57 protein-coding genes (2 of these 57 only partly in view) are annotated in these 57671 nt (G+C 43.0%); 41 read left to right on the top strand and 16 right to left on the bottom strand.

What is annotated here, in order from left to right:
* The 22 genes from yidC to ACM0P2_RS19860 all read left to right on the top strand — a co-directional run.
* A protein-coding gene (gene yidC, locus ACM0P2_RS19965; protein WP_120962276.1) for a membrane protein insertase YidC crosses the window boundary here: on the top strand, positions 1 to 1307 show its 3' portion. 349 nt of this gene lie to the left of the window's left edge; 1307 of the gene's 1656 nt are visible here — the last part of the coding sequence; the start codon falls outside the window, past its left edge; the stop codon is at positions 1305 to 1307.
* 64 nt (positions 1308 to 1371) lie between these two features.
* Positions 1372 to 1854 carry a YajQ family cyclic di-GMP-binding protein gene (locus ACM0P2_RS19960; RefSeq protein ID WP_105932389.1) on the top strand — a complete coding sequence of 161 codons (483 nt, stop codon included), beginning with the start codon at positions 1372 to 1374 and terminating at the stop codon, positions 1852 to 1854.
* Positions 1855 to 1856: 2 nt separating this feature from the next.
* On the top strand, positions 1857 to 3245 hold the full coding sequence (gene mnmE / locus ACM0P2_RS19955; RefSeq protein WP_159118759.1) for a tRNA uridine-5-carboxymethylaminomethyl(34) synthesis GTPase MnmE: 1389 nt from the start codon (positions 1857 to 1859) through the stop codon (positions 3243 to 3245).
* A 53-nt stretch (positions 3246 to 3298) separates the two neighbouring features.
* Positions 3299 to 3736, top strand: a complete 438-nt coding sequence (gene mioC / locus ACM0P2_RS19950; protein WP_120962282.1) for an FMN-binding protein MioC — start codon at positions 3299 to 3301, stop codon at positions 3734 to 3736.
* Between the two features lie 29 nt (positions 3737 to 3765).
* Positions 3766 to 4434, top strand: coding sequence for a DnaT-like ssDNA-binding domain-containing protein (locus ACM0P2_RS19945; RefSeq protein ID WP_159118757.1), 669 nt, complete (start codon positions 3766 to 3768; stop codon positions 4432 to 4434).
* 6 nt (positions 4435 to 4440) lie between these two features.
* Positions 4441 to 5268, top strand: coding sequence for an ATP-binding protein (locus ACM0P2_RS19940; protein ID WP_105932393.1), 828 nt, complete (start codon positions 4441 to 4443; stop codon positions 5266 to 5268).
* Between the two features lie 941 nt (positions 5269 to 6209).
* Positions 6210 to 8111 (top strand): tRNA uridine-5-carboxymethylaminomethyl(34) synthesis enzyme MnmG, encoded by a 1902-nt coding sequence (gene mnmG / locus ACM0P2_RS19935; protein WP_419227068.1) that lies wholly within the window; start codon positions 6210 to 6212, stop codon positions 8109 to 8111.
* A 282-nt stretch (positions 8112 to 8393) separates the two neighbouring features.
* The gene (gene rsmG, locus ACM0P2_RS19930) at positions 8394 to 9029 is read left to right on the top strand and encodes a 16S rRNA (guanine(527)-N(7))-methyltransferase RsmG (RefSeq protein WP_105932395.1); all 636 of its coding nucleotides are present in this window, start codon (positions 8394 to 8396) and stop codon (positions 9027 to 9029) included.
* 35 nt (positions 9030 to 9064) lie between these two features.
* Complete coding sequence (locus ACM0P2_RS19925) at positions 9065 to 9859, top strand: ParA family protein (RefSeq protein ID WP_159118754.1); 795 nt, start codon at positions 9065 to 9067, stop codon at positions 9857 to 9859.
* A 45-nt stretch (positions 9860 to 9904) separates the two neighbouring features.
* Positions 9905 to 10783 (top strand): ParB/RepB/Spo0J family partition protein, encoded by an 879-nt coding sequence (locus ACM0P2_RS19920; protein ID WP_159118753.1) that lies wholly within the window; start codon positions 9905 to 9907, stop codon positions 10781 to 10783.
* Positions 10784 to 10989: 206 nt separating this feature from the next.
* The gene (locus ACM0P2_RS19915; RefSeq protein ID WP_159118751.1) at positions 10990 to 11376 is read left to right on the top strand and encodes an ATP synthase subunit I; all 387 of its coding nucleotides are present in this window, start codon (positions 10990 to 10992) and stop codon (positions 11374 to 11376) included.
* 100 nt (positions 11377 to 11476) lie between these two features.
* Positions 11477 to 12310 (top strand): F0F1 ATP synthase subunit A, encoded by an 834-nt coding sequence (atpB, locus tag ACM0P2_RS19910; RefSeq protein ID WP_120962294.1) that lies wholly within the window; start codon positions 11477 to 11479, stop codon positions 12308 to 12310.
* Positions 12311 to 12408: 98 nt separating this feature from the next.
* Positions 12409 to 12630 carry a F0F1 ATP synthase subunit C gene (gene atpE, locus ACM0P2_RS19905; protein WP_012520222.1) on the top strand — a complete coding sequence of 74 codons (222 nt, stop codon included), beginning with the start codon at positions 12409 to 12411 and terminating at the stop codon, positions 12628 to 12630.
* Positions 12631 to 12675: 45 nt separating this feature from the next.
* Entirely contained in the window at positions 12676 to 13146 is a 471-nt protein-coding gene (gene atpF, locus ACM0P2_RS19900) for a F0F1 ATP synthase subunit B (RefSeq protein WP_014951452.1), read from the top strand.
* A 14-nt stretch (positions 13147 to 13160) separates the two neighbouring features.
* Complete coding sequence (gene atpH, locus ACM0P2_RS19895; RefSeq protein ID WP_120962296.1) at positions 13161 to 13694, top strand: F0F1 ATP synthase subunit delta; 534 nt, start codon at positions 13161 to 13163, stop codon at positions 13692 to 13694.
* A gap of 13 nt (positions 13695 to 13707) precedes the next feature.
* Entirely contained in the window at positions 13708 to 15249 is a 1542-nt protein-coding gene (gene atpA / locus ACM0P2_RS19890) for a F0F1 ATP synthase subunit alpha (protein WP_105932400.1), read from the top strand.
* A gap of 58 nt (positions 15250 to 15307) precedes the next feature.
* On the top strand, positions 15308 to 16168 hold the full coding sequence (gene atpG / locus ACM0P2_RS19885) for a F0F1 ATP synthase subunit gamma (protein ID WP_159118749.1): 861 nt from the start codon (positions 15308 to 15310) through the stop codon (positions 16166 to 16168).
* Positions 16169 to 16201: 33 nt separating this feature from the next.
* The gene (atpD, locus tag ACM0P2_RS19880) at positions 16202 to 17587 is read left to right on the top strand and encodes a F0F1 ATP synthase subunit beta (protein ID WP_159118747.1); all 1386 of its coding nucleotides are present in this window, start codon (positions 16202 to 16204) and stop codon (positions 17585 to 17587) included.
* Positions 17588 to 17647: 60 nt separating this feature from the next.
* A complete protein-coding gene (locus tag ACM0P2_RS19875; RefSeq protein ID WP_105932402.1) occupies positions 17648 to 18061 on the top strand; it encodes a F0F1 ATP synthase subunit epsilon in 414 nt (137 codons plus the stop codon).
* A gap of 196 nt (positions 18062 to 18257) precedes the next feature.
* Positions 18258 to 19208, top strand: a complete 951-nt coding sequence (locus tag ACM0P2_RS19870) for a hypothetical protein (protein ID WP_159118745.1) — start codon at positions 18258 to 18260, stop codon at positions 19206 to 19208.
* A 61-nt stretch (positions 19209 to 19269) separates the two neighbouring features.
* Complete coding sequence (locus tag ACM0P2_RS19865; protein WP_159118744.1) at positions 19270 to 20046, top strand: hypothetical protein; 777 nt, start codon at positions 19270 to 19272, stop codon at positions 20044 to 20046.
* Between the two features lie 108 nt (positions 20047 to 20154).
* On the top strand, positions 20155 to 20754 hold the full coding sequence (locus ACM0P2_RS19860) for a glutathione S-transferase family protein (RefSeq protein WP_159118742.1): 600 nt from the start codon (positions 20155 to 20157) through the stop codon (positions 20752 to 20754).
* A gap of 18 nt (positions 20755 to 20772) precedes the next feature.
* On the opposite strand, the gene ACM0P2_RS19855 is transcribed toward ACM0P2_RS19860, so the two are convergent.
* Complete coding sequence (locus ACM0P2_RS19855; protein ID WP_159118740.1) at positions 20773 to 21357, bottom strand: tRNA-uridine aminocarboxypropyltransferase; 585 nt, start codon at positions 21355 to 21357, stop codon at positions 20773 to 20775.
* An 80-nt stretch (positions 21358 to 21437) separates the two neighbouring features.
* On the opposite strand from ACM0P2_RS19855, the gene ACM0P2_RS19850 reads away from it, so the two are divergent.
* From ACM0P2_RS19850 to ACM0P2_RS19840, 3 genes are all read left to right on the top strand, one after another.
* Entirely contained in the window at positions 21438 to 21779 is a 342-nt protein-coding gene (locus ACM0P2_RS19850; protein ID WP_373996018.1) for an MGMT family protein, read from the top strand.
* A 50-nt stretch (positions 21780 to 21829) separates the two neighbouring features.
* A complete protein-coding gene (locus ACM0P2_RS19845; RefSeq protein ID WP_159118738.1) occupies positions 21830 to 23035 on the top strand; it encodes an HD-GYP domain-containing protein in 1206 nt (401 codons plus the stop codon).
* A 385-nt stretch (positions 23036 to 23420) separates the two neighbouring features.
* Positions 23421 to 24062: an OmpA family protein gene (locus ACM0P2_RS19840; RefSeq protein WP_039221278.1), complete on the top strand. Its 642-nt coding sequence runs from the start codon at positions 23421 to 23423 to the stop codon at positions 24060 to 24062.
* Between the two features lie 48 nt (positions 24063 to 24110).
* Here ACM0P2_RS19840 and ACM0P2_RS19835 read toward each other — a convergent pair whose 3' ends face one another.
* The 4 genes from ACM0P2_RS19835 to ACM0P2_RS19820 form a co-directional block, all read right to left on the bottom strand.
* On the bottom strand, positions 24111 to 24575 hold the full coding sequence (locus ACM0P2_RS19835; RefSeq protein ID WP_159118736.1) for a nuclear transport factor 2 family protein: 465 nt from the start codon (positions 24573 to 24575) through the stop codon (positions 24111 to 24113).
* A 303-nt stretch (positions 24576 to 24878) separates the two neighbouring features.
* Positions 24879 to 25880, bottom strand: coding sequence for a LacI family DNA-binding transcriptional regulator (locus ACM0P2_RS19830; protein ID WP_159118735.1), 1002 nt, complete (start codon positions 25878 to 25880; stop codon positions 24879 to 24881).
* 45 nt (positions 25881 to 25925) lie between these two features.
* On the bottom strand, positions 25926 to 27533 hold the full coding sequence (locus ACM0P2_RS19825; protein ID WP_159118733.1) for an MFS transporter: 1608 nt from the start codon (positions 27531 to 27533) through the stop codon (positions 25926 to 25928).
* 17 nt (positions 27534 to 27550) lie between these two features.
* On the bottom strand, positions 27551 to 28888 hold the full coding sequence (locus tag ACM0P2_RS19820; RefSeq protein WP_159118731.1) for a GH1 family beta-glucosidase: 1338 nt from the start codon (positions 28886 to 28888) through the stop codon (positions 27551 to 27553).
* Positions 28889 to 29413: 525 nt separating this feature from the next.
* Between ACM0P2_RS19820 and ACM0P2_RS19815 the strand changes: the two genes are divergently transcribed.
* The 9 genes from ACM0P2_RS19815 to ACM0P2_RS19775 all read left to right on the top strand — a co-directional run bounded on the left by ACM0P2_RS19815 (position 29414) and on the right by ACM0P2_RS19775 (position 44035).
* The gene (locus ACM0P2_RS19815; protein ID WP_419227722.1) at positions 29414 to 32344 is read left to right on the top strand and encodes a TonB-dependent receptor; all 2931 of its coding nucleotides are present in this window, start codon (positions 29414 to 29416) and stop codon (positions 32342 to 32344) included.
* A gap of 143 nt (positions 32345 to 32487) precedes the next feature.
* Complete coding sequence (locus ACM0P2_RS19810) at positions 32488 to 34161, top strand: tryptophan halogenase family protein (RefSeq protein WP_159118727.1); 1674 nt, start codon at positions 32488 to 32490, stop codon at positions 34159 to 34161.
* Positions 34139 to 35644, top strand: a complete 1506-nt coding sequence (locus ACM0P2_RS19805) for a tryptophan halogenase family protein (protein ID WP_159118726.1) — start codon at positions 34139 to 34141, stop codon at positions 35642 to 35644. The genes ACM0P2_RS19810 and ACM0P2_RS19805 overlap by 23 nt, the downstream gene beginning before the upstream one ends.
* Before the next feature lie 293 nt (positions 35645 to 35937).
* A complete protein-coding gene (locus tag ACM0P2_RS19800; RefSeq protein WP_159118724.1) occupies positions 35938 to 37275 on the top strand; it encodes a type II toxin-antitoxin system HipA family toxin in 1338 nt (445 codons plus the stop codon).
* Positions 37268 to 37546: a helix-turn-helix transcriptional regulator gene (locus ACM0P2_RS19795; RefSeq protein WP_131137245.1), complete on the top strand. Its 279-nt coding sequence runs from the start codon at positions 37268 to 37270 to the stop codon at positions 37544 to 37546. Before ACM0P2_RS19800 ends, ACM0P2_RS19795 begins: the two co-directional genes overlap by 8 nt.
* A gap of 839 nt (positions 37547 to 38385) precedes the next feature.
* The gene (locus ACM0P2_RS19790) at positions 38386 to 39648 is read left to right on the top strand and encodes an ABC-three component system protein (RefSeq protein ID WP_419227067.1); all 1263 of its coding nucleotides are present in this window, start codon (positions 38386 to 38388) and stop codon (positions 39646 to 39648) included.
* On the top strand, positions 39641 to 40318 hold the full coding sequence (locus tag ACM0P2_RS19785; RefSeq protein WP_419227066.1) for an ABC-three component system middle component 1: 678 nt from the start codon (positions 39641 to 39643) through the stop codon (positions 40316 to 40318). Before ACM0P2_RS19790 ends, ACM0P2_RS19785 begins: the two co-directional genes overlap by 8 nt.
* Positions 40299 to 42614, top strand: coding sequence for an AAA family ATPase (locus ACM0P2_RS19780; RefSeq protein WP_419227065.1), 2316 nt, complete (start codon positions 40299 to 40301; stop codon positions 42612 to 42614). Before ACM0P2_RS19785 ends, ACM0P2_RS19780 begins: the two co-directional genes overlap by 20 nt.
* Before the next feature lie 554 nt (positions 42615 to 43168).
* Positions 43169 to 44035 carry a phage integrase N-terminal domain-containing protein gene (locus ACM0P2_RS19775; protein ID WP_419227064.1) on the top strand — a complete coding sequence of 289 codons (867 nt, stop codon included), beginning with the start codon at positions 43169 to 43171 and terminating at the stop codon, positions 44033 to 44035.
* Between the two features lie 12 nt (positions 44036 to 44047).
* Here the strand turns inward: ACM0P2_RS19775 and ACM0P2_RS19770 are convergent, their stop codons facing one another.
* A complete protein-coding gene (locus ACM0P2_RS19770; protein ID WP_419227063.1) occupies positions 44048 to 44227 on the bottom strand; it encodes an XRE family transcriptional regulator in 180 nt (59 codons plus the stop codon).
* Positions 44228 to 44437: 210 nt separating this feature from the next.
* Between ACM0P2_RS19770 and ACM0P2_RS19765 the strand changes: the two genes are divergently transcribed.
* From ACM0P2_RS19765 to ACM0P2_RS19750, 4 genes are all read left to right on the top strand, one after another.
* Complete coding sequence (locus ACM0P2_RS19765; RefSeq protein ID WP_419227062.1) at positions 44438 to 44653, top strand: hypothetical protein; 216 nt, start codon at positions 44438 to 44440, stop codon at positions 44651 to 44653.
* Positions 44654 to 44701: 48 nt separating this feature from the next.
* Complete coding sequence (locus tag ACM0P2_RS19760) at positions 44702 to 45079, top strand: hypothetical protein (protein WP_419227061.1); 378 nt, start codon at positions 44702 to 44704, stop codon at positions 45077 to 45079.
* A 491-nt stretch (positions 45080 to 45570) separates the two neighbouring features.
* The gene (locus tag ACM0P2_RS19755; RefSeq protein ID WP_419227060.1) at positions 45571 to 47295 is read left to right on the top strand and encodes a DUF927 domain-containing protein; all 1725 of its coding nucleotides are present in this window, start codon (positions 45571 to 45573) and stop codon (positions 47293 to 47295) included.
* A gap of 252 nt (positions 47296 to 47547) precedes the next feature.
* The gene (locus ACM0P2_RS19750) at positions 47548 to 47769 is read left to right on the top strand and encodes a helix-turn-helix transcriptional regulator (protein WP_419227059.1); all 222 of its coding nucleotides are present in this window, start codon (positions 47548 to 47550) and stop codon (positions 47767 to 47769) included.
* 520 nt (positions 47770 to 48289) lie between these two features.
* Here ACM0P2_RS19750 and ACM0P2_RS19745 read toward each other — a convergent pair.
* The 3 genes from ACM0P2_RS19745 to ACM0P2_RS19735 form a co-directional block, all read right to left on the bottom strand.
* Positions 48290 to 48523 (bottom strand): hypothetical protein, encoded by a 234-nt coding sequence (locus ACM0P2_RS19745; RefSeq protein ID WP_419227058.1) that lies wholly within the window; start codon positions 48521 to 48523, stop codon positions 48290 to 48292.
* A gap of 152 nt (positions 48524 to 48675) precedes the next feature.
* Positions 48676 to 49890: a tyrosine-type recombinase/integrase gene (locus ACM0P2_RS19740; protein ID WP_419227057.1), complete on the bottom strand. Its 1215-nt coding sequence runs from the start codon at positions 49888 to 49890 to the stop codon at positions 48676 to 48678.
* A gap of 174 nt (positions 49891 to 50064) precedes the next feature.
* The gene (locus ACM0P2_RS19735) at positions 50065 to 50928 is read right to left on the bottom strand and encodes a YicC/YloC family endoribonuclease (RefSeq protein ID WP_156087296.1); all 864 of its coding nucleotides are present in this window, start codon (positions 50926 to 50928) and stop codon (positions 50065 to 50067) included.
* 301 nt (positions 50929 to 51229) lie between these two features.
* Here ACM0P2_RS19735 and rph point away from each other — a divergent pair, with 301 nt between their 5' ends.
* The 3 genes from rph to tusA are packed head-to-tail and all read left to right on the top strand — an operon-like array spanning position 51230 to position 52856.
* Positions 51230 to 51943, top strand: coding sequence for a ribonuclease PH (rph, locus tag ACM0P2_RS19730; RefSeq protein ID WP_014951432.1), 714 nt, complete (start codon positions 51230 to 51232; stop codon positions 51941 to 51943).
* Positions 51944 to 51964: 21 nt separating this feature from the next.
* Positions 51965 to 52606: an orotate phosphoribosyltransferase gene (gene pyrE / locus ACM0P2_RS19725; protein ID WP_159118722.1), complete on the top strand. Its 642-nt coding sequence runs from the start codon at positions 51965 to 51967 to the stop codon at positions 52604 to 52606.
* Positions 52596 to 52856: a sulfurtransferase TusA gene (gene tusA / locus ACM0P2_RS19720; protein ID WP_159118720.1), complete on the top strand. Its 261-nt coding sequence runs from the start codon at positions 52596 to 52598 to the stop codon at positions 52854 to 52856. Before pyrE ends, tusA begins: the two co-directional genes overlap by 11 nt.
* An 8-nt stretch (positions 52857 to 52864) precedes the next feature.
* On the opposite strand, the gene ACM0P2_RS19715 is transcribed toward tusA, so the two are convergent.
* From ACM0P2_RS19715 to ACM0P2_RS19685, 7 genes are all read right to left on the bottom strand, one after another.
* Entirely contained in the window at positions 52865 to 53668 is an 804-nt protein-coding gene (locus ACM0P2_RS19715; protein WP_159118718.1) for a DUF1206 domain-containing protein, read from the bottom strand.
* A gap of 77 nt (positions 53669 to 53745) precedes the next feature.
* Positions 53746 to 53931: a hypothetical protein gene (locus ACM0P2_RS19710; RefSeq protein WP_159118716.1), complete on the bottom strand. Its 186-nt coding sequence runs from the start codon at positions 53929 to 53931 to the stop codon at positions 53746 to 53748.
* Positions 53932 to 53956: 25 nt separating this feature from the next.
* Positions 53957 to 54418: a hypothetical protein gene (locus ACM0P2_RS19705; RefSeq protein WP_159118715.1), complete on the bottom strand. Its 462-nt coding sequence runs from the start codon at positions 54416 to 54418 to the stop codon at positions 53957 to 53959.
* Between the two features lie 154 nt (positions 54419 to 54572).
* Positions 54573 to 55160: a YqaA family protein gene (locus ACM0P2_RS19700; RefSeq protein WP_159118714.1), complete on the bottom strand. Its 588-nt coding sequence runs from the start codon at positions 55158 to 55160 to the stop codon at positions 54573 to 54575.
* 24 nt (positions 55161 to 55184) lie between these two features.
* A complete protein-coding gene (locus ACM0P2_RS19695; RefSeq protein WP_419227056.1) occupies positions 55185 to 56477 on the bottom strand; it encodes an amidohydrolase family protein in 1293 nt (430 codons plus the stop codon).
* 414 nt (positions 56478 to 56891) lie between these two features.
* Entirely contained in the window at positions 56892 to 57476 is a 585-nt protein-coding gene (locus ACM0P2_RS19690) for a DUF1285 domain-containing protein (RefSeq protein ID WP_159118710.1), read from the bottom strand.
* On the bottom strand, positions 57463 to 57671 hold the 3' end of the coding sequence (locus ACM0P2_RS19685) for a DUF3014 domain-containing protein (RefSeq protein ID WP_419227055.1). 652 nt of this gene lie beyond the right edge of the window; 209 of the gene's 861 nt are visible here — the last part of the coding sequence; the start codon falls outside the window, past its right edge; the stop codon is at positions 57463 to 57465. The genes ACM0P2_RS19690 and ACM0P2_RS19685 overlap by 14 nt, the downstream gene beginning before the upstream one ends.

The raw sequence follows: 57671 nt of genomic DNA, 5'->3' as shown, positions 1-57671 counted from the left end.
TACTTCGTTCAGGTAACGGACTTTACGTAGCACAAAGCGGCCTTATCGGAGCACAAGGTCCGGATGCAAGCAGCAGCGGTCGCCCAGTTTACACTGCGCAAAGTGAATTCTACGAAATGACCGGCGATACTCTGGTAATTCCACTTACTTGGAAAAATAATCAAGGGCTAGCTATAACCAAAACATTTACGTTCACCAAAGATAAGTACGACGTAAACGTAAGCTATAGTGTTGAAAACAATACCGGTAATGCGGCAACTGTTCAGCCCTATGCGCAGCTTAAACAAGTGATGGAATTTGAAGATGACAGCAACATGTTTATGCCAACATATCGTGGTGCTGCTTACTCAACTGAAGACGACCGCTATCAGAAATACTCGTTTGACGAGATAGAAGATGAAAAGCTTCGTGAAACCACGAAAGCGGGTTGGGTTGGTATGCTTGAACACTACTTTGTTTCAGCGTGGGTTCCTTCACAAGAGCAAACCAACACACTGTATTCACGCAACCTAAATAATCAATATGCGGTCATCGGTGTTTTATCGCCATCTGAAAGCATAGCACCAGGTGAAACCAAGACACTGGCATCGACCCTTTACATGGGTCCGAAAGATCAAGAGAAACTTGCTAAGATTGCTCGTGGTTTAGACCTAACCGTGGACTACGGCATTTTATTCTGGATTTCACAACCGCTGTTCGCCCTGCTAACGTTCCTGCACAGTCTGGTTAATAATTGGGGTGTGGCGATTATCCTTATCACTATAGTGGTGAAAGGCGCGATGTACTGGCTAACTAAGAAGCAATACGAGTCAATGGCACGCATGCGCAACTTAGCACCTAAAATGCAGCAGTTAAAAGACCGCTTTGGCGATGACAGACAAAAAATGTCTCAAGCCATGATGGAGCTATACCGAAAAGAGAAAGTAAACCCTATGGGTGGGTGTTTACCACTTCTTCTTCAAATGCCTATCTTCCTAGCACTTTACTGGGTGTTGATGGAGAGTGTTGAGCTTCGCCATGCTGACTTTGTACTTTGGATCACTGACCTTTCTACGAAAGACCCTTACTTTGTGCTACCAATTCTTACTGGCGCAAGTATGTATCTATTGCAAAAGCTACAGCCAACCACCATTACTGACCCTATGCAGCAGAAAATCATGCAGTGGATGCCAGTAGCAATGAGTGTGTTCTTCCTGTGGTTCCCTGCAGGTCTGGTACTATACTGGTTAGTCAGTAACGTAATTACCTTGGTTCAAGCCAAAATGATTTATGCTTCAATGGAGAAGCGGGGCATCAGCAGTAAATAAGCTGTTGAGCATTTAATTATACAGCCCGCCTAAGCGGGCTGTTTTGTATTGAGAGGATTAAACTGTGCCATCATTTGATATTGTTTCAGAAATCAATATGGAAGAAGTGCGTAACGCCACTGAAAACGCAAGTCGGGAGCTAACCACACGATTTGACTTTCGCGGTATCGACGCGAGCTTCGAATACAAAGACAAAACGGTTGTCATGAAAGCCGAAGCTGAATTCCAACTTCAGCAAATGGAAAGTATGTTCAGAACCGCTATGTCCAAACGCAATGTCGACACGTCATCTATGGATGTAAAACCTTACGATGCCCACGGTAGAACCTATCGCCAGACCATTACCTTTAAAGAAGGTATTGAACAGCCAATGGCAAAGAAGATTGTAAAACTGATTAAAGACGCCAAAATTAAAGTGCAAACTGCAATTCAAGGTGAAGAGCTTCGTGTTACAGGAAAAAAACGCGATGATCTTCAACAAGCGATTGCGTTGGTAAAAGAATCAGACTTAGGTCAACCTTTCCAATTTAAAAACTTCCGCGACTAATTATGGAATCACTCACCCTTTCAACGGATACTATTATCGCCCAAGCCACGGCGCCAGGACGAGGCGGTGTTGGCATTGTTCGTGTTTCAGGTCCAAAGGCTAGCGCTATTGCCGAGGCGCTGGTGCCCTGTACACTTACACCTCGACTTGCCACGTATACGCCATTTGTTGATATAAACAAAAGCGTAATAGACCAGGGCATAGCGTTGTTTTTTAAAGGCCCAAATTCGTTTACTGGCGAAGATGTGTTGGAACTACAAGGCCACGGCGGCCAAGTGGTTATGGACATGTTGATAGATGCGGTGCTTACAACAGGACATGCTAGGCTCGCAAATCCAGGCGAGTTTAGTGAGCAGGCTTTTTTAAATGATAAGTTAGACCTTGCGCAAGCAGAGGCCATTGCCGATTTAATAGACGCCAGTTCAAAGCAAGCGGCCAAAAGCGCTTTACGTTCATTGCAGGGTGAGTTTTCCACGCAGATTCAAACGCTGTCTGACCAAATTGTCCATCTGCGAATGTATGTGGAAGCGGCTATCGATTTTCCTGAAGAAGAAATCGACTTCTTATCTGATGGTAAAGTGTCAGGTGATTTAAGTGCTATTATGGAAAGCCTTACCAAAGTGCGAGAACAAGCCAAGCAAGGTACATTGTTACGCGAAGGCATGCAGGTGGTGATTGCGGGTCGACCTAACGCTGGTAAATCCAGTCTGTTAAACGCGCTTGCTGGTCGTGACAGCGCTATCGTTACTGACATTGCAGGTACCACTAGAGATGTACTAAAAGAGCATATTCACATTGACGGTATGCCGGTACATATTATCGATACGGCTGGGCTACGAGAAAGCCCCGATAAAGTAGAACAGATCGGCATTGAACGAGCTTGGCAAGCCATCAACGAAGCGGACCATGTGCTGTTTGTTGTTGACTCTACCTCAACCAGTATTATCGATCCCTATGAGATTTGGCCTGAGTTTATGGCGAGACTTCCACAGGGCATTCCTGTGACTGTGGTACGTAACAAAGCCGACCTAAGCACCTTAGATATCGGGCAAAGTACAGTGGCAACTGAGCATGGTGAAATATCTGTTATTAACTTGTCAGCCAAGCAAGGTAGAGGCGTAGATACGTTAAAAACACATCTAGCAAAAACCATGGGGTTCGATACGACAACAGAAGGCCAATTTATTGCTCGAAGACGCCACATAGATGCGCTAGATCAAGCTTACAGCTACGTAAGCACTGGTGAACAACAACTTCATGACGCGATGGCGGGTGAATTATTAGCCGAAGAGCTTCGTTTAGCGCATCAAGCACTGTGTGAAATAACCGGTGAATTTACCTCTGACGACCTGCTTGGTAAGATTTTTTCATCGTTCTGTATCGGCAAATAAAACGCCGCCAGTTGCGCTGAATCTTTAATCGTAAATAAAGAAGTAACATATTCATGAGTAAGCATTTTGAAATTATTGTGGGCACTATGTTAGGTGCCGCAGAATACGTAGCTGACGCCATTGCTGAAAAGCTTAATGAGCGTGGATATACCCATACCATTCACGCAGAGCCCGACCTTGAGAATATTAACAAAGCCTCAACATGGATAGTATGTACATCTACCCATGGCGCCGGAGAACTACCCGATAATATTCAGCCATTTGCGAGACAACTTGAAAACGCTGATCTGCAAGCAGTCAATGCGTATGTGATCGGTCTTGGCGACACCAGTTATGACACGTTTTGCTTTGGTGCAAAAGAAATGGAGAAGCATATCCTAAATGGCGGCGGTAAGCTGATTAACGACGCCCTTTACATAGATGTGCTAGAACATCCAATTCCTGAAGATGCCGCTGTAGAATGGTTTGATGAAAAATTAGCAAATGCTTAATAGCCGCACTGTCACTTGGACTTTATTTAATGACCAGTAGCCTAACCCAAGCGGAACTCGCTGTTTTGCAATCACCGCTTTCCAACGATTGCAGAGTGTTGTATCTCCTTGGGCTTCGCGTAGGTGCAAATCAGACCACTACATCGACTGCACCTATTGATTATAAGCAGCTTCTAGCCTTACTTAATGGCGACAATAAAGACGATACCTTTCAACGGGGTCGTCAGATAAATAGCTTGGTAAAACAACTTGAGCAAGTTGGCTTAGTTGCCCTCCCTCTTGAATTGGACCTCGAGCACACCATTAATGGCAAAACCCTACTTCTCCCTCTTTTAAGCGAGCCACAGTCGGACTTTGAACAACTGCACACACGCCATAGTGCAATGACTGCGACATGGACACCGAACAAAGCACTGTTTGAAGAAATGGCCTCACTGCTTGGTATCATTGATAAGACATTCGATGAAAACGAGGTCGGAGAATTTATCGCTTATTGGCTAGGCAGACCTAGTTCCGTATTTAGTGAGTTCCAGTGGACTCAAAAATTCGCTAATAATATCAAGCGAAAGCGACTTGCTTCAGGCTATGCGCCTACAAAAGTTGTAGGAACGCAACAAGTGAAAGTTGCAGCGGGCATAGAAGCAGATGATAATGCGAAAAAGCTGGTGGAAAAATATGCCGCAACCAAGAAGAGTTAAATCGTTATGGATCGTATAACTGACAAAATTGCTAATTTAGCGAGAGCACTTAAAAAAGATGTCGATCCCAATAGTGAGTATATCGACTACAAAACGCTGCGTAAGCAGTATGAGGCACAAGCTAATGAAGAAATAGCGCAACTACAGCAGCGCAGTAAAAAGGCGCGCGTAGAAGCTATTCATGGCCGTTCTGATTTAAATCCAAAGTGGACCTTCGCCAATTTAGTAGAAGACAGCGACGATGTTATTGAAGCCGTCTCTATTGCCCAATCTTTCATAGCGGCCCATGACGACCCCGCGTGGCGACAAAGCGGTTCTCATATGATGATCTTCTACGGTGATTACGGTAGGGGTAAATCACATATTGCAGGTGCAATTGCCCACCAACTCATTGAGCAATATGAAATCTCTGTGCTTTATCGTCAGCTTTCAACCTTGCTTGAAATGCGAAATTTCTCATTCGACTTCTCTGCAACTGACAACGCTAGCCAACGCTACAGAGAAATAAATCAAGAGCTTCTTGATGTAGATTTGCTCATATTAGATGAAGTATGTGTTAACGAATCTGCGCTTAAAAAGAATGCGCAAAGCTGGTTTGGAAATTTGTTAAGACAGCGATTAGTGAATAAGAAAAACTGTATTTTGATCACTAATCACAACCTAGCAGAACTTGAAAATGCGTTAGGACGCTACTGCTTTGAGTCTATTAAAGAGTATGATACATATAAAGTGAGGTTCCAAGGCCCTAGCCGCCGTGAGGGCTTAACCATAGAGCAAGAAGACATGCAGGGTTCTGTGGCACAGCCACGCTATCAGCCTAACCAGGTGCGTTAATAGCGCCTGGTTTATTGTCATTCATACTTACTCTTACAGCATTTCATAGACCCTGCCCCTGTTTCTCCGTTCATTAAATGCCTGTATGGCATTTAGTCGACAGCCGTTACAAAAAACGATACCTAAAGAGTGTTGTTAGCTTCACAAGTATTGATAAACACAGTGTTGCACTTAAATAATCCACACGACTAACCTAACAGATACAATACAACCCTATTTACTGGCGCATTGCTTTCGCATCAACATTCCTTGTTCTTGGTCGAGGAATGACGTAATACCAGTCCGCATAGATAATTGGTATAAATTAAGAAAAAAGCGAAATATCTCAGAAAAAATTTATGCTGCTTTTAAAAATAATCAAAGTTTTAGATGTGTTGAAGAATGAGATCACGGGATCTAGTCACAGGTTTTATAAAAGATCTCCTCCACAATGTGATCGGTCTATAGAGCAGGTTCTATCGCGATCTTTAGATCACAATACATAATTAGCAAACATTTTATCCCCAGCTGGATCACATCTTGATCACGCCTGTGGATAGGATCCTACAAACCACTGTGTATAAGCTCTGATCGAAAAAAGAATAACTTTTCAAACAAAACGGCATGTGGATAAAAAGGGTGTTTATACACAAGATTCAGATAGGGTTATGGATCGGTGTTTCCCAATGTTATTGATCGCGTAACTTGATGATCTTTAGATGCTTTGATCGGTTACCCACAGAAATCGACGATCCTAATAAAAGTAAAAATAAACAGATCTAAAAGAGATCTTAAGATCTTATTAAACGATCACACCTTTTCTCTCAAAAGGTTTTGAGGAAAATTTAATCATTTTCTTTATCCAATAAGTCAGATAAAATACGCGCCCTTTTTTGAACATTCTCTGTTTTAAAAAAATAGTTTTTAGTTGGCTTATCGTCCGTGAATAGTGAGGTTTAACCATGTTTTATGCAGAAGCATTTGATGTCATCGTCGTTGGTGGTGGACATGCAGGTACAGAGGCGGCGCTCGCAGCTGCTCGCATGGGTGCCAACACGCTTTTGCTCACTCACAATATTGAAACGATCGGCCAGATGTCCTGTAATCCTGCCATCGGTGGGATCGGTAAGGGTCATCTTGTTAAAGAGATCGACGCACTGGGCGGCGCCATGGCATTGGCGATCGACAAAGGCGGTATTCAGTTCAGAACATTGAACTCTTCAAAGGGTCCAGCAGTGCGTGCTACCCGTGCCCAAGCTGACAGAACGCTTTATAAAAATGCCATACGGGACATTGTTGAAAATCAAGAAAATCTCACGCTTTTCCAACAAAGCGTAGACGATCTCATTGTTGAAAATGATCGTGTTTGCGGCGTAGTTACCCAGATGGGCTTAAAATTTAGCGCCAAGTCAGTGGTGTTAACGGTTGGGACATTTTTGGGTGGCACCATTCACATTGGTCTTGAAAACTATCGAGGTGGTCGTGCTGGCGATCCGCCGTCTACAGCGCTTGCTGACCGACTACGTGCGCTTCCGTTCCGAGTCGATCGCCTTAAAACCGGGACACCCGCTAGACTAGACGCACGTTCACTCGATTTCTCGGTAATGCAACCTCAGTCAGGTGATGATCCAACACCGGTGTTTTCATTCATGGGTGACAGAACCATGCACCCAACGCAGATCCCGTGTTACATAACGCATACTAACGAAAAAACCCATGATATTATTCGCGGCGGGTTGGATCGTTCTCCTATGTTCACTGGTGTTATTGAAGGCATTGGCCCTCGGTACTGCCCTAGTATTGAAGATAAGATCACTCGATTTGCCGATAAATCTTCACATCAAATATTTGTTGAGCCTGAAGGGTTAAACAGTATTGAAGTCTATCCAAATGGTATTTCAACCAGTTTGCCGTTCGACGTACAGATGAACCTTGTTCGCTCGATCAAAGGCTTTGAGAATGCACATATTGTCCGACCTGGCTATGCGATAGAGTATGACTTTTTTGATCCTCGCGATTTAAAACAAACGCTCGAAACTAAGTTTATTGAAGGTTTGTTCTTCGCTGGTCAAATCAACGGCACAACGGGTTATGAAGAAGCGGGAGCACAAGGTTTAGTGGCTGGTGCTAATGCCGCACTTCAAGTACAGCAAAAAGATCCTCTCGTGTTGCGTCGTGATCAAGCTTACATGGGTGTATTGATTGATGACTTGGCAACAATGGGAACGAAAGAGCCCTATCGTATGTTTACTAGTCGAGCTGAATACCGTTTGCTTCTTCGCGAAGATAACGCTGACAGTCGCTTAACAGCAATGGGACGAGAGATTGGTCTTGTTGATGACGCCCGTTGGGCCAAGTTCAACCAAAAGATGGAAGCGGTAGAAAGTGAGCTACAGCGTTTACGCGGTCAATGGATCCATCCTGAGCACGTAGCTGCGCCTCAGCTAAACACTATGCTAAAGAACCCTGTAAGTCGCGAACATTCTTTGGAAGAATTGATCCGACGACCTGAAATGACTTACAGTCAATTGATGGAAATTGAAAGTGTAGGCCCTGGTCTTGAAGATCCCATCGCATCTGAGCAGGTGGAAATTCAAATTAAATACGCAGGTTATATTGCCCGTCAAATGGACGAGATTGCAAAAACTCAACGTCATGAAAATACGTTATTGCCCGTTGATATGGATTTCAGCAAAATTTCTGGTCTTTCAAATGAAGTTGTAGCGAAGCTAACCGAGGCAAGGCCTGAGACGATAGGTAAAGCGTCTCGTATTTCAGGCATCACACCTGCTGCCATCTCTCTACTGCTGGTTTACCTGAAAAAACATGGCATGCTGCGTAAGCATGAAAAAATTAGCGCGTAAATCGCGCGCTTGATTCAACATACAACTTGTAGCGCTTAGTTTTTCTCACTTATTCGCGTATTATAGTGAATAAGAAATAAAGAAAAACTCGGCGCTTTTCACTCAGACCTATTGCTTTATTAAACTGCGCGTAGCCTTATTCTCCAGTTCACGTTTAAGAAACAAGCGTGATGAGAATAGAAAATGGCTAGACTCATGGCAGTTTCGACTAACACGCATAGTGTTGAGCAATCTGGAACTGCGTAAAGCAAAACATTTCAACGCGAACAAACAGACTTTTCGATGACTATACAGCAAGAATTGCACACCATTTTGGTTTCTGGACTCGAGGCTCTTTCATTAAATTTAAGTGATAAGCAACAGCAGCAACTCGTTGATTATGTGCTGCTTATGGATAAGTGGAATAAGGCTTATAACCTAACCTCTGTAAGAGATCCTAAACAGATGATGGTTAAACATATCCTGGACTCATTAGCCATTGTGCCGTTTCTTGAGGGCGAGAATATAATTGATGTGGGTACAGGTCCTGGTCTTCCGGGCATGCCTCTAGCAATCGCTTTCCCTGAAAAGTCGTTCACTTTACTCGACTCGTTAGGAAAACGCGTACGTTTTATGACGCAATGTGTACATATCCTTGGCTTGACTAATGTATCGCCGGTGCAAAGCCGCGTTGAAAAGCACAACGGTGAGTCACCTTATGATATTGTGTTAAGCCGTGCTTTCGCTTCACTAAAAGATATGTTGCACTGGTGTCAACATCTGGTAGATTCAGAAGGGCAATTCTTGGCGCTTAAAGGTCAGTTTCCACAAGATGAGATAGACGAAGTGAGTGATCACTTCCATGTGAGTAAAACGGAAAACCTCACTGTGCCAAATTTGGTAGGCGAACGACATCTGGTTTGGCTAAAAAAGAAATAGCTGAAAAATAGAAATAGACAATAACAGGATCAAACGTGGCTAAGGTAATCGCGATCGCGAATCAGAAAGGTGGTGTGGGTAAGACAACTACCGCAGTTAACGTGGCGGCCTCAATGGCGGCAACTAAACGCAAAGTATTGCTTATCGATCTCGATCCACAGGGGAATGCGACTATGGGGAGCGGCGTTGATAAGTACGACGTTGAATCTACCGCATTCGAATTGTTGATAGAAGAAAAGCCTATTAACGATGTAGTGGTTAAAAGCACCGCGGGTAAATATGACTTGGTTGCAGCAAATGGTGACGTGACAGCGGCTGAAATAAAGCTCATGGAAATGTTCGCTCGTGAAGTGCGTTTGCGTAATGCACTTAAACCCGTGATGGATTATTACGATTTTATATTTATCGACTGCCCACCCTCTCTTAATCAGTTAACGGTTAACGCTCTTGCTGCCGCAGATTCTGTCATGGTACCAATGCAGTGTGAATACTATGCACTAGAGGGACTTACAGCCCTGATGGATACTATTCAGAAATTAGCGTCAGTGGTAAATCCTGAATTGAAGATTGAAGGCGTATTGCGTACTATGTACGACCCGCGTAACCGCCTAGCTAACGACGTTTCAGAACAATTGAAGCGCCATTTTGGTGAGCAGGTTTATCGCACAGTCATACCGCGCAATGTTCGCCTAGCTGAAGCACCAAGTTTCGGAACACCTGCGATGTATTATGATAAGTCATCAACAGGTGCAAAAGCGTATTTAGCGTTGGCGGGTGAAATACTACGCCGTAGAGATAAAACATCGCCTGCACAGGCAAAAGCAAGTTAAACGACAATAAGCTGAATATCATCAGCACATGTCATAGAGGATACTATGTCAGCACGTAAAAGAGGCCTTGGCCGCGGTTTAGATGCATTACTCGCAACCAGCCAGTCATCTGCTCAAAGAGAACAGGATGCAGCCGAGGTCAGTTCAACAAATGGCGAGTTAAAAAAACTCCCTATTGAATATTTAGTGCCGGGGAAATATCAGCCCCGTAAAGACATGTCACCCGAGGCATTAGAAGAATTAGCATCTTCAATTCGCGCACAAGGTATTATTCAGCCTATAGTAGTAAGAAGGGTTGACGACCATCGCTATGAAATTATTGCCGGTGAGCGACGCTGGCGTGCATCCCAACTCGCTCAGTTAGATGAGATTCCGTGTATCGTTAAAAACGTGCCGGATGAGGCAGCAGTTGCTATCGCGCTTATTGAAAATATCCAGCGTGAAGACTTAAACGCTATGGAAGAGGCTCAAGCCCTTGACCGCTTAATGAATGAATTTGCACTGACCCACCAAGAAGTAGCTGAAGCCGTGGGTAAGTCGCGCACGACGGTGACAAATTTACTTCGCTTGAACAATTTGAACGATGACGTGAAATTACTGGTTGAGCATGGTGATATTGAGATGGGTCACGCTCGCGCACTTTTAGCGTTAGAAGGTGAAACGCAATCAGAAACGGCGCAAGTGGTATCGGGTAAAGGGCTTACCGTTCGCGATACCGAGAAGCTGGTGAAAAAGCTGTTAGAGCCAGCTAAACCCAAGCCTGAAAAGAAAGTTGATCCGGATGTACAAAACCTCATGACGCGACTTTCAGAAAATTTAGGTACACCAGTGAGTATTGACCACAACGCTAAAGGCAAAGGTAAGCTAACAATTAGCTTTAGTGATCTTGATCAATTAGATGGAATTATCTCTAAAATTCAATAATTTATAATTATAAAAAATAATAAAGTACCCTTGCCTACCCGCAATCGATACGCTGTCTGGTGTGAACACCGGACACTCTCCTTTCCGGTTATAGCAATAGAATATTTTCAGAATAACTTTCAAAAAGCGTTGTACTGTTGAAAATTGTCGGTAAAACAGTATACTTCTGACGCTTTTTGTAAGACGTGAACAAGCTGCGAGTAAAAGTGACGAACAAGTTAGCAAGACGCGGGTTAGACCTCGCCAAGAAAGGGCTACTTTTTCAGGCAATCACAGCCATAGTTATTACCGGTCTCGCAGGCGCTGCTGGGGGAAGTCATTCAGCCATATCAGCAGCCGCAGGAACTCTAATAAGTATCCTGCCTAATATTGTTTTTGCTATTTTTGCATTTCGTTATGCCGGAGCAAGTAAAAACGAGCTTGTTGCACGTAGTTTTAGCCAAGGCTCAAAAATGAAGCTGGCACTGACAATCATTTTATTTGTAATTGCGTTTAAAGGCTTAAACGCCTCGCCACTGGAAATTTTCATGGCATTCGTGATTACAACGGCTAGCCACGGGCTAGCTATGTTTCATTACGGTACGAAAGGATAAAGACAACGCGAGGCGTTGCGAGAACGAAAAAACGTAATCGATCGATTGAAGCATAAGAACCAGTCACCAAATTTTTACACTTTACAACTTGGGTTAAACAATGGCATCTGAATACACTACCTCAGAATACATCAAGCACCACTTGACCAATGCCACCATGTGCTCAACTGACAACGGAATCGCGTTTAACAAAGCGTGTTCTGATGCCGGTTTTTGGGCATGGCATGTTGATACATTGGCATGGTCTATTGGTCTTGGTTTACTTTTCCTAATTATCTTTAGAAGCGTCGCTTCAAAAGCAACAACGGGCGTACCTGGCAAAATGCAGGCGTTTGTAGAGCTTGTCGTTGAGTTCGTTGATGACAACGTGAAAAGCACCTTCCACGGTAAAAGCGCACTTATCGCGCCATTAGCACTGACTATCTTCGTATGGGTATTGTTAATGAACCTTATGGATCTTGTGCCAGTTGATCTTATTCCGTGGGTGTCAGGGCTTATCGGCCAAGCTGCTTTTGGTATGGATCCTCACGACGTTTACAACAAGGCAGTACCAACCACTGACCTTAACTTGACGTTTGCACTGGCGTCGGGCGTATTCATTCTTATTCTTTTCTACTCAATCAAGATGAAAGGTATTGGCGGCTTTGCTAAAGAGCTTACTATGCAGCCATTCGGACACCCTATCTTCATTCCGGTGAACTTCATTCTTGAGACGGTTACACTGCTTGCGCGCCCGCTTTCACTAGCCCTGCGTTTGTTCGGTAACCTGTACGCCAGTGAGCTAATCTTTATATTGATTGCTACAATTGGTTACTTCCAGCTACCACTGCACTTTATGTGGGCTGTGTTCCATATTCTTGTACTTCCGCTTCAGGCGTTTATTTTCATGATGCTAACCATCGTGTACTTAAGCCTGGCGTGTGAAGAACACTAAGCATTAACGGGTGTCGGTTACCTGGAAATCCGACACTGTTTTTACAGAGTTTGACTTTTAAACATTAACTTTAAATTTAACTTAAATCGGAGACGTAAATGTTATACATCGCTGTTGCACTACTGATTGGTCTTGGCGCCCTTGGTACCGCTATTGGTTTCGGTCTACTAGGTGGCAAATTCCTTGAATCTGCTGCTCGTCAACCAGAACTAGCACCTCAACTACAAGTTAAGATGTTCATCGTAGCGGGTCTTATCGACGCCATCGCGATGATCGGTGTTGGTATCGCTCTATACCTATTGTTCGCTGTTGGTGCCTAATATTACTAAACACTTTTTTAGCGAACTTTAAGAGGAGGGGCGATTGTGAATTTTAACGCCACTTTTATCGGTCAATTAATCGCCTTCGCTGTGTTCGTGGTGTTCTGCATGAAATATGTATGGCCTCCACTAATGGCAGCGATTGAAGAACGTCAGAAGAAAATCGCCGATGGGCTTGAAGCTTCTGAACGTGCAGAGAAAGACCTAGAGCTTGCTCAAGCGAAAGCTACTGAGCAATTGAAAGATGCGAAAGCGCAAGCAGCTGAAATTATCGAGCAGGCCAAAAAGCGCGCCAACCAACTGGTTGACGAAGAAACTCAAAAAGGCCATGCGGAACGCGAGAAAATTATCGCTTCTGGTTATGCCGAGATTGAAGCTGAACGCAATCGTGCCAAAGAAGATTTGCGCAAACAGGTTTCTGCTCTTGCAGTTGCTGGCGCACAGCAAATCTTACAACGTGAAATCGATGCTAACGCACAAAACGACATTGTTGAAAAACTTGTCGCTGAGCTTTAAGAGGGAGATGAGCCATGTCTGAATTGACAACCGTTGCTCGTCCTTATGCTAAAGCTGCTTTCGATTTTGCAGTCGAGAAAAACGCCATTGTGAAATGGCAAGAAATGCTCGCTTTTGCTAGCGCGGTAGCTGAAAACGATGATATGCATCAGTTATTAACTGGTGCGGTTTCAGCCGACACGCTAGCCGACATTTTTAATAATGTTTGTGGCGAGCAACTCGACGAACACGGCCAAAACCTAGTAAAGGTTTTGGCTGAAAATAAACGTTTAGCCGCGTTGCCTGAAATTTCTACTTTGTTTGATGCTTTTAAAGCGGACTACGACAAAGAAATAGAAGTGGACGTAACCTCAGCATCTACGCTGACCGATGCACAACTTAAAGAGTTGGTTGCATCTTTGGAAAAACGTTTGGCACGTAAAGTGAAGCTTAATTGTAACGTGGACCCTGCCCTGATCGCTGGAATGGTAATAAATGCCGGTGATACAGTTATTGATGGTTCCGTAAAGTCGAAATTGAACCGTCTAGCAGACGCGTTGCAAGCATAACGGGGATAAGAGCATGCAACTTAATTCCACTGAAATTGCTGAACTGATCAAGAAAAGAATTGAACAGTTCAATGTAAGCAGTGAAGCACGTAATGAAGGTACTATCGTCGCAGTAACTGACGGTATTATCCGCATTCATGGCCTTGCAGATGTAATGCAAGGTGAAATGATTGAACTTCCTGGAAGCCGTTACGCAATTGCACTAAACCTTGAGCGAGACTCTGTAGGTGCAGTTGTTATGGGTCCATATGCGGACCTGAAAGAAGGCGATAAAGTACAATCTACCGGCCGTATTCTTGAAGTACCAGTAGGTAACGCACTTCTTGGTCGTGTTGTTAACACACTTGGTGAGCCTATTGATGGTAAAGGCGCAATCGACGCTGCTGGTTTTGAGCCAGTTGAAAAAATTGCACCTGGCGTAATCGAACGTCAATCGGTAGACCAGCCAGTACAAACTGGTTATAAGTCAGTTGATGCCATGATCCCAGTAGGTCGTGGTCAGCGTGAGCTTATCATCGGTGACCGTCAGTGTGGTAAAACAGCTATGGCTGTTGACGCTATCATCAACCAAAAAGGTACAGGCATCAAATGTGTGTACGTAGCGGTTGGTCAGAAAGCGTCTACTATTGCTAACGTAGTACGTAAACTAGAAGAGCACGGTGCACTTGACCACACAATCGTGGTTGCAGCATCTGCATCTGAGTCTGCAGCGCTTCAATACCTAGCGCCTTACTCTGGTTGTACTATGGGTGAATTCTTCCGTGACCGCGGTGAAGACGCGCTAATCGTGTATGATGATTTGTCTAAGCAAGCTGTTGCTTACCGTCAAATTTCACTACTGCTTAAGCGTCCACCAGGCCGTGAAGCTTACCCAGGTGACGTATTCTATCTTCACTCTCGCCTACTTGAGCGTGCTGCACGTGTAAACGAGCAATACGTTGAGCGTTACACTAACGGTGAAGTGAAAGGTAAAACTGGTTCACTAACTGCGCTTCCAATTATCGAAACGCAAGCTGGTGACGTATCTGCATTCGTACCTACTAACGTAATCTCAATTACCGATGGTCAGATCTTCCTAGAAACTGACTTGTTTAACGCAGGTATCCGTCCTGCGGTTAACGCTGGTATCTCGGTATCTCGTGTTGGTGGTGCTGCACAGACTAAAATCATCAAGAAGCTGGGTGGTGGTATCCGTCTAGCCCTAGCTCAGTATCGTGAACTAGCGGCGTTCTCGCAGTTTGCTTCTGACCTTGATGATGCAACTCGTGAGCAACTTGAGCACGGTGAGCGCGTAACTGAGCTGATGAAGCAGAAGCAATACGCACCGCTATCAATTGCTAACATGGGTGTTTCTCTGTTCGCGGTAGAAAAAGGTTTCCTTAAGGGTATCGAGCTTAACAAAATCCTAGATTTTGAAGCAGCTCTTCATTCTTATATGAACAGCGAACACGCTGACCTTATGAAGACTATCAACGAATCAGGTAACTACAACGACGAGATTGCCGCTAAGTTGAACGACGCTTTAACAAACTTTAAAGCGACACAAACTTGGTAATCAATGGTGCTGGTGTTTAACCACCAGCGCAATTCGTTGAGTAATCGGAGAAATAGTCATGGCCAGCGGTAAAGAAATAAAAGGTAAGATTGGGAGTATCAAAAATACTCAGAAGATTACCAGTGCGATGGAAATGGTTGCTGCGTCTAAGATGAAAAAGGCGCAGGAACGTATGGCTTCTGGCCGTCCATATGCACAAAATATGCTTAAAGTGATTGGTCACATTGCAAACGGTAACCTTGAATATCGCCATCCTTATTTGGAAGAGCGTGAAGTCAAGCGCGTCGGTTACATTGTGATTTCCACTGACCGAGGCTTATGTGGTGGCTTGAACACCAATGAATTTAAGCTCGTCACTCAAGACGTCAAAAAATGGCGTGAACAGGGTGTGGAAGTGGATTTTGCTGCATTAGGTTCTAAAGCGTGCAGTTTCTTCAACCGTTTTGGTGGCAAATTGCTTGCTGCTGAATCTGGTTTAGGTGACAAGCCGTCTGTGAGCGATGTAGTAGGTGTTGTACGCGTTATGCTTAAAGCGTATGACGAAGGACAAATTGACCGAGTATTCTTGGTATTCAATGACTTCGTTAACACCATGACACAGAAACCTGTGATCAATCAGTTATTGCCTTTGCCAAAGTCACAAGACGAAGAATACCAACATCGTTGGGACTACATCTATGAGCCAGATCCAAAAGAAATTTTGGAAGCACTAATGGTTCGTTACATTGAGTCTCAGGTGTATCAGGGTGTTGTAGAAAACGCGGCGTCAGAGCAAGCTGCGCGAATGGTTGCCATGAAGGCAGCAACCGACAACGCCGGTAACCTTATTGATGAGTTACAACTGATATATAACAAAGCGCGTCAGGCTGCAATCACACAAGAAATCAGTGAGATTGTAAGCGGTGCCGCGGCGGTGTAGGCAAAGGTTTAAAAGAGATAACGAGGACAAATTATGAGTCAAGGTAAGGTCGTCCAAATCATTGGCGCCGTTGTGGACATTGAGTTTCCACAAGATGCGGTACCAAGAGTTTATGACGCACTACGAGTTACCGAAGGTGACTTGTCAGGTCTAACCCTGGAAGTGCAACAGCAATTAGGTGGCGGTGTTGTTCGCGGCATCGCACTAGGTACTACTGACGGACTAAAACGTGGTCTTGCAGTAGAAAATACCGGTAATCCAATCATGGTTCCAGTTGGTACGAAGACACTTGGTCGTATCATGGACGTATTGGGTAACCCAATCGACGAAGCTGGCCCAATTGGTGAAGAAGAGCGTATGTCTATTCACCGTGAAGCGCCTAGCTACGAAGAACAGTCTAGCTCGGTAGAACTACTAGAAACTGGTATCAAAGTAATCGACTTGGTTTGTCCATTCGCTAAGGGTGGTAAAGTTGGTCTATTCGGTGGTGCGGGTGTAGGTAAAACCGTAAATATGATGGAACTTATCCGTAACATCGCCATCGAGCACAGCGGTTTCTCAGTATTCGCAGGTGTTGGTGAGCGTACGCGTGAGGGTAACGACTTCTATCACGAAATGAACGATTCAAACGTACTTGATAAAGTATCGCTTGTATACGGTCAGATGAACGAGCCACCGGGTAACCGTCTACGTGTTGCACTTACCGGTCTAACTATGGCTGAGAAGTTCCGTGACGAAGGTCGTGATGTACTATTTTTCGTAGATAACATCTATCGTTACACCCTAGCAGGTACTGAGGTATCAGCACTTCTAGGTCGTATGCCATCTGCGGTAGGTTACCAGCCTACTCTTGCAGAAGAGATGGGTGTACTTCAGGAACGTATTACATCAACGAAGACGGGTTCAATCACTTCAATCCAAGCGGTATACGTACCTGCAGATGACTTGACTGACCCATCTCCGGCGACAACCTTTGCTCACTTGGATGCAACGGTAGTACTTTCTCGTGATATCGCGTCTCTTGGTATCTACCCAGCGGTAGACCCACTAGATTCGACGTCTCGTCAGCTTGACCCGCTAGTAATTGGTCAAGAGCACTATGATGTAGCACGTGGCGTACAGACTGTGCTTCAGCGTTACAAAGAGCTGAAAGACATCATCGCGATCCTAGGTATGGACGAACTATCTGAAGAAGACAAGCTAGTGGTATCACGTGCTCGTAAGATTCAGCGTTTCCTATCTCAGCCGTTCTTCGTAGCAGAAGTATTTACTGGTGCACCTGGTAAATATGTATCGCTAAAAGACACAATCAGTGGTTTTAAAGGCATTCTAGACGGTGAGTACGACCACCTTCCAGAACAAGCCTTCTACATGGTTGGTTCTATCGAAGAAGCGCTAGAGAAAGCCAAGAAAGCATAAGTGTAGGGCTAGCGTCGGCTAGCCTAGCATAATGCTAACGTACCTAATCAGGAGGTTCACATGGCAATGACAGTACATTTGGACGTGGTAAGCGCGGAGAAAGCGATTTTCTCGGGTCGCGTTGAAACGATTCAGGTGACAGGTAGCGAAGGTGAGCTGGGTATCCACCCTGGTCACGCGCCACTTATCTCTGCTATTAAACCTGGTATGGTGCGTTTGGTTAAACAGCACGGTGAAGAAGAAGTTATTTATGTTGCTGGTGGTGTACTAGAAGTACAACCTGGTAATGTTACCGTACTGGCTGATACCGCGGTTCGAGCTGAAGATCTTGACGAGCAGGCAGCACAAGAAGCCAAACGACGTGCAGAAGAGCACATCGCCAATCCAGGCGCTGACTTTAACTATGCAGAAGCAGCTCACGAGCTTGCAGAAGCGATTGCACAACTTCGTCTTATTCAGAAGTTACGCAAGTAAAAAGCACAGCTTTGAAAAAACCCGCCAACTGGCGGGTTTTTTATTGCAGAACGAAAAGTAGACGTTCACATTCTCTTACGTTTATTTCTATTGCCATAACACTACACAAAGCTTATCGTTACCTAGGTAGCTTCCAATGAAAATAAAACGTATTACGGTTAAAAATTTCTCGCTTTATAACCACTGAATAATAAAAATGAAACTCAGCCCCTACACCAATATGCACAAAGGTGTCTCTATTGGCCTTTTCCCTTTTTTGACGACATTGGTTTTATTATCAGTGCATTATTTCACAGGCGCTCTTGATTGGCCTGAAGCTGGAAATATCCGTGCACAGCGAGACTTTAATTCCGCAGTTGGGATGTCGATTCTTTCGGGATATTTTTGGCTGTGTCTACAGTTGAATCATAAAAACGTTACAAGCACGCTTATTTCGATATTAGTAAAAACGAACCAGTTAAGCCATCTAAACCAACATAGGGCCATTCTCACGACCAAATTACATGTTAATAGCGTCAATTGCCTCATAGTGGCCCTATTTATAGCGATGTTATATGTATTTATCGAGGGTTTACTCATCCCAAAAATGATGCTGCATCAATATCTAATTGCTTTCTCTGCAGTTCTGTTTTGGTTCTTGCTTTTGCTGTGCCTCGTGCAGTTATCCTCCTACGTTAACTATTTGAATAAATTTGTTATAAACCAAACGGCTACGGGAATCGATCGATTAAACTCAATTACTTCACTAGCAAGGTTTGCTCTCTTCAATGCAACACTTACTAGCGGAGCATTAATCTTTTTTCCTATTTTTTGGTTTGGAAAGAGTATTCCGACTTTTGATATTTTGATGACGCTATTATTTTCGTTATTCGTCGCTTTTTTTCTTTATAAGCCAGTTATGAATTTGCGCGCATTGTGGTTAATTGAGAAAAGAAAAGTTGTCCGCAATATTAAAGATGAAGACGAGGGTAAATTGAATAAGAATAACGTTGAACAACTCTTGGAAGCTCAATACGAAGTGGAAGAACTAGAATCGTTATCGATGAGTCTTTTATTAGGAAGAGAGAAGCTCAGGCTTTTAGCCTGTATAGCCTTAATAACCTTTTCTTGGATTACAGTTCTTGGAGCATCATTAAACGATGTCTAATAGGTCAAAGGGACATCTCATTCTCGAATTTCTACTCTATCCGTCTTTATTGGTATTATCGATGGTTATACTGCATTTCTTAGCAGGTACGGTAAAACTAGACATTGATTCGAGTGACGCGCAGCGTGACTTTAATACTGCGATCGGGACAGCATTATTAAGTGGTGTGTTTCTTTTTTCGATTAGAGTTATTCAAAAACAGGCAGCTAAAAATCTGTATTCAATGCTGAATGTTATCGGAAAGCGAAATGAGTTTTGGCTACATCGAAAAAAGCTATCAGAACAGTTCGCCAAGCATTTGATTTGGTCAGTTGCAGTAAGTTTTATAATGCCTCTTTTGTACATGCTTTCTGAAGGCTTATTAGCTAGGCTACACGAAAAAGAAGTATTTATCGTTGCGGTAGGGGCCATACCTTTTTGGCTATTACTAACTCTTTTCGTTCTACAACTAATTACAGTTAATAGATACTCCTGGAAGATTTTATTTGGTGCAGACATCGAACTGGTTGATAAGCTTAAGCTTTACAGTCGCGTTATGAAAATGGCAATCATAACTTTAACTACGATTGGATTGGTACTTGCTGTTATCCCAGTTTTTTGGATAAACCAACCAATTCATTTTTTTGATATAGCCACCCTGATTTTTCTGCTTACCTTAATAGTCTCTTTTCTGTTTGCTCCCTTTGTTTACATTGCGCTTATCGTTGGGAAGGTTAAGTATGCGTTAGCAAAGGACATCGACAAAAGAGTTGATAAGTTAATTAAAGAGAGCGTAGTTCGCGAGAGAAGTCAGGAAATCGAGGAGTTACTCTATATAAAAGAGAAGTACTGTAATTAAGAAACGCTCAAATATAGTGCGCTAAATGACGTTTGATTGTTCAGTATATTCTTGTACGAACGATAAAAATGTAGGACTCTTTAACTTTCATTGAAGGGAACCTTTCCCATGCGAATATACGGTGATTTACGTTCTGGAAACTGCTATAAAATACAGCTTCTCTTATCTTTATTGGGCAAAACCTGCGAATGGGTAGACATAGATATTATGAAAGGAGAAACAAGAGCCCCCTCCTTCCTAGAAAAATCGCCCAATGGCAAAATCCCCTTGCTCGAGTTAGATGATGGCAGAGTGCTATCCGAATCTAATGCCATAATGCATTATATTGCTTTTAACACCCCGCTTGTGCCTTCTTCACCTTATCAATCTTCAAAGCTATTGCAGTGGCAATTCTTTGAGCAATATAGTCATGAGCCTTATATAGCTGTTGCTCGATATATAAACGTGTATTTAGGGCTTCCTGCTGAAAAAAAAGCTGAGTATGACGCTAAACAAGCTGGCGGTTATAAAGCGCTTGCCGTCATGGAGCATCAACTTAGCTTAACGCCTTTCTTACTGGGGGATACTATAAGTCTTGCGGATATTTCCTTGTTTGCTTATACCCATGTTGCCCATGAGGGGGGATTTGACCTTTCAGCGTATCCAGCTATTCGAAATTGGATACAACTGGTAAGGGATCAGAAAGGTTTTGTTCCTATGAATGCGTAGGATTAGCTATACGCTTGTTTACAGAAACTTTCGGCGATGGGCTAATGGTCCTCGCCAATTTTGCTGTAATGCTGTCTGAGCCTTGTATAGTGCACTTACATCGGTCTTTTTTAAGCAACTAATGGCGTAAGCTGTAGCTTCAAGTGTTGAAAGGGCGTTATCAACTGACGTGTGGCGAATAAGATAGTTTGAAACAGGGGCGTCACTAAAATGAAACGCAGGGAGGTTTTCTAGCCAAGGGTTTTTTTTAATGATACCAAAGGCTTGTTTCCAGCTTCCATCAATAAGTATTAATGTTTTAATTTCATTGGCTGTACTTTCAGTAGTGTCCTCAATAGCTTTACTTACCTCGCTAGGATAAATAAGTGCACAGTGTTTATCACTGCACCGCTTTGATAATGTCGTCATGTCGTGAAGGTTGTTAGCCAACACAATTTGCGTATCAGGGATACACAGAGAGAGAAGTTTGACGGTGTTCTTCGCGTGCTGAGCCTCTTTGTCATGCTGGATGACGGTGATATTAAGAGATACATTAATCTCATTAATATAGTCACAAATACAGGTATTCTTGGGGTAGCCACAGTGAGCACAATACAGGCGCATAATCTGACTTTTTAATCCTTACGATAGCAATGGTAAAGTATACTAAATACAGTAAGTAATTAACTGTTAGACTAATATACATGATGGTTAATAAAGCAGTAACATTACGTGTTGAAAAGACGCTTTCCTTAGTACCCAAAGGCAGCGTTATCAGCTATGGCGCTTTAGCTGATCTATCTGGTCTTCCGGGCAGAGCTAGATTGATGGGAAAGTGTTTGCAGGAAATTAAAGTAGACTGCAATTGGCATCGAGTTCTGAGGGCTGATGGCAAAATAGCATTTCCTGTCGGCTCTGACCACGCTGAAGAGCAGCGAGAACGTTTACTTTCTGAGGGAGTGATTGTGAACAATCATCGAGTAAATATGAAGAAGTTCGCTTGGTCTCCAGATTTACATACTATACTGGCAAAGTTGAAGTACTAATGCCCCTTTTTCATGAAAGAGTCATTAGATAAAGGTGAACTACGTTTGCAATGATAAAAAAAATCACGATTGATCAGTTAGTGCCTGGAATGTTTGTTCATCAAATACTTGAGCAGAAGGGCGCGTTGACGGTTAAAAGCCAGGGAAAAGTCACTTCTACAAACGTTGTAAATACACTTAAAAAACGGGGTGTGAAAACCCTTGCCATTGATACAGATAAAAGCTTTAAAGTGAGTGAAAGCTCTTCCTCGATATCTTCAAACAGTGCAAAAACCAAGTCTGCCGAAAAAAAAATCTTAGCCTCTACTAATTCAGTGTCTTTGGAAAAAGAGCTGAACAGAGCGACTAAATTACATCAGCAAGGTAAAGACATTCAAAAGCTTTTACTTGAAAACGTGCAGAAAGAAACGCCGTTTGACACAAGTATACCAAAAGCTTTTTCTAATAAGCTGGTAGAGTCTGTAGACAGAAACCCAGATGCTCTGCTTTGCCTAACGAAAATTCGTGAAAAAGATGACTATCTCTTAGAGCATTCTCTCAATGTCGCTATTTTGCTTGCTAATTTTGGTAAATATTTAGGGATGTCAGAAGAGGAAGTACAAGATCTATCGTATGCAGGTTTTCTTCACGATCTGGGTAAAATCAAGATACCGGATGAAATTCTTCACAAGCCTGGACGCCTAACGGAAAGCGAAATGGAAGTAATGAAAGGGCATGTTAAACTTGGTGTTGACTACCTTGAAACTATGAACATTGCTGCCCCATTAGTTCAAGCTATTAGCGAGCATCACGAACGGTTAGACGGTTTAGGATATCCTGCGGGTAAGCAAGGCGATGCAATCAGTAAAGCGGGTAGAATGCTAGCTATTGCAGATATGTATGATGCACTTACTGCGGATCGTGTATACAAGCCAGGCATGTCTAGCCAAAAAGCATTCTCAATTTTGATGAGCGATGCTCCTTTCCGTTTGGATAAAGCGCTGGTTCAACAGTTTATTATGTGCCTAGGGGTTTACCCAGTGGGCAGTCTTGTATTGCTTTCAAATGAGAGACTCGCAATGGTTTTAGAGCAGAAGGATTCTCCGCTTAATCCCCTCGTCAAAGTGTTTTATTCAGTCCGCAACAGTCATTACCTTACACCAAGAGATATTGACCTCTCGGTAGACAAAACCGTAAGCATAGTTAAAGCAGTCATAGCGTCTGATTATAAAATTGATGTAAATGGATTTTTTGAACGCTCGGTTTCCGTAGGGTGAACGTAAAGCGTTGCTTTTCAGCAACGAATTGTAGGATTTACATAGATAGAGTTACCTTATTCAGCCCCTTTTTCTATTATTCTTTGCTATTTCCCCAGTTCGTTTAGCGTGTGTTCAGGTTAAGCATTCTATTATATCGCTCAGATAGAATAACCAAATGTATCCCTTTACTGTTGTTTTATAAAAGGAATTCCTAGTAACTATTAGGCTTGTGTGGATTGTATCAAATTGAAATGTTATGCATCGCATAGGGGGAGTGGAACACTTTTTGCTGCTTAAGCTTAATTAAAGGTTAGTAAAACATTTTTAAAATAGAGCTCTTGATGATGCTGTTGTAATAGAAAATCCTTCATTTTTGAGCTTTTAAATTAGAGAAGAGGACGTTATGAAAAAGACTCTCGCTGTAAGTTTAATTGCTGCATCTTTAACGGTTGCAGGCTGTGCGACGGATCCGAACAATACACAAAAAGGCGCTGCAATCGGTGCTGTAGTTGGTGCTCTACTTGGCAAAGCAACGGGCGATAATGATAAGAGTCGTTATGCTTGGGGTGCTGCCGTAGGTGCAATCGCTGGTGGCGCAATTGGTAATTATATGGATAAGCAAGAAGAGGAGCTTAGAACCGAGCTCTCTGACACTGGCGTTCAGGTAGTACGCGAGGGCGACAATCTTCGCCTTATCATGCCAGGAGATATAACCTTTGCTACCGACAGCTCCAGTATTAGTCCAAACTTCAATCCTGTACTTCAGGACGTGGCGAAAGTGGTTAATAACTACGAAAAAACGGTATTGATGATTAAAGGTCATACTGACGATACGGGTTCTGAGCAGTACAATCAGTCCCTATCTGAGCGTCGTGCTGGTGCCGTTAAAAATCTGTTGATTAACTACTCAGTAAACCCTACCCGTATTACTACGGTTGGTATGGGTGAATACGCACCCAAAGTACCGAATAATAGCGCAGCTAATCGTTCAATGAACCGCCGCGTTGAAATGGAAATTCAACCACTGACCCAGTCTAATACGTAAAAGGTCGGGTGTTCCTTGAATTAGAAAGCCCCAACAGTGGGGCTTTCATCACTTTAGCGCTTTAATTTGTTCTGCCACGTCACCCGCAATTTCGTTTGGGATAGGAATGGTTAAATGATACTGGGTTATTTTCCAACTTCCTGCTTTCTTAACTAAAACTCCCGTACCTCGTGTTTCGCCAAGACTTTCGTTGTCGAGAAGTTCATCAAACCACGCTACGTTTTTATCCGGTGAAAAGTAAATATGTCTTTCTTTTGGAAGATAGGTCCAGCCCCGACCGTTGTCAAAATGCGGTCTTGCATAGGCTTTGAACTCTTTCTTACTCCAAACTTCAGACGCATCTGTACCAATAAATACAGCACTATCATCGTACAGCGCAAAATACTTTTCGAAGCTAGCAGTTGAAGCTGTTTCATGTAAGGAATCAAGTACCTCATCAACGATCTGTAGCTCACCGTCTGCTGCAGCTGAAAGTGATACCATTAATATAAACATTGCCGCTAGGTGTTTCATTGCTTCTCCTCGATGATATATCGCTGTTATTTTTATGTTTTTAGACGTAGTACGTAACGTGTTGCCTACAACGCGTTTTGCTCTTTAATTATCGGCTAATTGGAAGCTATTTAGCATCATATATTTAGGCTAATCTAAATCCATGTTTCACATGAAACAACGTTTGTGAAGTAAAAAGATTTTCCGAAGCGTAATCTGTAAAAGGTAGATTAGACACGTCGTTTTCATTCAATTTAATGATGCTGAGCTAACCTCTCAGGTAGAGCGGGCCGTTTCAACAGCAAGGTAATTAAGTAAGAGGCGTCAACTTTCAAAATTGATCGTAGATTCCCTGACAACCAGCGAAGGTTCAAAACAATGCTGAACGTTGTGAGCCTGTCCGTACACCTTATTTAAAATATACTTAGCAGACATTTCTGCCATGTCAGCAACAGGGTTACTTACGGTGGTTAACCTTGGGAAAACATGATGTGCGAATACGACGTCGTCAAAACCTACAATCGATAAATCCTGTGGTAGGCTCATTCCTAAATCTCTAGCGCAGCTTATGGCGCCAGAGGCCATCCAGTCGTTAGCACAAACAAGTGCAGAAAAAGGTAAATCACGCGCCATTAATTCTAACAGGCCGATTTTTCCGTCTTCTTCTGAATAATTACCGTTAAATATAAGTTGAGGGTTTACACTTAACCCTGCTTCAATAAGCGCCCGTTCATGCCCTTTTAAACGCAGACAGGCATCTGCTTTATAAGAGGGGCCTGATATGTAAGCAATATTTTTATGACCCAATTCAAGTAAGTGCCGAGTTGCTAGGTAACCACCTTTCTCGTTATCTAGTGTGATACACGCGCTTGGAAGTCCATCAACTTTTCGATTTACCAACGCGATAGGCAGCTTGTTCTGATTTAAATCCAAAAGATAGTCATCGGATAATGCCTCAGGATGCATGATCAATGCGTCGCAATTACGGCTTATGAGGAAATCTACCGCATCTTTTTCTGTCTCTGGGCAGTTGCGCCCTACCGTTATGATGACATGCTTATCTTGTGCGCGTAATGTGGATTCTACAGCCTGCATTAAGTCACCAAAAAATGGTACATTTAGTTCTGGAACGAGTACGCCGACACTGTCTGTCCTACTGTTCGCTAACGAGCGCGCTACGGAATTCGGGCGATAATTAAGTTCTTTAACTGCTTGGTCAACCCGCGCTTTCAAAGCTTTATTCACCGAAGACTTACCATTTAATACGCGAGATACCGTTGATAAAGAAACGCCCGCCCGTTCGGCAACTTCGTAAATAGTAGGCACGTGACAACACCCCGTTCGTTTTAATAATTACTTCAAGTTTTTGTATTATGCCGTTATCGGCGGTTGTTCGCTACGTCGAGAGAGCAAAGCTTGTGTAACTTCTTTTTGTTTTTCGTCATTTAACGGGTATAGACAAATTAACGCCGCGCCAGCAAAGCCAAATAGCGCTGGTATCCAACTCATTAAAGACTTCATACCCGGAAGCGTTTGATTAATTGTATTGATATCAAGACCGTTATAGCCATAGCTTCCTAATACCATCAAGACTAGCGCCCCAGCAAAGCCTCCCCCTGTTTTTTGAACAAAAGAGCCTGCAGAGTAGACGAGTCCGGTGGCTCTTCGACCTGTCTTATATTCGCTGTAGTCTGCCGAGTCTCCTAGCATAGAGAAAAATAAGGTAGGTAATATGGCTGCAAAAAATTCTGCACTGCAACCTAGAATGAATATGGCGCTCACGCTTTTCTGAGGAACAAAATAAATGCCAGAGGTCAATACGCTACTTGCTAACAGCGCGATAATAAAGAGCCTCTTGCGACCAAACATAGCGGCTAATTTGGACGTTGCTAATGCGCCGAAAATCGACACCACCAGCAGTGAAATGAAAAAGTAGCCTGTGAGTAGCTCATTGCCCATGTAATATTTGAAATAGTAGGCAATAACGCCATATTTGATGCCATTAAACATCATGGTTAGAAAACCCATTCCTAACAGAATTAGCCAGGGTTTATTGGAAAGCAGGTCGATAATATCCTGTTGTGAGCGGGTGTTCTCAGCTTCCGGTCGGCGAGTTAACCGTTTAATTGCAATAGTAGTAAGCGCTATAACAGTAATGAAGATTGCCCCAGTTAAAACGTCTCGATAATAAAAAAAGGCGGTTATTGCTGAAAGAGGAACGAGAATTAACGGTAGTTGCTTTCCCAAGTCGATGAGTTCAGACGTTAGTGAACGAGGAGCGGGCGCTACTTGGGGACCTGTCTCTGTTTTTGGAGAGTCCAGTTTAGTGTCTTGAGGCTTTGAAACCTGCTGCAACGTAACGCGCTCTTTCGTGGTAAAAACTGTTACACACATTAATATGACAAGCAACATGGCAAACAACCACATGGTATATTGATACCCTACAGCAGTGTTCCCTTGGCCTAGCAAGTCCACCAGCATAGGCAAACATCCCATAACAAGCAGTCCACCGAAGAATGCCCCAGCAAAACGAAAGCCAGACAAACTTGTACGCTCTCTATCATCACTGGTCATCACGCCCATTAGCGCTGAGTACGGTACATTATTAACCGTATACGCTAAGGTTAGTCCGATGTAGGTCAAGTAAGCGTAAATGAGTTTGCCTGAATACGAGAGATCAGGCGTGGTAAAGCAAAGGACCATGAAAAGGCCAAGAAAAGGAGTAGAGCCTAATATCCAAGGGCGAAACTTTCCCATCTTAGTCTGGGTTCTGTCAGCAATCATTCCCATAATAATATCGGTCACACCGTCAGAAAGACGAACGACAAGAAATAGCATCGCAGCGGCAGCGGCTGTAATACCGAACGTATCGGTATAAAATACTGCCAAATATGCAAGTGCGCCCCGCCAAACTAAATTGGCCGCAGCGTCGCCCATGCCATAACCCACTTTTTCTTTTAATGTCAGCTTATGGTTCATTGCTATTTCCACTATTGTTATGTTCGACTTGCTATGAGCGCTTTATAAGCATTGGCGCTAAGTTTAAGCGTACGCTTTTGCGTTTCAAAATCAACATGAACTAGTCCAAATCGCTTTTCATAACCTTCCGCCCACTCGAAGTTATCAAGTAGGCTCCATGCGAAGTAACCACTCACTTCTACTCCATCAATAACTGCGTTGTGTACCATGTTTAAATGGGCATTGTAGTAATCAACCCGATCAACATCATTAACAAGACCATCTTTTAGTTCGTCTGCCATTGCAGCACCATTTTCAGTTATAAAAATGGGAGGGAGCGTGTATCGTTCGTTTAATGAAGTAAGTAAATCATAAAGCGCTTTTGGATAGATTTCCCAACCAATATCGGTTAATGGACCTTGATGAGGATGCTCGAAATACAATGCGCCTTTCTCTTTGGGCGCAGAATAGTGTAATCGCGTGTAGAAATTTACCCCTAAGAAATCGATGGGCTGACAGATTGTCTCCATATCACCAGCTTCAATTGGTGGCCTATCCGCTTCGTCTATATCAAATAACACTTTGGGGTAGCTTCCCTCCATTACAGGCTGCATATACCATTGGTTGATATAGTCATCTGCTTTGCGGGTGGCTAATAGGTCTTCTGTCTTTTGTGTGGCGGGGTAGCATGGCGTAAAATTCAATACTATACCGGCTTCGCTATTTGGGACATTTTTTCTAAGCACCTTCATCCCAAGGCCGTGTGCTAGCAAAATGTGATGAGCCGCAGTTCTTCCGTATTTTCTACCCGTTCTGCCCGGGGCGTGAACGCCTATTTCATACCCTAAATAAGCACTGCAAAAAGGTTCATTGAACGTTGCATAGGAAAAAACGGACTCGCCTAACGCCTGCGTTATTTTGTCAACATAGTCTTCAAATGCAAAAGCAGTTTGTCGGTAGAGCCACCCACCCTTATCTTCCAGGTACTGCGGGAGATCCCAGTGATAAAGGGTAACAAATGGCTTAATGCCTTTTTCTTTTAACGCATCAACTAGCGTTTTATAAAAGGCAACGCCTTTTGGGTTTAGCTCACCTTCTTGAGTGATAACGCGCGGCCAAGAAATAGAGAAACGGTAAGCGTCTACATTTAAGTCTAACAAAATGTCGAAATCTTCTCTCCAGCGAGCAATATGATCACAGGCGACATCGCCATTGGAGTGATCAGCAATGGCTGAAGGCCGTTCACAAAATCTATCCCAAATACATTCGAGACGGTTATCGACATCCCCTTCTATCTGAAAACTTGACGTGGCAGTTCCATAAAGAAACGAATTTTTGAGTAAGGGACTGCCTGCGGGAAGCGAAATGCTGTTCATATGTAGATATCCTTTTTCTTACTGCACAAATTCTAAACGGATGCTGGCAGTACAATGAATCTGAAATAACAAAGCGGTTTATAGCACAAATAAAAAACAAATAGAAAGCGCTTTCTCATATTTATGTCATTTTTACGTTAATGGAATTAAGTGGCTGATAATATTTCTATGATTATCACCGGAATCTAATAGAGTTTTATTTTTCTTATAACGTATTGAATTTAATCATTTTAAGATTTTCATGAAGGAGTTTGGTGTTCTCGATATAGTTGTTTCCTGTGAATTAATTGTAAAAAATGTGTTGATCTTAAAATTTTGTTGAATTAATGTTCGGAAAGCGCTTTCTTACGTCTGGGTGTTCTAGCTTCTCTTTTGGAAAGCCCTTTCTGGCAGCGCATTAGGTTCACAACACACATAAAAGCCACTATTAAAGAGAGATAGACCGTGACACAAACAACACCAAATAAAAGCAAGATCGCAGCAAGTTTGTCATTGATACTCGGGACCGCTTTGAGTAGCGGCGTGATGTCATCTGCGACGGCGCAAGAAACAGAAAAAGACGTAGAAATTATTCAGGTATCAGGCATACGAAGTAGTGTTCAAGAGTCGATGGGTATCAAGCGTGACTCTGCTGGTGTTGTTGATGCCATCTCAGCAGAAGATATTGGTAAATTTCCTGATACCAACTTAGCAGAGTCACTACAGCGCATAACTGGTATTTCAATTAATCGGAATAATGGTGAAGGAAGTCAAGTCACAGCGCGTGGTTTTGGACCTGATTTCAACATGGTCACTTTAAATGGTAGGACCATGCCCGGCTCAGCTTTACCTGGAGGCGGCGGTACGCCGAATTCTCGAGCGTTCGATTTTTCCGATCTTGCTTCTGAAAGTGTGCGGGCTGTAGAAGTGTATAAAACTGGCAGAGCTAGTATTGCTACAGGTGGTATTGGTGCAACGGTTAACATTCGAACTGCGCGCCCATTCGATGCAGCGGACAACGGTATAATTGCTAGTGTTGGTGCTAAAGCCTTGCACGATACAACAAATCGTGTTGGCGATGATGTTACGCCGGAACTGTCAGGGTTCATTAACTATCTAAACGACGATAATACTTTTGGCGTGACATTTACGGGCTCTTTCCAGCAGCGCGACAGTGCAGCACAAGGTGCATTCGTTAATCAATGGAGAGTAAATCCTTTTGATGGAACTGTTCCTCAATCTCCCGATCCAGCGAACCCAGACAGTGGTGACCCTGTTGTGTTAAATAATGCGCCAGCTATGGGGCAACTGTTTGCTATTCCTTCTGACCTTCGTTATTACATGGCAGACCGAGAGCGTGAGAGAACCAATGCCCAGCTAACGGTCCAATTTGCACCCTCAGAAAAAATGACGGCTACGCTTGATTATACTTATTCGAGACAAGATCTTTATGAAGCGCGTGCTGAACAGTCTATTTGGATGGACGACAGGTATTTCGCTGAGCTAACTTTTGATGATGAAGCGGTGAAAACACCAATATTAATTTCCCAAGAGCGCCGGGATTTGCTTCCTCGTGATTTAGGCTTAGCGCTACAAGAACTTAACCAGGTAAACGAAAATAAATCGATTGGCCTAAACCTAGAGTACTTCGTTAATGATGACTTTACTCTGGTTTTTGACCTTCATAACTCGTCAGCTGAAGGTCGCCCAGATGCCCCTTATGGAACGTGGACAAACTTAGGGCTAGGTGCAAATGTGGTTAAAGGGCAAGGCGTCGACTTTAGCGGTGATTTCCCTGTTATGTTTGTCGATTTCGACGATGCAGCGCGGGATAACTTGAATGGCAACGGCGTGTTAGACCAAGATGACGTAGGCACGTCAATTTTGGATATGAACTTTTCATCGCAAGATACTGAAATTACCCAAGCCCGTCTTGATGGGTCTTATACGATGGATACTGGAAGTATTAACTTCGGTATAGAGTCGCGCTCTATGGAAAGTACGTCGCTTCAGTCACTAACGCGCCACACTATGGGGAATTGGGGAATAGAAAACCCAGGTGAATTACCTTCAGGTTCGCTAACTCCCCTTGATTTAGCTAACGAATTTGATGACTTCAATACTGATGGTATGTTTTCTCAAGGTTTTACTGGGAGCGTGGCTGAGATTGGTGCATTTGCTGCGCAGCAGTATGGTTTTGACTTAGTTGCTAACAATCCGTTTGCTACCAACAGAACTATTGAAGAAGATATTACCGCCGTCTACTTCGAGCTAGATTTGTCGGGCGAGTTAAACGGAATGGAGTATAACCTTCTGACCGGTGTACGCTACGAAAATACCGATGTTACTTCAATTGCAAATATTAGCTTGCCAAGTGCTATTGCATGGGAAGGTAACAACGACTTTAACGTACGTTTTGGCAGTGAAATGGAAGATGTTGAGTTTAAAAATAGCTACGACCATGTACTTCCCGCGTTAGACTTTGACATTGAGTTGGTTGAAAACGTAATCACCCGTTTCTCGTATAGTAAAACCATTGCGCGACCTACTTACGATCGCTTAAGTGCAGCATCGACCGTGTCTCCACAAAGTTTCCCTACACTTATAGGTAGCTCCATAACTTCTTCTGCAAGTTCGGGCAATCCCTTACTCATTCCATTTGAATCAGACAACTTAGACCTATCTGTTGAGTACTATTTTGATGAAACAAGCTATGTGTCGGTGGGCTTTTACGACAAGCGAGTTAAGAACTTCATAGGTAATGAACAAGTTGAAGAGAACGTATTCGGCCTAAGAGATGTGACAAATGGCCCTCGCGCAGAAGCTGCGCGTGCAGAGTTAGAAGCCCGTGGAATACCGGTAAACGATACCTCTCTGTTTAATATGGTTGCAGCCATAGAAAACGGTATTGAATATGACTCATTAACCGATGAACAATTTGAGCAGCAATTCGATATTCTACCGAACAGCGACGATCCGTTGATAACTTTTATCAATTCTAAACCAGTTAACAACAAAGCTGCCAACATTTATGGCTTTGAAGTAGCTGCGCAACATTTCTTTGGCGACAGTGGTTTTGGTGTGTTAGCGAACTACACGTCTGTTAAAGGTGATATCGGGTTTGACAATGAAGCGGCCCCCTCTATTACTCAATTCGCGCTAGTGGGATTAAGCGACACTGCAAACCTAGTACTCATGTACGAGAAAGATGCGCTGCAAGCTCGTATTGCATACAACTGGCGTGACAAGTTCTTAGACACTACGTCTCAGTACATCAATGAGCCGGGCTATACCGAAGCCTATTCACAAATTGATTTGAGTATCTCCTACGATGTCACCGAAGATTTAACGGTAGCCTTTGAAGGGATCAACATTACTGAAGAAAATATTCGCCGGCATGGACGCACCAGCGCAATGCTGTGGAACTTGGATGAGTTTGGTGCAAGGTATGCGCTAAGTGCTAGATATACATTCTAAAAATTGGGGTGTGTTTGCCCGCTATAGCGCTTAGGGTTGCGCTTTAGCGGGCTTTTTTGTCATAGTGCTGTTTGAATAGTAACCAGAAAATCGACTGAACATGTTTGTAGAAGTGCAGCGGGGCATATCGTGGTTCTTAACGTATGAGTGATAACGAAAGTCATAGCAGTATGCATCGGGTCGTCATTGTCGGTGGTGGTACGGCTGGGTGGCTTGCAGCAGGGATACTTGCCGCAAAACTAAGCGCGAATCACACCGTTACCTTGATAGAGTCACCCAACATCCCTTCTTTAGGTGTGGGCGAAGGCTCTTGGCCGTCACTGCGCGATACCCTTCTTGATATTGGTATTAGTGAAACGGAATTCTTAACGCTGTGTCATGGCGCTTTCAAGCAAGGCTCAAGCTTTGTTAATTGGCGTAAAGGCGGGCACTGCTATTATCATCCATTTACCGTTCCAACAGGCTACAACGAGCTCGATATTTATACATGTTGGAAATCAATCGCACCAAACACCTCGTACGAAGATGTGTTTTCGTTACAAGCCGCCATGTGTGCCGCAGGCAAGGCGCCAAAGCAAATTGCTACGCCGGACTACGCCCATGTGCTCAATTACGGTTACCATTTCGACGCCACAAAGCTTGCTGAGCTGTTAAAAAATCATTGCGTAGACAAGTTAAATGTCGCCCATGTCGTTGGTCATGTTGACAATGTTCACTCTCATCAAAACGGAGATATTGAAAGCGTATCAACAAAGGACGGGAAAAAAATAGTTGGCGATCTATTTATTGACTGTTCAGGCCACAGCGGCCTGCTCATCAATAAACACTTTACTATTCCCTGGATACCCGTTAAGCGCACAATGCTCAATGATCGCGCCGTTGCGCTTCAAGTGCCTTATTCAAACGAAGATGCTGAAATAAAAAGTACCACAGTGGCTACTGCACAAACCTGTGGATGGACGTGGGATATAGCGTTGCAGCACCGCCGAGGTGTTGGCCTAGTTTACTCTTCTCAATTCACAAATGAAGAGCAAGCAAAACAGGTGCTGATTGACTACGTTCGTGAACGCTACCCTAGTGCACAAGATGCAGAGCTTTCTTTTCGTACACTCTCCTTTGAGCCTGGCTATAGATCACAGTTTTGGGTAAAAAACTGTTTGAGCTTAGGTATGTCTTCGGGGTTTGTTGAACCGCTTGAAGCATCAGCTATTGCCATGGTCGAACTTGGCTTACGTATGCTCTGTGAGGCTTTTCCGCAAAACAAAGCACACATGGAAATAGCCAGTAAGCGCTACAACTCGCGCTTTGCATATCGCTGGCAGCGCGTTATCGACTTTCTAAAACTACATTATGCTTTAAGCGATAGAGAAGAGCCGTATTGGTTAGCGCAAAGAGATAAGGCGTCTATACCCGATTCTCTCGCTGAATTGCTTGAACTGTGGAAGTATCAAAGCCCTTCACGCTTAGATCTTATTGAGAACGAAGAGATTTTCCCCTCTGCTAGCTACCAGTATGTACTGTATGGAATGGGCTTCTCTTCATCTACGTCGCCTTTACGGCTAAATGAAGAGCATAAGCGTAAGGCAGTTCACATTCGCGAAACGTTACAACAAACTAAAAACGCTTATCTGCAGGGATTGCCGTCTAACAGAGTTTTGCTCAATGATATTGCAAAGCGCTACAGCAACGAAAAACAATACGTGCCCTCGCATGCTCAACGTGAAAAGAACGAGCACGCTTCAGCTTCGAGTTGTAATGACATAAAAAATACTTCAGATAAAAAGGACACCTCTTATGACCGTATCGGGTTTAGATAGCAGTAAAAATCAAACGCCCGTTAAGAACGTTGTTATTGCGGGTGGCGGTACTGCAGGGTGGATGGCGGCCACGGCGTTGTCACGGCTTTTGGGTAAGTCAATAAACGTTACGTTAGTCGAGTCGAAAAATATTGGTATTGTAGGTGTGGGCGAGGCCACTATTCCGCCGATAAGAACATTTCACAAGTTACTTGGCATCGACGAAAAAGCATTTATGCGCGCTACACAAGCTACGTTCAAACTGGGTATTGAGTTTGAAAATTGGTGTGAACAAGGTCACAGCTATATCCATTCTTTTGGTATTACCGGAAGAGAGTGTTGGGCTGGCGAGTTTCACCATTTTTGGCTGAGGGCTAAAGAGTACGGATTTGGAGGTGAATTTGGTGATTATTGCCCTGAACTTATTGCCGCTAAGCAGAGCAAGTTCGCCACATCGGAAGCCATGCCGCTTAACTTTGCCTATCACTTTGATGCCGTTGCTTACGGTCGATTTTTAAAGTCTATAGCGTGTGATGCTGGGGTAACTCACAAGGAAGGAGATATAGAAGAGGTCGTAGTATGCCCACAATCAGGCAACATCCAGTCCCTTCGATTAGCAAGCGATGAAGTCATAGATGGCGACTTTTTCATAGACTGCACGGGCTTTAAAGGGCTGCTTATTGAACAAGCCCTTCACACCGGTTACGACGATTGGCGACACTATCTATTTTGCGATAGTGCGGTGGCCATGCAAACTGAGCTTACTGCGCCGCCTGTGCCATACACCAAAAGCGTGGCCCATAAGGCGGGCTGGCGCTGGCAGATACCTCTTCAAGAGCGAATGGGCAATGGGTTGGTATTTTGTAGCCGTTTTATGAGCGATGAAGACGCCATCAATACACTTAAATCGCAAGTGACAGGCGTACCAATTAATGAACCTAGAGTCATTCGTTTTACGCCTGGAAAACGCAGGCGCGGTTGGAATAAAAACTGCGTAGCATTAGGCTTATCCAGTGGCTTTATTGAGCCACTAGAGTCGACCAGCATCCATCTAATCATGACTGGCCTCATACGCTTAATGCGCCTATTTCCTTTTGATGGCATCACCCAAAGCGCAATCGACGAATACAATAATAAGTTTGATAGCGAAATGTCGGCCATACTCGATTTTATTGTTATGCATTACAAGGTAACACAGCGCGAGGACAGCCCCTTTTGGCAGCAATGCCAACGCATGGAGATTCCGCCGTCACTTGAGCATAAATTGGCTTTATTTGCCGAGTCTGGCCGCGTGTTTTTAGATGACGGAGATATTTTTCGCGTTGATTCCTGGACCCAAGTATTAATGGGCCAAGGCATGACACCTAGCCAGTATCATCGTGTTGCCGATGAGATGAGCGAACAGTCACTTAAGCAGTTTATGGCAGGATTAAAGCAGCAGGTGGATAATCACGTAGCTAAACTCCCCTCGCACGAGGCCTTCTTAACACATTATCTGAGATGAGTTATTAGAAGCGTTAGATGTTGGCGGCAAAAAGTGGGTTAACGGTGAGCCAAGCGCCTGCTAACTAAAGAGTTACCAAGCACACTTCATAAGCACCATACCCAGCTAGAAATCTGGATTTAGTGCTATCTAAATCGGGAAAAACGCAAAAAAGTACTGAAAATGATAATCCATTTTGTAGTTAGCGGTAGTTTGTTATTGGAAATGATTGCTTCTTTGTAATTAAACGGTAGATTTCTACCGAAAGTATGCTAATTTTTAATATTTAACGGTAATAAACTACTGGATAAATGATGCAAACAGTCACACTGCAATTATTTAATCAAGGTCAATGGTGGGATGCTGCTACTCTGTGTTTCTCTGATGAGCGGCTCAATGCAAGTTGTTCGCTGTATTATGAGCATGAATATATTGCTAAGGTCGCAAGCTATGAGGTTAAAGATTGCTGGGCATGCTCCGTCAATGCGCCTATTAGCATTGTTCCTAAAGACTACCCTCATTGGCCAGCTCTGTTAGATGATATTTTGCCGGTGGGTAAGTCTCGAGATTGGTGGCTTAGTTATCTTAATGTAAGCCGCTCAGACGAGTTTCAGCAAAATTACGCACTGTTGACTAGTGCTTATATGTCGCCCGTTGGTAACTTAAGAATAAAAGAAGCCGTACCGACAGAAGCTAATATCGACTCTCGCCGTTTTCCAATTGAGAACGTGATTTCATTGCAATATGACTTTTTAGAGTATGCTAATGAACAAGGCGCCGCAGTAAGAGGGGCGACAGGAGCTGGTGGTGTTGCACCAAAACTGCTACTCATGCTTGAAGATGATAATGTTTTCATTGATGGGGACTTTGCAGGTAAGCCGTTGACCGCCACACCTTATTTAACCAAGTTTGCTAGAAATAGACGCTCAGCTCGAGATAACAACATCTTAAAAGCTGAGGGCGTTTTTTATAAGGCGCTTTCGGAGATTCTGGAGGGTACCAATGTTTCCACCATCGATGTTGAAAAGCTAAAAATATTAGAAGATAAACAAAGTGGCCAAGCTAGTTTATGGCTACCTCGCTTTGACGTCCGCATAGAAAGTGGTGTGGCTAGTCGTATTGGATTGGAAAGTATTTATTCAATCATTAATGCCGAGCCTGGCAGCTATCAAGATCATTTTGATGTGATGGAGACGGTGTGGCGAAGAATAAATTCTGCAACTCAGATGACGAAAAACGAATTTGCTAAGCAATATGTTGTTAGAGATTTTTTAAATATTGTCTTCGGTAACTCAGACAATCACGGCCGCAACATTTCATTTTTAAAATATGACGGCGATATTTGTTTTGCACCCATCTATGATTTTGCTCCTATGAAAGCCGATGAAGAAGGGATAACCCGTTTATTTAAGTGGGGGCGAAGTTGCGAAGTAGGTGGGCACGTTAATTTTTTAATCATTGCAGAGCAGCTTTCAGATTTTTGTGAGCCTAATGAAATAATTTTATTTTTGCGGCAACTGGCAGAAAAACTAATCGACTTGCCTGAGAGGTTGAAAAGATTGCATTGCCCAGATGAGATATTGAATTTTCCGGCGATTGGTTTTAGTAACACTAAAACTAAGTTAGTAGCAATGGGAGTCTATGATGGTTAGATTGACGGGCGAACAACGAAAAGAAATTTTAGCTCAGCTTGAAGATGATCTTGCAAACAATATTATCGGCATAGGCGAACTAGTAAAGCAGGTTCGTACCCAACTTTATGGCATGACCCAAACACAGTACGCGAAATTTATTAAAGTGTCTGATAAAACATTGCGCGATATCGAGAAAGGGAATACCGATCCTCGCGTCTCGGTACTAAATAAAATTTTAGCGCCTGGTGGTTTTCAACTTTCTGTTCGATCAGTTCGCCGCGATATATAAAAATATCTTTGAGGTGCATCAAGCCATGGGGTTTCATAAGAAATAAAAAAGCCCAGTATGTCTGGGCTTTAGCGGAGACTTTTGGACTCCAACGGATATTATTCTATATTCTGGTTCTGTTTATCGTTTTAAATTTCGCAAATCCACCTATATCAAGGCCTACAAGGTGTTTTTTGCTCGTTTCAACCCTCTCTTACTCACCAGTGTACTCACCATAAAGAAATCGAAGAAATTTATGAAAAAAATTAAAAAAATGCTCAATTTCTAACTGGGAAAGTTGGGATATGGGAAACATAATTAACTATCTGCGTCAGTACAAACACAAAATGGTGAGTGCAAAGAGACATTAACAGACAACAAGCAATCATCACGAGTTATCCAGAATTGTAACTTGCTGCCTGTTTTAACCAGGTAACATTTATCGGAAGGCCGAACGTGTTTAAGAGTGGTACGTTCAATCGGCTTTGCCGACCTTGCTATATCAGTAAATTCTACTTTTTTAGCCCTGTTTATAAAGTCCATAGGTTTCATAGAAGCCCCTTTTGCTATGAGGTTGGTAAGTTTTAGGCGCTTGCCGCCTAAAGGCGCGCCATACCTCATGGCCAACACGCACTACGTAGAGAAAAGCCAGTCAAGCTAGAAATCGCCCGAAGGGTTGCGAAGCAAGGGGGCCCCGCTTGCGGGGTTCCGATTTATCGCTTTACAGGATTTGAACGAAGTGGTTTAAGAACTTTAATCAAACTAAATTATTTAATTGATATCGATAAGCCTTAAAGGGCTGTGCTATCGTTATTAAAACGTATAGAGGGAAGCTTGCATCATTGATGTGGTTATTTTAAATGGATATTCCAAAAAAGGTAAAAAATAGTAGTGCGATAGCATCGTGGAGCGGTTTTATATATCAAGGAAAGATTGCTCTTTATCATTGTATTCATTCGCTCATCTATGAAGATAGTAAGCCTTACAATTTAAAGGTTGAGTCTTTAGATGATTTTGTTATTTATGGTCATGAAGGAGAGGTTTTAAGCCTTCATCAAGTTAAAGCGAAATTGGATAGCAAGCGTTCTGCATACAAGGAAGCACTTATACAAGCGGCAGAGGTTACTGGCCCGGGAGTTGATAAGAATACTAAACGCTGGTTTCACGTTGCTCGTGAGCTGGACGATTTCTCCTCGCTTACCCCTTCCAATATACCGCAAAATATAGTTGAGTTTTATTGTTACAGTGATGGCAATCGGTATCTTCCGCTTGACCAAGTTGATGGCATACTTGAGAAAATAGTGTCGGAATATTTACTAAAGCTTAAAAAATATAATTCTCCATTATTAATTCAGTACAAATTGTCTTTACTCCAAACATTACTTGATGCAAAGGTAATTTCTGCTCATTCTAAAATTCACAATGAGGCGGAAATAAAATTTGATGCGGCTAATAAAACTCCTATTTCCTTTGAAGAAATAGAAGAGTGCCTGAATGCTGAAGTATTAGATGAAACCGATGAGTGTATGATTCTCAATCGATTTAGGCGAAACATATTAGAGAGAACGGATAGTCTAATCGAAAGTAATGAAGTTTCCCCCCAATTCTCTCTCGCCGATATATTAGCTTGTCGTAAGGCTATTGCTCATATGGATTTGCCGAAACTGAAGAGGCTCTATTATGCTAAAAAGCCAAATCTTTCTTCAGTAAAACTTGAAGGACTTAGCCAGGAAGGCGTCGAAAACTATATAGCTATTATAGCACTAATTAATAAGTTAGTTACTGTCCCTGATCTGCCGCATTATCAGCAGCTTGAATTTGGCACATACTTACCAACTGCAATCAGGTTAACTATTAGCAATGAAAGACTTTCACTATCAGAAATACAAAACAATGTAGAAGCGTTGAGAGAAAACGCAGTAGTTCAGGATGTTTTGTATGAATACAATAACCTAATAGTTGAGATGAAGCATTCCCCTTTCTTGCTTAGTGAAGCATCAAAGTTAACAGGTAAGTTTATGGATGTTTCTGAAGTAGGTGACCAAGAAAATAGCCGTCTGACTAAAATTCACAACGTGAGGTTTATCTCATCGGAAGATGCTCAGGAGGAACTAAGTGATTAAACAAATTGTTCAGCGAGTAGCGGAAAACTCATCTTGCCTGTTTGAAAGACTAGAAAGCGACTTTGAAGATTACTCATTTTACGTGGCGCGTGATCCGAACTATCAACGATTTCTCGTTGTTTTAGAAACTGACCAGTTAAGTGCTCCTTCTGAGTTGAATGAACAAGTTCAGGCCTGTACACCCCCTATTCTTTTAGGAACCCCATCTTTTGCTAAAAATACCGACTTAGTTATTCTATTCAAGTTAGGCAGCTTAACGGAACTTAAACAATATGAGCATAATATTTTTGATATCGAAGAAAACGCATACAGTCTTAAAAAACATTTACTCTACTATACGAGCACTGAATTAGAACAACTCAATGAATACTTAGAGCTTGGTGGAACTTTATATGAACTTTTGGCAAATTCTGACGCTTTCAATCGCTATAAACAAAACCCAACTGAAGAAACTGCATTTAGTCTTGCTTGTCGGCTTTATATTAAGCTTCCGTTTTTAGCTGTTCCGGCACAAGAAGCTATATTGACAAGTGCAAACGAACTTGCAGAACAATTGCTAAGTGAAGCGCAGCTATTACCATTCTTAAATTCAATAGAGCAGAAATTAGGTGATGGGCATACCTGTCAAGAAATCATGGAGGTGTTAATCAATGAACAAATGGAGGATTAATCGATTAAAAATAAATGGCTTCAAGGCATTCTCCTCTTTTGAAGAAAGTTATAACAACAGTATTACTATCTATGATGGCCCAAATGGGTTTGGTAAAACATCATTGTTTGATGCTAAACAATTGCTCTTCCGCGGCCAATTGCCGCGAATAGCTGCTCGCTTGAAACCAGTTACTCCCAACAAACATAGCTTTAGAAGCAACCTATATCGTCACAATGATTACAATGGTGATATCAGTATCATAGCTGAGCTGACGAACGGTAGTCAGACGATTAATATTATGCGAAAAGCCTATGCCAAGGAGATGAAAGCAAAAAACAACAAGCCTAGTGAGTTTTCGATCTTTAAGCTATTCAGGTCTGATTATTTTGACGATTGGTCATTAGCCACAGAAGTTACTAATGAAAGCGCATTCTGGCAGCAATATATTGGAAGCAACTTTCAAAAGAATTTCGATGTACTGAACTACCTACAACAAGATAGTAAGGCTTTGATCATTCCTGATGGCTGTTGTGAAGATTCCACAAGAACCAAGCAAATTGAGCACCTTATTAATCTGGATGATCTGAATTCTCGGTTGGGTAACCTTAAAAATATGAAGGAGGCCCGAAGAACGGCTTATACGCAAGAAAAAGATATTCATGATTCGTTAGTAGCTGAAGTCGAGAGGCTTAAACAACAACTATCAGAACCAGGTAAACCGACGCACTACAGCCGAATCACCACTAGCGATTCGATTCCAATTTGGGATTCTGAAACTCCATTAACAGTGGAGCGTTTAGAAGATTATCCAAATTATATTGCCTCTGTAAACTTGATAAAAACTCTTGTTGAGCATTCTAATGAAGTTGCACTAAGAGAGCGTAACAGGAAGAAAAGCGCTTTTCTACAGACTGAAGAGTTTGCTTTGGCAGTCCGTCTTGCTAATCATTTTGATAAGCTAAATCCTTTGAGAGAATTGAGAGAACAACGAAAACCTTTAATGCAAGCAATATCGGTTGCAAAAAGGAATGCAACGGACCTCAAAGAAGTGGATATATCTCCATTAAAGCATCCTTTATCCAGTGATTTTGATGAATTTTCTAAACTTGTTAAACAAAAAATAGAAATTCAGGCTTATCAAAATACAGTCGGTGAGGCCAAAACTAAGACATTGGAGTTGCGTTCTAAATTAATAAATATGATTAGTCAGGATGAAAGTAATTGTCCACTCTGTGGTTTTGATTATAGAGAACATCAATTGCTACTCAACGCTATAGACGAGCGAACTCAGAAAATAGAAAAAGAACTGGACCAAAATGGAAAAATACTCGCGGATCTTGTGCGAAAAATAAGCTTAACGTTACAAACTCTATTGGTGAGCCTTCAGGAGCAGCTTGAAAAGTTAGATAAAGCTTACAACCCGAGGCTATTAAAGGAGCTTGAGGCTCATGAGTTTCAAGCAAATCGATTGCTAGCTATCGCGGAACGGGTGCGACAACTTAATATTCTCCTTCCTGAAGAATACGCAGAGACGATTGAACATCAAAATGAACAGATCGAGGCTATGCGACTGCAAGTGCAACGGTCATTCGAGCGGGAAAATGACACTTTGTCAGAGCAAGCATTAGCTTTGTACTATCGTGCTTTTAGAAATTCTGAGGAACTGAATAATATTGCTAAGGACTCTATTGAGAATAAACTTAGCTATTTACATGGTGAGTATAATAATCTGATTAGCAAATCTCATCAGGAAAAGCTTAGAGCACTTAGCAAGTCTTTAGCTAGACTAAATGCTATTAACAAAATAGAAAAACAGCTAAAACACGCGGAACAAAAACTCAACTTAGCTCGCAATACATATATAAACCAAACTCTCGGTGAAATAGAACTGCTATTTCATATCTACAGCGGGCGTTTACTGCAAAATATGCAAACTGGATTGGGGATATTTTTAGAGCGGGCTGAGGGGGCACAAAAAGATACACCCCTGCAGTTTAAAACAGCGAAAAGTAGCGAGCATGATGCGGCTCTTTCAATGAGTAGCGGCCAAATCAGCGCACTCGCGTTAGCATTATTTTTGGCACTTAACAAAAAATATGCGGAAACCGCCTTTGTCTTTATTGATGACCCAACGCAATGTATGGACGAGGTAAATATTGCTTCATTAAGTGATTTACTCAGAGTTGAACTTCGTGATCGGCAAGTAATTATGTCGACACATGAACAAGATATAGCTAATTATTTAATCTATCGCTATAGCAAAGCCGGGCTATCACATCAGAAAATCAATCTTTTAAAAAAGCATCGAGATTGAAATAGTTAGAGAAAAGTTGAAGGCGGATTGGCTACGAGTCGTCCCTACTCGAAAGAGGTAGGGACGACTCGCAGAGTCGCCCGTCGAGGCCACTGCTCATGATGCCTCGACACCCAATCCGCCTTGAAAAATTATAGGGCCAGAAGAGGGATGGAGATTTGAGCGTGTCAAAAAGGTGTTGCAATCTCCGATCACTGTGATAATTTTAATTATGAACTAGCTCGAAATGAGCACAAAGAAAAAGGGCGTATTCACTGCCCGCAACACGTTCCTGAGGAGCTGCATTCGCAGCATTATTGGTCGCACGACCACCCCGCTATAAACAACACAAATATAGACCACAGTAGTTCGCGCTGTATTTCAACAGAAATCACACGGCTCAGCTTTGTTGCTTTAGACCAGTTAGCCTTTATGTCTTATGACAATATGCTCGGTTACGCACCGTTCATATGGCTTTAAAACTTACCTATTTTGGCATTTCGCCCCCTGGTCTTCGGTTTGGTGTTTTTCTCAATTCTTTCAAAATCAATTATTAAATTTGTGAGGAACATGAAATGAGCCAATTAGGATATCGTCTTCATCAAATGGTGAACGACACTCACCGCGAAAGTAGCTTTAGCACTAGAGCTACCCGAAGCAAAGTTTTAAACCTTGCTGCAAAGCAGCTACTCAAACATGGTTATAGATTAAAAGACCCGACCGGTCTTAAAACCAAGCACATCAATCATCTTGTTACACGTTGGCAAGATGAAGGTTTAGCAGCAAAAACAATAAAAAACAGAATGGCGGCCTTGCGTTGGATTGCCGAAAAAATAGGTAAACCGAATATCTGTTCACGTAGCAATGATGATTACGGCATTCCAAGAGTTCGCAATAACCCAATTGGCAAGTCAAAAACGTTAGACATGGATAAGCATGCCAAGATCAAAAGTGACTTAATCAAGCTTTCCCTGCGTTTGCAGCAAGAGTTTGGGCTTAGAAAAGAGGAGTGTATGAAATTCAGCTTGTCTTATGCATTGATAGACGCTAACACTCTACAAATAAAAGGCTCATGGGCTAAGGGTGGCAAATACCGCACGATCCCAATTCGAAAAGAATCTCAACGACAGCTTATTCGTGATATTGCCGCTGTTACTAGAGGCGCACTTATCGAACCTAATAAGAACTATAAATCACAAATGGGTGAGTACGACCGCGAAACAATTCGAGTTGGATTAAATAAAAATCATGGGTTACGTCACCATTACGCAAGGGAGCGTTATTTAGAGCTTACAGGTTGGAAATGCCCTGCCGACGGTGGTCCGCATAGAAGAAAGCTCTCGCCAACCGATTATGAGCACGATACCAAAGTCCGTGAAAAAATTAGCCAAGAGTTAGGTCATGAACGTTTGAAGATAACCTATGCGTACTTGGGTAGTTGAAATTAGGCATGCCTAATTTTTTCCGCTTACTGACCAATCCAAAATCTTTTCAGCCAACTCGTCTTCAATGCAGTACAAGAAGGCAGTTGGCACTTTTAGAACACCGCTCAACGCGACTACCGTTTTGAAATCTGGAGTGTGAACACCACGTTCATATTGGTTCATACGAGCAGACGCTACAAACTTATCCATCCCCGCCATTATTCCTAACTGCTTCTGGGAAAGACCTAGTCTTGTTCTTGCTTGCTTTAGCCGTGTTGGAAACGGCGAACCATCATTACTTTTCAACTGGTGTAAGAGATCTGCTATTGAAAACTAAGATTTTCTTAGCTTTAATGAAGTCTGGATACTAAGGAATACTTAGCTTTCAATTTGGCATGCCAAATTGGATTTGGAGGTAATATGGGTTTTGAAGGTTTTTTGGGTATTTTGGCAGTAATAGTGTTATTCGTTCTTAATGCTATCTTCAGCGGTGACGGAGCAGGCAGTAAAGAAAACGAACAACTAGATAAGCTTGACGATGGTATGGGAAATATCATCGCTGATGGCGAACATATGACTCGTCAAGAGGCTGAGGATGCTCAGGCGCGCGGCGAATTATACGACACCTATTATTAGGGCTAATTTACAACTCAATTTGGCATGCCAAATTGGGGAGAGGCTTTCATGAACGAAGAAAAACTGATTAATAACTTTGTATTGTGGCCATTTTTACCAGCGCTGGCAGAGATCAAGCATCGACTTTGTGGTATTGAGGTCGAATGTGAGCCACTAGGCCTTTCTTTTGATAAGGATGTTCAGACGGAAGAGGATATGTTACTCACTTTAATATCCCAAAAAGCGTTTGCGTTCGATGTAACCAACGAATATGGGGCTGTCTGGGATTTAAGACTGGGGCCCTTTTCAAAGTTTAAAGCGCGCAGCACCAAAATAACATTCCCGTTTACCGGCTATAATCCAAATAAGCGACAGCAAATCAGTAATTGGGTTATCGAGTTGTGTAACTTGGAAGGTAACGTATTTAACGGTATTACCAGGCATTAAAATTAATAGGAACTGCTATGACAACATATGAATGGTTTCAAATGTGTGTGTTAATGGTGCTGGCTATTCGCGCTACTCGCCACTACGACAAACTAAAACACGATCTATTTAAAGCAATTAAAGAAGGGAGAATATAGTGATGGCCCCGTTGCTTACAGGATGCGCCATGGTTCTGGCGTTGGTAATACTTTTTGCTTTGCTATTTCATTTTAATCGCGACAACATCAATAAATTCGACTGATAACTTACTCTTTTGAGCCAAGGAGTTAGGCATGCCTAATTCTTGGCGCCCAAAAACAGCTGTTTTCTTATACTTTACGTGAAAATCAAACCTCTGAAGTGGGTAAATTTCAGCGTATTTTCCAAGCTTAGAAAAAACCCTCCTAAAGTCACCCTAGTTTTTCGCGCTCACTCTGAAGGACTTTATGGCAGCCTGTTCTAAACAGTTTCACACGCTCATATAGCGTTTCGAATTATAAGGAACAGCACCAATGCTAAAAGCAAAACCTGACGGGATTTACGCCCTTAACAAAGATGGTGAAGAGAGAAAGATTTCCGGTCCGATAGAAGTGAAGGCTATCGTCTCTTCCCACGATAAGCGAGATGACTTTGGCCGACTTTTAGAGTGGAAAAACTACTTTGGCTTACCGATTCGTGAAGTACTACCAATGGGAGAAGTTGATGACAACTTCGCAAAGAAATTTAAAAAGAGGCTGCTTAGGTCAGGCTTTCAACTGTCGCCAGGAAAATACTCGTGGGAATCTCTTTTAGCCTACCTAATCGAAACTCCATGTAATAAGCATGCATACAGCGCGAGACAAAGTGGCTGGGTGGACGGCCAATTCGTGACTCCGGATTGGAGTATTGGCCGATATGAGACTCCGGCAGTTTATGTTGGTGATTTTGCTGGTGACGGCTTAGTTGAATCAGGCTCTCTATTGGACTGGCAACAAAATATTGGAAAATATTGCCGAGGTAATCCAATCATGATTCTTGCAGTATGTACTGCACTTGCGGCCCCTATTATTGGATGGACTGATTTGGAGAGCTTTGGAATACAAATCGTCGGCAGCTCAAAATCAGGCAAGTCTACAGTGATGAAAGTGGCTGCCAGTATCTATTCAGATCAAACCTACTGGGAGACTTGGAGCTCAACATCTAACGGTATTGAGTCTATCGCTCGTGCGCGAAATAACATGTTGCTTTGTCTTGATGAATTTAAGCAATGCCCCGCGCAAGAGATAGGCCAGTTAATTTATCACTTGTGCAATGGCGTATCAAAATTAAGAAGCCAGCAAGATGGTGCACTGGATAAGCGCTACCGTTGGCGCACAATAATTCTCAGTACCGGCGAGCTTACCCTTGAAGAGCTTTTGTTGGGCATCAATCAAAGTGTTAGTGCTGGGCAATCAGTCCGGTTGATAAAGGTTCCAGTATTTAGCAAATATGATGCTTTTGAAAATACTCATGGATTTACTTCAGCTAAGGAGTTTGCTGAGTACTTATCATCCTGCGTAGGTAAGTACCATGGCACTTTCATTAAATTGTGGGTGGAAGCTCTCTCAAAATTTGATTGCCCAAACAATGAAGTTATTAAAGAGTACAAAGATATTCGGGGGCAGTGGCCTTGGTCAAAAAACATAGAGAGCCAAGCTAATAACGTTTTAGATAAATTTGCGCTGCTAGCCGCCGCGGGGGAAATTGCCATTAATTTAGGGCTGTTGCCATGGCATTTGGGTGAAGCTAAAGATGCATTAGAACAAGTAGCAACAATTTGGCTAGATGATCGGAATAGCACCGAAAACTCAGAAAGTAAGAAAATTATTAAGAAGCTTGTCAAGCTAATCAATAAGTGGCGGCATAGCCTGAGTCCTCGAGAGGAATCACATAACGGGAGCATAGGATTCTTCGAATCAGAGCCGGAACTGGCTTGGTACATCCCTCAGCAGTTATTCAAATCGGAAGTAATTGAGTCTGTTGCTCATGAATACAGTCAAACAGTCCATTACATGCTTCAAAAAGGTTGGGCCATTTCCAATGAAGGCACGCGTCGCACATTTAAAATAGGAGGAGAGCGGTTTATTAAGTTCTTTCCCGAAAAAATCTGTCGTGAATGCGGTGAAAGTGTGGATTTATCCCACTTTTACGAAAATGATAACTCATTGAATAGTAATGCTAATCCCACTTTCCCAGTTTCCCAAAGCGAGAATTACTAATGCTTACTGACCAGCTATTTGACGAAATTAAATGCGTGATTGAAAGCCAACTTTGCAAAGTAGCGCTCAACAGCAAAGAGTTCCTCACATTTGATGAGTGTGTTCAGTACACAGCACTGAGTCCGAATTTCTTGCGTCAACAAGTACGGGATGGGTTGCCCTGTTACAAGCTAGGAGGGCGGCGAACATTCTTTAAGAGAAAAGAAGTTGATGCTTGGGTACTAAAGAATCGTGTCGAATTGGGAGGCGAACATGAATAACGAGCTATTTGAAAAACGAGCTGGCATTTTAAAACTCTATGGCGAAGAAGAGCGGTTGATAAGCGAGACTGAGCGCTGCCGCAGAACCGGCATTAGCCGCACTACCTGGTGGCGTATGCAAAAGGCGGGAGAAACCCCGCCAGCCTCTAGTGTCGGTAAAGGAAAAGCTCGCTGGTTACTGTCGGACGTTTTACTTTGGATTAATGGGAAATAAAAAACTAAACTGTGTGTGGACACCAAGCTAACAAGGCGGCTCAACGTATATCACGATCATCGAGAACGCCTTGTTCACTATCTGGGCTTATAACCCGAGCTTGAACTAGGTGGAGCAGGAGGTGGTGGTATGTATTTGTTTAACCAACTTTTTAAATCTGATAAAGACTCAAACTCTATCAATCCACAATTCTCATCGTTAGGATCATCAATCAGTATTTCTACGCCAGAATCATCGCCTTCTATTTCTAGTAGCCAATCAACGTAGAAGTTAAAAAGCTCATAGTTAGTTCCAACTTCATGATCAAAAAAGTTATCAATAAAATTTCTTGCTGGGATAGGTTTCCTAGTGGGTAATAGATCTTTTAGTTTACTTTCGTTTCCAAATATCTCTCGATTACATATTTGGTGCTTATATTTATTGAAGTAAATTACGCGTCGACGTTCCTTAACTTTCTTTGTCCAAGAGATATAGTGACAATTATTTGCTAAGTTGGCTTTTGCAACATCGGAATCTAAATCTATACATAATGTTCCCTTCGGTGCTTTTCAGCTTCAGATTTGAGATCTGTTTCATCATACTTAAATTCTGTAAGGGCAAATGAAACATTATCAGTAAAAATATAATCTGCACCTAATATAGTATCCATGCCATCCATTGAGCAATTAACTGCTTTTCGATTTCTTTTTGCTGCTGCCGCATGAAAGTGTTTAAAAAAGCCATCGATGGCTGACTGTTCTTTCTTTCGTTTCATGTTATTAGGTTTGGACACAACTGAGTAGCTTATTTTTTACTAGGAAGTACCCACAATAACATGCTGTGAGTTTCAAGTATGAAAACTTTTTGTACGCAATAGATATTAATAGCTAACATTAGAACATGTGGAAAAGTCTTGCCTCGACTTCGTCACCGAAGAAGAGGCTCTAAAGTTACAGATACGGCTTGGTGAATTACCTTTCTCTCTTCAAAGAAGTCATGTTTGTTATAAATTTCATCTAACGTACTGATTTTATGATTTAAACAACGTTCCAAATGAGCATCTTGAAACTTCAGTTCCGACCCAATAGATCTGAATGTACGACGAAGATCGTGCACTCTGAAATGTTCCAAATCACCCATACGGTTTGGCGGTGGAATTTTCTTACTTTTGTCTATACCGAACAGTGAATTAATAGCGCTGTTGATGGTATCAGGGCCCATATATGGCTTCTTGCTCTTGCGTCTAGCTGGAAACACATAATCTGAGCCATGTGAGCGAACTTTTAGTTCTTTCAGCCATTCGACAGCGAGTGGTGGTAATGGGATTTTTATTGCTCTAAATTTTTTTTTGGTGCGTTCTTTTGGTAGATGCCAAACCGCGTTATCAAAATCGAATTCGCTCCATGGTGCTTGAATTAACTCAGACTTACGTACCCCTAAAACTACCAACAAGCAACATGCCAGATAGTTGTCGCGAGTAAAGGATTCTGGGTATTTCCTGAATATGCTGAATGCTTGCTCTATCTCAACATTAGTTAATGCTCTTTGCCGAGATGGCTCATGCCCTCCAGCATCTTTGTAGTCAAAAGCCGAAGCAGGATTGTTTAGTGTAATATTTAGCTGAATTGCATGTTTAAAAAGGTTGTTAAGTAGGTCCAGTACATCATTCGCCACTGTAGGTCGCCCACTATCGGTAATAATATTTAGGATATCCCGAATATGGAACGCATTAACCTGCTCAACTTTCAGGTGACCAATGAACTTGGCTATTTCTCTGTCATATTTGCTTTTTGGAATGTCAGGCCTTTCCAATCGTTTGAGAAGCTTATTTTCGTACATATCGCGAAATAGCTCGTTAAAAGTCATTCCGCTATGCTTGGTGAGAGAGCTCAATGATAGTGGATCAACGCCTTCTCTAAGCATGGCTCTTATCGTTTCTGCCTCACCACGCGCTTCAGCCAGTGTCAGCTCCTCGAGTTTCCCCAGTGATTTTTCCCTTCTCTTTCCATTAAAGGAATATCTCAGGGACCAGTATGGTTCACCACGATTTGGAACAACGAACAATAATCCATTGCCATCGGATGTTTTACTTGGTTTGCTTTTAGCAAGTATGTTGACTTGTTTAACAGTTAAATTTGGCATTTTTTCACCTCTTGTACTCACCAGTGGTTTGAGACTAGCAGTGAAAAATACTCACCACAATACTCACCAATTAGATGAAACAGAATGAAAAAATACGGAACCATAAAAAACAAAACCCCACTATAAAGTGAGGCTTTTCAAAGTGTTGTGAGTTTTTGTGAGCACTAGTGAGCTTTACTCAATATTCTGGATCTGTTCGCGCATCTGCTCAATCAGTACCTTAAGTTCAACCGCCGATTGTGTGATGTCGGTGCTGATAGACTTTGAACCTAACGTGTTCGATTCGCGGTTAAACTCCTGCATCATGAAATCAAGACGGCGGCCTACTGCTCCACCCTTTTGAAGGATATTGCGGGTTTCTTTAACGTGAGCATTCAGACGATCTAACTCTTCCGCCACATCTACTTTTTGCGCAAGCATGATCATTTCTTGTTCAAAACGGCCTGCATCAAGCTCTACCTTTGCTTCTTCAAAGCGGGTTTGCACTTTTTCTCGCTGCCACACCATGATTTCAGGCATACGTGCGGCCACTTTTTCAGCTTCCACTTCAATGGCATCTAGGCGCTGCGTGATCATACCTTTAAGGGCTTCCCCTTCGGTAGCGCGGGCACTAATAAAATCGTTAAGTGCTTGGTCGAACGCGGCCATTACGTCAGCGTGGATGGTGTCCATATCGGCTTCTTCCGCTGCAATTACCCCAGGCCAGCGCAAAACGTCTAGTGGGTTAACCCCCGTGGATTGGCCATGGGATTGCACCCAGTCAGCGGCGTGAAGCACTTGCTTAGCCAACTCTTCGTTTAAGCTTAGCTTAGTTACAGCAGCATCGTTGGCAGTAAAACGCAGCGCACATTCCACCTTACCTCGAGCTAGCTTTTTACGGAATCGCTCACGTAAAACCGGCTCCAATGAGCGAAACTGTTCCGGCAGGCGAAAGTAAGTTTCTAAAAAGCGTTGGTTGACCGAGCGTATTTCCCACACGGCTGAGCCCCACTCTTTTTTTGTTTCTACGCGCGCAAACGCTGTCATGCTGTAAATCATAAATATCCTTTAAATTTAACTAAAAGCCTGCAAAAACAACCCGAACGTCGTGTTGTATACGTGAATATCTACAGCAGGTTTTCTTGTATTTTGTATATTAGCGCACATTTACGTAATTCAATAAGCAAACATGTAAAGTTCGTTTTTAACGGCCGCGGGTATTGCGTTATACTTAGGCGCAATTTCGTAGCTACATCGAATTTATAGGTTTTGACCGCGAATGGGGCTTTCTATTCACATATCGCCAATCAAACCTGTAAAACGCTACCCTTTTTTAAGCACTTACGTTGTGGAGAACACTATGCGTCCAAGCGGCAGAACCGCCAGTCAAATTCGCCCTGTTACAATTACTCGCCAATACACTTGTCACGCAGAAGGCTCTGTTCTTGTAGAGTTTGGTAACACTAAGGTGTTGTGTAATGCGACGGTAGAAGAAGGTGTGCCACGCTTTATGAAGGGCCAAGGGAAAGGCTGGATTACAGCTGAGTACAGCATGCTTCCACGTGCTACCCATACCCGCAGTGGTCGTGAAGCCGCTCGCGGTAAACAAGGCGGGCGCACGTTAGAGATCCAGCGTCTAATTGCGCGTTCACTACGCGCAGCGGTAGATTTAAAACTTCTGGGTGAAAACACCATTACGTTAGACTGCGACGTTATTCAGGCCGACGGCGGTACGCGCACAGCGTCAATCACCGGTGCGTGTGTAGCTCTTGTTGATGCACTTACTTACATGCGTGCAAAAGGCATTATCAAAACTAACCCGCTTAAACATATGATAGCCGCCCTTTCAGTGGGTATTTACGAAGGTACACCAATCGCTGACCTTGAGTACACCGAAGACTCAGAAGCCGAAACTGATATGAATATTGTGATGACTGAAACGGGTAAACTGATTGAGGTTCAAGGTACTGCTGAGGGTGAACCCTTCTCGTTTGAAGAGCTTGACGAGATGCTGAAAATTGGTAAGCACGGGTTACGTGAACTGTTCGATATTCAAAAAGCTGCACTAGCGTAAATCAGTAATTAAGAGGTCATCATGAAAGCGTTCCAGCGTGATTTTATCGAGTTTGCCATTGAGCGTGGCGTACTGAAATTTGGCGAATTCACTTTAAAGTCAGGCCGCGTAAGCCCGTACTTTTTCAATGCAGGTTTGTTTAATCGCGGTGGCGATTTGGCTAAGTTGGGGCGTTTTTACGCTGACGCGCTAATGGATGCAGGCGTTGAGTTCGATGTACTTTTTGGTCCAGCCTATAAGGGCATTCCAATTGCGACAACAACAGCTGTTGCATTGGCAGATAGCCACGACCTTGATGTGCCTTATTGCTTCAACCGCAAAGAGGCAAAGACTCATGGCGAAGGCGGCAACTTGGTGGGAAGTCCACTTGAAGGTAAGGTTATGCTGGTGGATGACGTGATCACTGCGGGTACAGCTATTCGCGAATCGATGACCTTAATCGAGCAGCAGCAGGCTAGCTTGTCTGGCGTGCTGATTGCGCTAGACAGACAAGAGCGCGGTAATGGCGAACTGTCAGCTATTCAAGAGGTCGAGCGCGATTTTGGCACTCAGGTTATCTCTATTGTATCCCTTGCCGATGTCGTAGCTTATCTGGCAGAAAAAGGCGGTTTTGATAGCGAGATTAGCGCTATTAACACCTACCGTGAAAACTATGGCATCTGATTTTGACAGCGCATTTAGCGCGGCTAGTCAGCATTTAGATGCGCTAGGATTGCGTTGCCCAGAGCCAGTAATGATGGTGCGTCTGAATATTCGAAAGCTGGCCGATGGGGAAACTTTATCGGTCACGGCTGACGATCCCTCAACGGCCAGAGATATTCCTAGCTTTTGCCGCTTTATGGATCATACGCTCATTGCGTCTCAAACTGAAACTATGCCATATCAATATGTCATCAAGAAAGGGCGCGACTAAGCGCCTTTTTACTCTACTTTTCGATACTTTGCTTCAAGTGCACAATAAAGGCCAAACATGATAAAGCCTACTCCCACAGCGGCGATAAGATAGGGCCCAAAGGGTTGCTTCATCAAGGTTTCGAGCGCTTTTTGTAGGCCACCGGCTTCTGATGGGTTACTTAATAAGGCGGCTAGGATAAAAAAGCCTCCTACCAGTGAATAAACAACGCCTCTAGCGGTATAGCCAAGTCTGCCAGTTACCGTTACACATTTTGTTATACGCTGACTCAATGAGGACAACGAGAACTTCTCTAGAAAATCGGTTGTGTAAGCGTGTTTAAACTGCACGATCGCGAAAATGAGAATACATACACCAATAGCTGCCACAACCATTAATCCCCATTCGTACTGAAGTAAGTATTCACTGACCTCTTTGCTATTGCCTTGTGAGGACGAACTACTTTGTATTTCGAGTAAGGTTTTCCCTCCCGCATATGCTGCGGCAAAGTAAAAAGCACCTGATACAAAAAAGAAAAGTTTATTAATGATATGAATAAAAAGACTGTCGTCTTCTGATTTGTCTTCAATAAAAATTTGAAGCCAGCGCCATAAGGCGTAACACGCAAGACCTATCACAAGAATACATAAGAAGATCTGGCCAAGGGGCTGCTGCTTCAATGTAATAAACACATTGGACTGGGAGGCTTTTTCACGATTCAGCGTGGTCAGTACTGAAGTCAGGATGAAGACACCGAGCATTACATACATAACAGTCTTAGCGCTATAGCCCGCTTTAGCTGTCACTTTCTTCCATTTAAACGAAGTTTTCACAGTTCCCTCTCATCACTTTTTAGCAAAATTAATAAATTACTTTCAAGTGATGTATCAAATTGTGTTCCGCTTTTACGTTAACTTTCTAGGCTGTTCGCCGCCGCTTGTATTAACAGCTTTTGTAAAACTCGTTTACTACGAGCGCAAGTGCAGTGGATATCTGTCATGTGCAACACTTCTCCGCTCAACATTTTTTGTAATACTGAGGCTTTGACGTTCAGTGAAACAAATCCTTCTTCATTTGAATGTTGGTTTAGTGTCATTGTTTTCCCCCTTTTTATCGTTCGCTTAATGAAGTGCTTTATACATAGGCTGACTTACCTCGTTAGGTAAACAAACATGCTCGAGGGTTTGCTGTATTGCTGTAATAAGTTTGCAGACGGATGGACGAGTAGCATGAAGAGGTAAGATTGCGATTAGCTGCTGCTGACACTCTTGTAATATAGCATGAGCCTCACGCTTTCTTTGCGCTTCGGTAAGTAAAGACGACAGATATATACCCATGGTGCCAAATGCGAGTACATCTTCTTGAACTGTCTTCTCTTTGCCAGCCGAAATGGGTTGCAGCGCGCACAGGATGGTTTTCGCGGCCTCAAAAGTTTGGTAGCCGAGCTCTCGTGCGTGTTCCAGCCTGCCCTGCTGACGCGCCTTTTGGGCCTGCGCCTGCATGGTAAGGCGATGCTGACGTGCATCTGAAGGGTTTAATAGCAGCCACTTTTTGTAGACTGGACATAGACGCTGAGTATTCATAAAAGCACCTCCTGTTTTTTTAATACATTAGTGCAAATGAGAATCATTATCAAATGTAAAGTTCAAAAAATCTATCCGATCAATTACTGTTTCAGGGAAGCTGTAAATCAAACGGTAAGGATTGCAAGGTGAAAGACCCTAAGCGCGATGGTAGTTACGCGATTAAGTTAGATAGCCACCATAAAAGAAGCACGACGAGAGTGATAGCGATCACGGCTTTTATTTTATAGCGTTTAATGAGCTGTTCGGCCTTATCTCCAGCGTAATACACCACAACAGCAAGGCCAAAGTAACGTATTGCTCTTGCTATAACAGTAGCTAAAAGAAACAGAGGGAGCGAAAACTTGGTTGCGCCTGCAGCAAGCATGGCAACTTGAAAGGGAATAGGGGCAATACCAAGCGTCATAACGAACCAAAAGCCTTGGCTTTGCATGTTCTGTTTTACATTCTCGAACTGGTCTTGGCTGAAAAACGTGTCAATCAACCACTGTCCAATCATATCAAACAGGTAATAACCAAGGGCGTAGCCAAAAATGGCTCCGATCACGCAGCCAATCGTTGCCATGAGTGCGATTTTCCAAAGCGACTCACGTCTTGCCTGCATCAAGGGAACCATGACGGCTTCAAGGGGAATAGGCACTATGGTTGATTCTAAAAATGATGCTAACGTAATACCTTTAAGCATATGTTTAGAGTCGATGAGCTTTTTGGTTTTGTCTTTAACCTTTTTACCGAGTGCCATGTAATCCCTTCTGCTAAATTGTCTTTATTGCTTATAAATAACACCATCTTTCATTACAAAAGACACCTTTTCCATAAGCGTAATGTCGTCAAGCGGGTTGCCCGGTACTGCTACGATATCAGCTAACTTGCCTTGCTCTAACGACCCTAAAATATCGCTAATACCCAATAGTTTAGCGCTATTAACGGTCGCGCTGAGTAATGCATCAGCAGGTTTCATACCCGCTTCTACCATTAGCGAAAACTCCTGAGCATTGTCACCATGGGCCGACACACCGCTGTCTGTACCAAAAGCAATTTTTACACCCGCTTTGTGTGCTTCAGCGAAAGTATTTTGAATAAGAGGGCCGATGGCAGCGGCTTTTGGGCGAACTAATTCAGGAAAAAAACCGTCTATTTTCGCTTTGTCAGCAACGAACTTTCCGGCCAAAATTGTCGGTACGTAGTACGTGCCATGCTTTTTCATAAGAGAACGAATCTCATCATCCATAAAAGTGCCGTGTTCGATGGAATCGACACCCGCCTCAATAGCTCGCTTCATCCCCTCTTTTCCGTGAGCATGCACCGCGACTGTCATACCGTAGTCTTTTGCGGTATCTACGATAGCTTCTAACTCGTCAGTCATAAACTGTGGGTTCTGACCACTTTTAGCAACGCTGAGCACGCCTCCTGTTGCGGTAATTTTTATAAGGTCTGCACCGTCTTGATAACGGGCTCTTACTGCCTCACGGGCTTCTACTTCGCCATTGGCCACGCCTTGTTTAGGGCCAACGTCAGGCCGTAGTAAGTGCGACATACCGTTACTTGGGTCGGCGTGTCCTCCCGTTGTCGCAATAGATTTGGCCGCAGTATAAATGCGTGGCCCTGATGCGTATCCTTTGGTAATTGCGTTTCTCAATGCAACGGTTTCATTATGACCATCGCCAAGATTTCTAACGGTGGTAAAACCTGAGTTAAGGGTTATTTCAGCATAGTTAGCTGCCCGTAATGCGTAGTCAGCTTCATTCAGCGAAAATCGTTCTAGATAGGTTTGAGGCCCGCCGTGTTGCGACGATAAATGCACATGCATATCCATCAGACCTGGCATGACGGTTGAGTCTTTAAGATCAATAACCGTGTCGCCTTCTTGGGCTTGAATAAACCCCTTCTTCACAGATGAAATGGTATTGCCATCGACAATGATAGTGATGTTATCTTGAAGTTGTTTCGAGGTGCCTGTAAATGCTTTTCCCGCATGAATTAACGTTGCTGCGGTTGCACACAAAGACGATGACATTAGAGCACTGGCTACTGCTAACGAAATAAAGGGCTTATTCATGATATAGGTCTTCTTGTTGATTGTTTTATAGACTATATCGAATGTAATTCACTCGTTGTTATAACGCAAAGCAAAGCGCTACTAACGGCTGCTTTTCGCTGATGAGTAACCTTTTATACCAGTCCGCATAGATAAGTGACCACTCAGAAGGCGCTGGCAAGTTTCCTAGCGAAGCGTGGGAATGCAGGAATGGCTGTTCCCTTTCAAATTCCCAGAATGAAGCTAGGAAGCTTGCCAGACCTTCCCGAAGGGCGAGTTTAAAATGTCCGTACTCTTTGTTGTGTCACCTTGATGTAGAACCACTATACCTGCGGTAACACGCCGCGATTACGAACATTTTAACTCTCGCTGAGTGGGTAATTATCTATGCGGATTGGTATTACATCTATTTACACGACGTTTTTGCGTATTTTGCTATTTCGGCACTTCACCGAGTACAAACCGTTGGCTATTCGACGTTATATAAAAAGATGTTAGCGCATCATTTTGCTGCACGGAGGCATTTTCAAGAAGTTGATAATAAACATTTTGATGTAGCCTAGCCCATAGGTTCCTGCGAACGCATATATAAGGAATTGGGGTTGCTTGTGGGTCTTGTATCGCCTTTGGCGGCACCCGAAGCTCAAGCTGGTGGGCTGATTCTAATCTTATCTCATCACCGGTTTGTGTTGTAAATTGATAAACTTCGCTACCTGTCTTTTGATCTGTCGTTTTCTCCCACTGTGTGACAAGAAAAGGCGTGTCTTCTACGGTAATACCCACCTTTTCAACGGGCGTAACGAGAAAGTAGCTGTCCCCTTCCCGTTTCAAGACGGATGCAAAAAGTTGAACAAGACTTGCACGTCCAATAGGGCTTCCTTCATAGAACCATCGGCCATCTAACGCAATGGTAAGATTGATATCGCCACAAAAGTCAGGATCCCACTTTTCAACAGGGGGCAAAGGGCGCGTCTTTGAAGACGTGCCCTTTAATTGCTGCTGAAACCTAGTTAGATCCACGTTCTTCCACCATAAGCTTTAACTCGCGAAGCTTTGCTTTAATGCGGCGCATATTATCTGGGCCAGTGCGAAGCAGTTGCTTCTGAGGTTCATTTAAGTTTTCTAAACGCTCATCAGCATACTTGTAAGCTACTGAGTCTGTGTATACCTCAACTGGAACAGGAACTTCAGGTGTATCCAGAAGCTGGTCTATAG

The sequence above is a fragment of the Alteromonas sp. OM2203 genome (genome assembly GCF_048517045.1).
Classification (GTDB): Bacteria; Pseudomonadota; Gammaproteobacteria; order Enterobacterales; family Alteromonadaceae; genus Alteromonas; species Alteromonas gracilis.
This window is presented reverse-complemented; position numbering and strand designations above follow the sequence as displayed.

Coding starts and splice junctions, on each gene's coding strand:
- ACM0P2_RS19840 (WP_039221278.1), top strand. CDS start 23,421: ATGAAAAAGACTCTCGCTGTAAGTTTAATTGCTGCATCTTTAACGGTT.
- ACM0P2_RS19850 (WP_373996018.1), top strand. CDS start 21,438: ATGATGGTTAATAAAGCAGTAACATTACGTGTTGAAAAGACGCTTTCC.
- ACM0P2_RS19710 (WP_159118716.1), bottom strand. CDS start 53,931: ATGACACTAAACCAACATTCAAATGAAGAAGGATTTGTTTCACTGAAC.
- ACM0P2_RS19780 (WP_419227065.1), top strand. CDS start 40,299: ATGAACAAATGGAGGATTAATCGATTAAAAATAAATGGCTTCAAGGCA.
- ACM0P2_RS19940 (WP_105932393.1), top strand. CDS start 4,441: ATGGATCGTATAACTGACAAAATTGCTAATTTAGCGAGAGCACTTAAA.
- atpE (WP_012520222.1), top strand. CDS start 12,409: ATGTTATACATCGCTGTTGCACTACTGATTGGTCTTGGCGCCCTTGGT.
- atpA (WP_105932400.1), top strand. CDS start 13,708: ATGCAACTTAATTCCACTGAAATTGCTGAACTGATCAAGAAAAGAATT.
- ACM0P2_RS19790 (WP_419227067.1), top strand. CDS start 38,386: ATGGATATTCCAAAAAAGGTAAAAAATAGTAGTGCGATAGCATCGTGG.
- ACM0P2_RS19855 (WP_159118740.1), bottom strand. CDS start 21,357: ATGCGCCTGTATTGTGCTCACTGTGGCTACCCCAAGAATACCTGTATT.
- ACM0P2_RS19700 (WP_159118714.1), bottom strand. CDS start 55,160: ATGGCACTCGGTAAAAAGGTTAAAGACAAAACCAAAAAGCTCATCGAC.
- ACM0P2_RS19835 (WP_159118736.1), bottom strand. CDS start 24,575: ATGAAACACCTAGCGGCAATGTTTATATTAATGGTATCACTTTCAGCT.
- ACM0P2_RS19875 (WP_105932402.1), top strand. CDS start 17,648: ATGGCAATGACAGTACATTTGGACGTGGTAAGCGCGGAGAAAGCGATT.
- pyrE (WP_159118722.1), top strand. CDS start 51,965: ATGAAAGCGTTCCAGCGTGATTTTATCGAGTTTGCCATTGAGCGTGGC.
- mnmE (WP_159118759.1), top strand. CDS start 1,857: ATGGAATCACTCACCCTTTCAACGGATACTATTATCGCCCAAGCCACG.
- ACM0P2_RS19705 (WP_159118715.1), bottom strand. CDS start 54,418: ATGAATACTCAGCGTCTATGTCCAGTCTACAAAAAGTGGCTGCTATTA.
- ACM0P2_RS19740 (WP_419227057.1), bottom strand. CDS start 49,890: ATGCCAAATTTAACTGTTAAACAAGTCAACATACTTGCTAAAAGCAAA.
- atpH (WP_120962296.1), top strand. CDS start 13,161: ATGTCTGAATTGACAACCGTTGCTCGTCCTTATGCTAAAGCTGCTTTC.
- ACM0P2_RS19695 (WP_419227056.1), bottom strand. CDS start 56,477: ATGAATAAGCCCTTTATTTCGTTAGCAGTAGCCAGTGCTCTAATGTCA.
- ACM0P2_RS19745 (WP_419227058.1), bottom strand. CDS start 48,523: ATGAAACGAAAGAAAGAACAGTCAGCCATCGATGGCTTTTTTAAACAC.
- ACM0P2_RS19825 (WP_159118733.1), bottom strand. CDS start 27,533: ATGAACCATAAGCTGACATTAAAAGAAAAAGTGGGTTATGGCATGGGC.
- rsmG (WP_105932395.1), top strand. CDS start 8,394: ATGACTATACAGCAAGAATTGCACACCATTTTGGTTTCTGGACTCGAG.
- atpB (WP_120962294.1), top strand. CDS start 11,477: ATGGCATCTGAATACACTACCTCAGAATACATCAAGCACCACTTGACC.
- rph (WP_014951432.1), top strand. CDS start 51,230: ATGCGTCCAAGCGGCAGAACCGCCAGTCAAATTCGCCCTGTTACAATT.
- ACM0P2_RS19770 (WP_419227063.1), bottom strand. CDS start 44,227: ATGGATAAGTTTGTAGCGTCTGCTCGTATGAACCAATATGAACGTGGT.
- ACM0P2_RS19800 (WP_159118724.1), top strand. CDS start 35,938: ATGCAAACAGTCACACTGCAATTATTTAATCAAGGTCAATGGTGGGAT.
- ACM0P2_RS19735 (WP_156087296.1), bottom strand. CDS start 50,928: ATGATTTACAGCATGACAGCGTTTGCGCGCGTAGAAACAAAAAAAGAG.
- ACM0P2_RS19765 (WP_419227062.1), top strand. CDS start 44,438: ATGGGTTTTGAAGGTTTTTTGGGTATTTTGGCAGTAATAGTGTTATTC.
- ACM0P2_RS19945 (WP_159118757.1), top strand. CDS start 3,766: ATGACCAGTAGCCTAACCCAAGCGGAACTCGCTGTTTTGCAATCACCG.
- atpD (WP_159118747.1), top strand. CDS start 16,202: ATGAGTCAAGGTAAGGTCGTCCAAATCATTGGCGCCGTTGTGGACATT.
- ACM0P2_RS19865 (WP_159118744.1), top strand. CDS start 19,270: ATGGTTATACTGCATTTCTTAGCAGGTACGGTAAAACTAGACATTGAT.
- ACM0P2_RS19815 (WP_419227722.1), top strand. CDS start 29,414: ATGTCATCTGCGACGGCGCAAGAAACAGAAAAAGACGTAGAAATTATT.
- ACM0P2_RS19820 (WP_159118731.1), bottom strand. CDS start 28,888: ATGAACAGCATTTCGCTTCCCGCAGGCAGTCCCTTACTCAAAAATTCG.
- mnmG (WP_419227068.1), top strand. CDS start 6,210: ATGTTTTATGCAGAAGCATTTGATGTCATCGTCGTTGGTGGTGGACAT.
- ACM0P2_RS19775 (WP_419227064.1), top strand. CDS start 43,169: ATGAGCCAATTAGGATATCGTCTTCATCAAATGGTGAACGACACTCAC.
- ACM0P2_RS19750 (WP_419227059.1), top strand. CDS start 47,548: ATGAATAACGAGCTATTTGAAAAACGAGCTGGCATTTTAAAACTCTAT.
- ACM0P2_RS19795 (WP_131137245.1), top strand. CDS start 37,268: ATGGTTAGATTGACGGGCGAACAACGAAAAGAAATTTTAGCTCAGCTT.
- ACM0P2_RS19810 (WP_159118727.1), top strand. CDS start 32,488: ATGAGTGATAACGAAAGTCATAGCAGTATGCATCGGGTCGTCATTGTC.
- atpG (WP_159118749.1), top strand. CDS start 15,308: ATGGCCAGCGGTAAAGAAATAAAAGGTAAGATTGGGAGTATCAAAAAT.
- ACM0P2_RS19870 (WP_159118745.1), top strand. CDS start 18,258: ATGAAACTCAGCCCCTACACCAATATGCACAAAGGTGTCTCTATTGGC.
- ACM0P2_RS19845 (WP_159118738.1), top strand. CDS start 21,830: ATGATAAAAAAAATCACGATTGATCAGTTAGTGCCTGGAATGTTTGTT.
- ACM0P2_RS19860 (WP_159118742.1), top strand. CDS start 20,155: ATGCGAATATACGGTGATTTACGTTCTGGAAACTGCTATAAAATACAG.
- ACM0P2_RS19755 (WP_419227060.1), top strand. CDS start 45,571: ATGCTAAAAGCAAAACCTGACGGGATTTACGCCCTTAACAAAGATGGT.
- mioC (WP_120962282.1), top strand. CDS start 3,299: ATGAGTAAGCATTTTGAAATTATTGTGGGCACTATGTTAGGTGCCGCA.
- ACM0P2_RS19920 (WP_159118753.1), top strand. CDS start 9,905: ATGTCAGCACGTAAAAGAGGCCTTGGCCGCGGTTTAGATGCATTACTC.
- ACM0P2_RS19760 (WP_419227061.1), top strand. CDS start 44,702: ATGAACGAAGAAAAACTGATTAATAACTTTGTATTGTGGCCATTTTTA.
- tusA (WP_159118720.1), top strand. CDS start 52,596: ATGGCATCTGATTTTGACAGCGCATTTAGCGCGGCTAGTCAGCATTTA.
- ACM0P2_RS19805 (WP_159118726.1), top strand. CDS start 34,139: ATGACCGTATCGGGTTTAGATAGCAGTAAAAATCAAACGCCCGTTAAG.